This window comes from Rathayibacter sp. PhB186, from assembly GCF_003751825.1.
In the GTDB taxonomy this organism is placed as follows: domain Bacteria; phylum Actinomycetota; class Actinomycetes; order Actinomycetales; family Microbacteriaceae; genus Rathayibacter; species Rathayibacter festucae.
Genome location: NZ_RJKO01000004.1, coordinates 1 through 57,671, shown reverse-complemented (window position 1 = coordinate 57,671; position 57,671 = coordinate 1). Strand labels below are relative to the sequence as shown.

Here is a 57,671-nt window from a genome sequence, read left to right as displayed (position 1 = left end):
GAGCTTCCCGCTCACGGCGCTGATGCTGCTGGCCGCCGCCTACTTCCTGCTGCCGATCGCGTGGCTCGCCATCGCCTCGACCAAGACCAACAGCGGGCTCTTCAACTCGTTCGGGTTCGCGTTCGGCTCCGACTTCGCGTTCTTCCAGAATGCGGCCGACGTCTTCACACGCGACGGCGGGATCTTCACCCGCTGGCTCCTGAACACCGTGGTGTACGCCGGGGTCAGCGCGGTCGGAGCGACGCTGCTGTCGACGCTCGCCGGCTACGCCTTCGCGAAGTACGCGTTCCGCGGGCAGAAGGCGATGTTCAGCATCGTGCTCGGCGCGATCATGGTGCCGGCCACGGCGCTCGCGATCCCGACGTTCCTGCTCTTCAGCTCGGTCGGGCTCACCGACACCCCGTGGGCGATCATCCTGCCCTCGCTCGTCAATCCGTTCGGTGTCTACCTGATGCTCGTCTACGCGCAGGGAGCGATCGACGACAGCATGCTCGAGGCGGGCCGGATCGACGGCGCGCGCGAGTTCCGCATCTTCCGCACGCTGAGCTTCCGCCTGCTGGCGCCCGGCATGGTGACCGTGCTGCTCTTCTCGCTGGTCGCGACGTGGAACAACTACTTCCTGCCGCTGATCATGCTCAACGACAAGAACCTGCTGCCGCTGACCGTCGGGCTCGCGCAGTGGCAGGCCTCGGCGACCCGCGGCAACGGCGGCGAGGCGCTGTTCTCCTCCGTGCTGACCGGCTCGCTGATCTCGACCCTGCCGCTGATCATCGCGTTCCTGTTCCTGCAGCGGTACTGGCAGTCCGGCCTCACCGCCGGCGGAAGCAAGGGCTGACGCATGGCGCTCAAGTACGGCGGCGACTACAACCCCGAGCAGTGGCCCGAGGAGGTCTGGATCGAGGACGTGCGGCTCATGCAGGAGGCGGGCGTGAATTTCGTCACCGTCGGCGTGTTCTCGTGGGCTCTGCTCGAACCGGAGGAGGGGCGCTACGACTTCGGCTGGCTCGACCGCGTGCTCGATCTGCTGCACGGGGCGGGCATCGGAGTCGACCTCGCGACCGCGACCGCGTCGCCTCCGCCGTGGCTGTTCGCCGCGCACCCCGAGATACTCCCAGAGGACGACCACGGTGTCCGGCGGTGGCCGGGCTCACGGCAGCACTACTCGCCGACGTCGCCCGCCTACCGCTCGCACGCCGCTCGGCTCGTCCGCGCGATGGCTGAGCGCTATGGAGCGCATCCGGCGGTCGTGATGTGGCACATCAACAACGAGTACGGCTGCCACACCAACCTCGACTACTCCGACGATGCGGCGCGGGCGTTCCGCGTGTGGCTCGAGGAGCGCTACGGCGACCTCGACGCGCTGAATGCGGCCTGGGGCACGGCCTTCTGGTCGCAGCACTACACCTCCTTCGAGCAGATCCTGCCGCCGCGCATCGCACCGAACTTCCGCAACCCCGCGCAGCTGCTCGACTTCCGCCGCTTCAGCTCGGACGCGCTGCTCGAGTGCTTCCTGATGGAGAAGGCGATCCTGCGCGAGATCACGCCCGGGATGCCGGTCACCACCAACTTCATCGGGGCGTTCAAGCCGCTCGACTACTGGCGGTGGGCGCCGCACCTCGATGTGATCTCGGACGACAACTACTACGACCCGTTCGAGGAGGCGAGCCCCATGAAGGCAGCGTTCTCGCGCGATCTGATGCGCTCGCTCGGCGGGGGCAGGCCGTGGCTGCTGATGGAGCAGGCCACCTCGCACGTGCAGTGGCGGACGACGAATGCGCGCAAGCCCACCGGGCAGATGCGGTCGATGTCGCTGCAGGCCGTCGCCCGCGGAGCCGACGGGATCAACTTCTTCCAGTGGCGGCAGTCGGTCTCGGGCGCCGAGAAGTTCCACTCGGCGATGCTGCCGCACGGCGGCACCGACACGAGGATCTGGCGCGACGTCGTCGAGCTCGGGGACGCGCTCTCGCGGCTCGGCTCCGTCGAGGGAGCCTCCTCGAGAGCCGACGTCGCGATCGTGCTCGACTGGGACAGCTGGTGGGCGATGGAGGCCGGCGCTCACGCGCAGACCTTCGACTACCTCGCGGGTGTGGAGAGCTGGTACCGCGGGCTGTACGCGCGCAACGTGCCGGTCGACTTCATGCCGCCGTCGCGCAATCCGAGCGGGTACCGCGTCGTCATCGCTCCGCAGCTCTACGTGCTGCCGGTCGAGGACGCTGCGCGGCTCGAGCGGTTCGCCGCCGAGGGCGGGGTGCTGCTCGTGGGGTACTACTCGGGCGTCGTCGACGAGGTCGAGCGGATCCACGACGGCGGCTATCCGGGACCGCTGCGGCGGGTGCTGGGGGTGCGGGTCGAGGAGTTCGCCCCGCTGCTGCTCGAGGGCGCGGTCGACTCGACCGTGGTGGTCGACGGACTCGAGCTCGGTGCGTTCGTGGGAACGGTGTGGTCGGAGATCGTGGTGCCGACCACGGCGACGGTGCTCGCGAGCTTCGTCGGCGGCGATCTCGACGGTCTGCCGGCGGTCACGCGCCGGGTGCACGGCTCCGGAGCGGCCTGGTACGTCGCGACCCAGCCGTCGCCGGAGGGCGTCGACCTGCTGCTCGACGCGGTGCTGACCGCCGCCTCGGTGATCGTGCCACCGGCGGCTCCGGCGGGCGTCGAGATCGTGCGCCGCGGCGACCTGCTGTTCGTGATCAACCAGGGGTCAGCGCCGGTCGACGTGCCGCTCGAGGGCTGGGGCGTCGACTCGGCGGTGCAGCTGCCTCCGTACGGCACCGCCGTGCTCGAGGCGGGCGAGCCCGTCATCGCCGTGTCCGCGCGCTCGACCCTCGTCGAGGAGCGAGCCGACTGACACGCATCACCACGCGGCGGCGCTGGCGTTCCCCCTTCTGTCGGAGTGGCGAGCATGCTCACCGACCGCCACCCGTGGACGTCGACTGATCGATGCCGTTGGAGATCGACCGGCCCGCACCGCAGAGGTCTGCCAGTCAGCCGACGACGCGGAAGGTCGTGGCTACGACTTCGTCCTCGACGAGGGCTGTCCCCGTCCTGACGCTGCCCGGTTGTCCGAGTGACTCCTCCAGGGTGGAGAAGTACTCGAGGTGGCTGCGCAGCCATTGCTCACGATCAGCGACCTCGTGCACGACATACGAGTCCGGAACCATTCCGAGCGGGGCTGTAAGCACCGAGCAGTACTCGATCACGACGGCTACTCGGCCGTCGGAGTCGAGGACGGAGCGGCGGTCCCCGACGGCGGGAACAGGTGAACCCGCCTTCTCGTACGAGGCACGAAGAGTCGTCGATCCCGACTTGGCGCCCGATCGTATCCGCTCGATGAACTCGTCCCGGATGCGACCAGGAGGACCGAACTCCAGCGGCGGTGCGGAGGTGGGGACAGGAGTCGACGCATCGAGGATCCGCTCGCACAGCTCCATCGTCCGGACGTTGCTCCAGGCGTCGCAGTCTGCGCGTCCGTCGAGCGAGAAAGCCTGCAGCTCGTCGACGAATCCGCGCAGATGAAGATCGCGGCCGGCGCCGGACATGGCGCTCTCAGCGGGGGTGAGTGCCTCGGTCGACTCTGTGAGGCGCCCCCAGGACGCTTCGCTCTGCGCGCGATGGATCTCGAGCCGGTGAAGCTCGGTGCTTTGCATCCACCCGCCGTCGGCGTCGACCCGCACGCTCTCGGTTTCTGACGACCGCCCAGGCAGGCCGACCAGTTCGAGAGTGCCGACGGCACCGGACGCCATTGTGACGGAGGCTGCGATCGCTACCCGCGGGCCGTCGGTCGACCGTGTCGCCGAGAGCGACGCCACTTCGCCGAAGAGGAATCGCACGAGATCGACCATGTGGATCGCTGCGAGCGTCAGGAATTCCCTCTCGTTCGCGCAGAAGGGCGTGCTGTCGCAGCCGAACGAGATCGAGAACGAGCGCACGGTCCCGAGCTCCCCTGTGCGCATGCGGTCCCTCAGCTCGCGGTACACGGGTGCGTGCCGCTTCATGAAGGCCACGGAGACGGCGACGCCGGCGGCGTCCGCCGCGCGTGCGACGCGGCGCGCGTCAGCGGAGGTGAGACCGAGGGGCTTCTCGACGAGAACGTCGCAGCCGGCAGCGACGGCAGCAAGAGCGAGGTCGACCTGATCCTCGGGCTGAGCGCAGACGAGCACTCTCCCGACAGCCGGGTCGGCGACGAGACTGACCAGCGAGTCGTGGCCACGGGCATCGCTGCCGAGTTTCTGCAGAGCCTGGGTCGATCGCTCAGCATCGCGGGTGGCCAGCCCCGCGATCGGAACGCCGCCCAGGAGGAGAGCGGGATGGAGGTTCGTGGAGGCGTGGAAGCCTGCTCCGACGAGACCGATCGACCGGAAGGGTCGGTGATTACTGGCTTGGGAGTTCATGACGAGGATCCTTGCGACAACTGCGGGTGAGAACGGGACGAGGACGAGCCTCGCTACTCGTAGAAGTCGCTGCGGAAGGAGTGATCGCCAAAGACCACAGCACTCCGGCTGAGGCGCGCAGGACGGCGGATCACGAGGTCGAGTGTACGGGGCGCCGCGCCGAGACCGGCCGTGGCTGCTCGGCTCACGAACGCGGTGCTCCCGCAACGACGTTCAGGAGAGTCTCGCCGGACTCGAGCCGGTGGATCTGGCGCGACAGGAGGTCCACCAGATCGGCCTGCATCGTCGAGACCCTGCCTCCCACGTGAGGTGCGATCAGGGTGTTCGGGCAGGTCCACAGCGGGTGTCCTGCGGGCAGTGGCTCGGGATCGGTCACGTCCAGCGCGGCGTGCAGCCGACCGGTGCGCAGCTCGGCGATGAGGGCCTCGGTCACGACGACCGGCCCGCGCGCGACATTGACCACGAGCGCCGAGTCGGGAAGAGCTGCGAGGAAGGCGGCGTCGACGAGACCTCGTGTCGAGTCGTCGAGGGGAACCGCGAGGACGAGGACGTCCGCCTCTGGGAGCAACCCCTCGAGACCCGCGCGCTCGACGACGTCACCGGCAGCGTCGGTCCGTGAGCTCCGGCCGACACGGATGACCTGGACGCCGAAGGCGGTGAGCATGCGGGTGACGGCCGTGCCGATCCCGCCGGCACCGACGACGACCGCGCGCTGCCCGCGGAGCCCGAGCGTGAACCGTTGCTCCCACCGCTCCTCGTTCTGAGCCTGGAGGAACCCGGGGAGACCTCGGCGTGAGGCGAGGATGAGAGCCAGCGCCAGTTCTGCCGTGGCTTCCTCGTGAGCGCCGGCCGCGTTGCAGATGGTGGTCGAAGCACCGGCCACCGCGGCGACGCCGTCGTAGCCGATGCTCTGCAGGTGGAGGACATCGACATCCGACTCGGCGACCGGCGCGAGGTCCGCGGCCGGTGCCATGTACGGGGCGATCACCATGTCGATCCGTTCGGCCGGCGCCGGTCCGGTCAGATCCCAGTGCAGCACCTCCGCCGTCGGCGCGCGGAGAGCCAGAGCATCGGTCAGTTCGATGGTCGGGGCGGTGACGGTCGTAGTCATGCTGTGGTGCTCTCTGTGCTGCGCCGGTGACGGCGGATGAGTCCCTCGGTCATCACGAGGCGGAGGTCCGCCCGACCGAGGGAGTAGAGAAGATCGCTGCGGACGCGATCGAGAGTGAGACCTCGAGGATGGGAGACGGTGAAGACGATCAGATCTGCGGCTTTGCCTATTTCGAGGCTTCCGATCCTGTCGTCCCAGGAGAGCGCGCGCGCCCCGTCGATCGTCGCGGCGCGCAGCAGCGCTGCTGCCTCGGGCATCCACGGCCGCTCGTGGCGGATGCGCTGCAGCAGGGAGGCCTGCCGCGCTTCGTGGAGGACGTCCTGGCCGTTGTTGCTGAGCATGCTGTCGGTCCCGAGGCCCACGGTGATGCCACGGTCCCTCATCGCGAGCAAGGGCGCGATGCCGGAGGCGAGCTTCGCGTTGCTCGTGGGGCAGTGCGCCACTGCCGCTCCCCGCTCTGCTATGAGATCGAGATCGTCGTCGTCCAGCCAGACGCCGTGCGCGAGGAGCGTGCCGGGACGCAGCGCTCCCGTCGCGTCCAGCCAGCGCGCCGGACTCAGTCCCGTCGCGTTGCGCAGTTCCTCTGCTTCGCGCTGCGTCTCGGCGAGATGGATCACGAACGGGAGCCCTCGTTGCCTAGCCTCCGCATCGATTTCGCGGACGAGATCGGGCGTGCAGGAGTACGGGGCGTGCGCTCCGAGGTAGAAGCGAGCCAGCGGATCGCCGGAGTGAGCGGCCATGGCCGCGTCCGTCTCTTCGAGCGCGAGTGGCCAATTCGGTCGGCCTACCGGTCGGAGCTCCGGGGAGTTCGCGAGCGCACCGGAGAGGCTCCTCAGGCCGCGCGAAGACGCAGCGTCGGAGAACTCTCCTGCGCCGTACCGGGTGCAGTCGCACGCGCAGGTGACGCCCGCATCGAGCATGGCGTCGACCGCGATGGCGGCTCCGCGGCGGACGTCTTCGACGGAGAGAACGGACGTGTGAGGGGCGATCGCGGCCACCCAGCCGGGGAAGTCCTGGTCGTCCGCGAGCCCGCGCCAGGTCGAGAGCCCTGCATGCGTGTGCGTGTTGACCATGCCCGGGAGGACGACGCTGCCGGAGCCGTCGAGAACACGTGCACCGGACGGGCGTTCCGGGGCAGCGTCCGCAGGGCCGACCCAGGCGATGTCGGCGCCGTCGATGAGGACGGTGCCGTCCACGTAGGCGTCGTCCTCGGCGTTCATCGTGAGGACGACGGCGTGCTCGATGACGGTGATCATCGGATGCCGCGTCCGTGGAAGTCGAGCGAGCTCGCCGGGCGGAAGGATTCTGCTCGCTGCGCCCCCGGGGAGAGCTCGAACGGCGAGACGGCGGTACCGCGTGGTGCGACCGATCCGGAGTCGAGGTCGAGTGCGACATCGTGACCCGGAAGCACGGTGTCGGCTCCGGCGATGATGCGGCGCGCACTCTCGATCCATGCGTCGTCGTCGGTGGTCGGGCCCGACGGCGATCCAGCGGCGATGTCGGCCCGACCTTTGATCGCATCACCGGTCACAAGGGTGCGTTCCTCCGCGTCGACGAGCACCGAGATCGAGCCGGGGGTGTGGCCCGGGGTGTGCAGGACGACGACACCCGGCGTGAGGAGCAGCTCGGCCACTGTGCAGGCCTTGAGTCCGGCGTGATCAGCGACCGCTGCAGTGATCTGGGCCGAGTATCCCGCACCGTGCGGACTCTGAGTCGCGTGAGCGAGCTCCGCCTCGTGCACGACGAGGTCGGCCCGAGGGAAGAGCTCTGCGTTGGCGGCGTGGTCGAAGTGCAGGTGAGTGAGGACCACCGTGTCGATGTCCTCGAAGCGAAGGCCGGCGGCTGCAAGACCGCTCTCGAGACCGGGGCGATCGCCGAGTCCGCCCGTGTCGATCAGGATCCGTCGTTCTCCGGACGAGACGAGGGCGACCGTCGAGACGCCGGCGAAGCCTCTGCTCGAGGTCACGGGCGCCCCGGCGAGCAGGACATCGACGCGCGGGCGGATCATGCCGCCGATTCCGGCATCCGCCAGTCGTCGAGCCAGTCGGGGCGCTCCCCGAAGTAGGCGGAGTCCAGCGAGGCGTGGCAGGAGCAGTCCGCCTGGTGGTCGATCATCCCGGCAGCTCCTGCGATCGCGTCCTCGACGCGCTCGTGCAGCCCCGAGCTGTAGTAGAAGTCGTTCATCGCTGCGTGATTGACCTCCGGGGCGAGTCCGGAGCCCCAGTTGATGATGGGGGCGATCGATGCGAAGCACAGCCCCGCCTCCTTCGCCAGGATGGTCTCGGTCGCAACGGGGGTCCCCACGATGTCACCGCCCTCGCGAGCGAGCGCCCTGACCTCGGCCGGAGTCTCGAGTCGCGGTCCTTGGAAGCACGCGAACGTCCCGACCGGGAAGTACCGCTCGGTCAGTGCCGCTGTCGCATCGATCAGAGGGCTTCGGATGCGGTGGCAGAAGGGAGTCGTCATGTCGACTCGCACCCAGGCGTCGAGTTCGTCGAAGAAGGAGCTCTTGCGCCCTTGCGTGCGATCGAGGAGATCGTCGGAGATGACGATGTCCCCGGGCCGCAGCATGCGGTTGAGCGAGCCGATCGCGTTCTGGGAGATCACCGACCGCGCGCCCAAGGAGCGCAGCGCCCAGATGTTCGCGCGGTAGTTGATCTTGTGACTCGGAATGCTCAGCTGGGGCCCGTAGCGCTCGAGTGCCACCGTCGGTACGCCGGCTACTTCGCCGGTCACGACGATCGCTTCGCCGAACGGGGTGGGAACGGTCCGGGACCGCGCGTCGGCGATCAGGCGATCGCTGAGACGACTCGTGATGAGGGCGAGAGGGTACGTCATGGTGTCCTTCGGGATCGCGGTGGCACGTGGTGAGAGGGACCCCTCCTGAAGAGAGGGAGGGGTCCCGGTCGTCAGGAGGCGTCGTCGAGGAGCGAGGTCGAGTCGCCGTAGACCTCGTCCAGAACGGACTGGTCGAGAATGTCGTCGACTCCGGGGACGTCGGTCATGCCGTAGAGGTCGACGAGAGACTCGGTGATCGGGCCGGAGATCTTCTCCGGGTCGACGCGGAGAAGACCGTGCTGGTCGGTGTACTCGCTGTTCATCGCCTCGGCGAGATCCTCCGCCTGGAGCTGTGCCGACTCAGGATCCTGGCCGAGGTCGGCACCGTAGACGTTCACCGATGCCTCGGCGACGGCGGTGGGGTCGGCTTCAGCGCGCTCAGCACCCTTCGTCAAGCCGCGCATGAAGCCGACGACGGTGTCGCGATCGGAGTCGAGGAACTCGCGCGTGGTGATGATGTAGATGTTGTAGTCCGGGAAGCCCAGCGACTCGGCGCTGAGCCAGTCGGTCTCGTAGCCCTGCAGCTCGAGTTCGACAGGCTGGCTCGTCTGGAAGGCGCCGATTCCGCTGACCTGGCCCTGGACGAGTGCATTGGCGTCCGAGGTGGCGATCGCGGACCACGAGTCGGGATCGATCCCCTCCTTGACCATCGCCTTCTTGTAGCGATCGGCGGCGGCGGGATCGATTCCGAGCGTGCGGCCCTCGAAGTCCTCGAGGCTCTCGATCGGGTCGTCGGAGAGCGAGACCACACCGCTGAGCGTGGTCTGGATGACTGCGCCGAGGACGACGATGTCGGTTCCGGCCTGCTGTGCCGAGACGATCGAATACAGGTCGTCCGAGGTCGCGATCTGCGCCGTTCCGCCGGCCAGTGCCTGCTCGCCCTTGATCGCGTTGGATCCGCCAGGAGCGAGGTTCACGGTGAGCTCCTCGTCGGCCCAGTAGCCCTCCTGGTCGGCGAGCTCGAACGCGCCGAACTGAGGATTCAGCACCCAGCCCAGCTGCACGTCCACAGTGGTGGAGCCGGGAGCGGACTCGGTCGTGCCGGCCGAGCACGCAGCGAGGCCGACGGTGAGGACACCGACGGCAGCCGCCGTCGTGATGGTGCGCAGAAGGCTCGGTCGAGTGATTGTCACGATGGTGGTCCTTTCGAGGACAGGGGAAGGAGAGGGGAACAGGAAGGGCGATCTTCCGCGCACCACGGCGGGTGCGGGTCGGTCGAGCGGCAGGACGGTCGATCAGGCGAAGCGGGAGGCGACGCGTTGAGCCAAGGCGTGGAAGAGTGCGTAGCTGAGTGCGGAGAGCAGCGTGGCGAGGATCGCGATCCCCCACGGCATCGCGGGATTCGAGAACTCGCGGCGAGCGAGGGCGAAGAGACCGCCGAGGCCCCAGCCGCCCTGCAAGTACTCCGTCGCGAAGCTGCCGAGGATCGCCAACGTCGCTCCGAGCTGAAGGGCGACGAAGAGGCTGGGAAGTGCGGCGGGCAGAGCGACATGGCGCAGGAGCTGTCCTCGCGTAGCGCCCAGGGCGGCCATCACCTGCACGGAGCTGCCGGGAGGCGAGGCGAGCGCGGTCCCCACGATCACGTAGGTGGGGAACAGCGTCGAGAGCGTGGTCAAGGTGATCACCGCCCCGTATCCGTAGCCGACGAGTCCGGAGACCACCGGGATCAACGCCGTCATCGGGATCGCCTGCAGGAAGTAGACCAGGGGGCGCGACGCGGCGTCCGCCGATGCGGACCACCAGGCCGCGACGGCGAGCACAAGGGCGATCACGGTTCCCAGCAGCAGCCCCCCTGCGGCCGTGAGGATCGTCTGCCCGAGTGCGAGCGTGTACCGGTCTCGGGAGACCCACAGGTCGCCGAGGACGACGAACGGGTCGGGAGCGATGATCGCGGGCACGGAGAGCACGCGGACGACGAGCGCCCAGAGCAGGATGATCGACAGGACGAGCGCGAGCCAGCCCAGCATCGGGCGGACGTCGAGCCGACGAGGAGGGACCACCGCGAGAGCACGCGTCGCGGTCACGCGGCCAGGATCGAGCCGCGTCATGAGAACCTCCGTGCGGTGATCCGGGAGAGGGCGCCGGCGACGATCAGGAGCACGATCGCGAGCGCTGTGGCGACGAGGGCGGCCGACCAGAGCAGGTCGACCTGGAAGCGCTGCCAGGAGACCTGGATGAGCACGCCGAGGCCGGTCGAGGACCCGAACCACTCCCCGAACATGGTGCCGAGGAGGGCGTTGGGGGCTGCGAGCCGGAGGCCGTCGACGAACCCCGGGAGAGCAGCCGGCGCCTGCACGTAGCGGAACAGGGCCAGACGTGAGCCTCCGGTGGTTCGGACGTAATCGGCACTCGGGCGTGGGGCGGTGAGGAAGCCGCTCGACGTCGTCACGAAGACAGCGAAGAAGACGCCGAGCGTGCCGACCACGACCGGCACGCGAGCGACCCCGAAGAGCGTGACGAGAATCGGCGAGAGGATGACTGCCGGTACGGCGTCCAGGAGGGACGCGAGGCGATGCACTGATCGTTCTGCTCGCGGGATCAGCAGCTGCAGGAGGGCGGCGCCGACGCCGAGCACCACGCCGAGCAGGAGCGCGATCCCGGCTTGCGGCAGGGTCGCCGCGAGCGCGCGGCCGATGATCCCGTTGAGTACCGGATCGCTCATGCCGACGACGATCGAGGACGGGGTGGGCAGACGCGCGCCGAGAGCTCCGCTCGCTGCGATCGCCTCCCAGGCGAGGAGTGAGAAGACGGCGCCGACGGCGCCGATGGCGGTCCGCGCGGCGGGGCGCGTCGGGCGCCGGTCGATGAGGTAGCGGCTCATGCGGCGTCCGTGCGATCGCGGCCGTCGAGGGCTGCCGTCAAGCTGTCGACGAGCTCGTGGAACTCGGGCGATCGAGCGATCTCCTCACCTCGAGGCCGAGGGAAGTCGACGACTCGCTCGAAGAGGACCCGTCCCGGGCGCCCCGTCATCACGACGATGCGATCGGCGAGGCTGACCGCTTCCTCGACCGAGTGGGTGACGAGGACCGTCGTGACGGCCTCCGCCATCCAGATCCGCTGCAGCTCGCCGTTCAGATGACGCCTGGTCACCGCGTCCAGCGCCCCGAACGGCTCATCGAGGAGAAGCAGCTCGGGGTGAAGCATCAGGGCGCGGGCGATGGAGACGCGCTGACGCATCCCCCCGGAGAGCTGCGAGGGTCGAGCGTCGGCGAAGCGGGACAGTCCGACCAGAGCCAGGAGCTCGTCGATGCGCTTCTCATCGACCGGGCGTCGCGCGACCTTGAAGGGCAGCCGCAGGTTCTCGCGCACGGACGCCCACGGCAGGAGGGCGTGGTCTTGGAAGGCGACGCCGACGCGATGGTCTTTCACCATCGCTGCTGGCGCGGCGCCCTCGATCCGGACCGATCCCGATCCGATCGTCTCGAGGCCGGCCAGGGCGCGCAGGAAGGTCGACTTGCCGCAGCCCGAGGGGCCGAGGATCGCCACGAACTCGCCCGCTGCGGCGGAGAAGTCGAAGCCGTCGAGAGCGCGCACACTCTCCCGCTTCTTGACCTGGTACTCGACGACGACATCGACCGCCGAGACCATCGGCGGGACGACACTCCGGGCATCCGTCGCCTGCATCGCGTCCATCTGTCTCCTCCTGGTCCGGTGTCCACCGCATCGGGCAGCCCGACCTCAGGAACGGTACGCAGGAGAAATGCCTCCGGAAGGCTGAGCAACGAGACCGTAACGACTCGAAACAGGACCGTAACCAGAACGGAACGGTTGTTCCGCATCATGGAACTATGACCGATCGATCCTCGAGCTCGAACTCCGTCCAGTCCGTCGATCGAGCGGTCAGCATCGTGGAGGTGATCGGCGACCGCGGCGGAACGGCGAGCCTCGCGGACATCAGCTCGGCACTCGGGCTGCCGAAGGCGACGATCCACCGGATCGCCGCGACCCTGACCGACCGCGGCTACATCCGCCAGCTCGACGACCGTCGCTACGCACTCGGACCCGGGCTGATCCGGATCGGAGAGCGCGCTAGCCGGCTGCTCGGGACGTGGGCTCTTCCCGAGCTGACTGCCCTGGTGGATGAGCTCGGCGAGACGGCGAATCTCGCCTCTCTCGACGGGAGCATGGTGACGTACATCGCTCAGGTCCCCAGCCGCTACTCGATGCGAACCTTCACCGAGGTCGGACGTCGCGTGCATCCGCACTCCTCCGGCGTGGGAAAGGCCCTTCTGGCCGCCCTGCCGGACGAGCGGATCCGCGGAGTGCTCGCTGACAGCGGCATGCCCCGATACACGGACACCACGATCACCGACGTCGAGTCGTTCATGGCGGAGATCACCATGGTGCGACAACGGGGGTTCGCGGTCGATGAGGGAGAGTACGAGACCGGGTCCCGCTGCTTCGCTGTCGCCGCACCGTCGACCTCGATCGCCGTCGCCCTCTCGGTGTCCGGTCCGGCGCACCGTGTCGCTCTCGAGAACAGCGAGCGCTGGGTGGCGGCACTGCACGCTTCAGCGCTCAGGCTCGCCGCGACGCTCGACGGCTGACGCTCGTCACGAGCGCGAGCACGCACGGTCGCGGGTCGGCGTCAGTGCTGAAGCACACCCTTCCGCTCGTCGCCGAGTGAAACTGGGTCGAGGAACCAGACATCGTATGGGCTCACCAGCAGCCCCTCATTGAGCCGGTTCAGCTCGGCGAGCGGAGCTCCGGAAGCGTGAGCGTCGAGGTCCGCTCGCGTGCTCCAGCGTTCGATCATCACGACGGTGTCGCCGCCCTGCTCGAGATGCGCGGCGTAGAGCTCACAGCCCTGCTCCTCATGAACGAGAGGTGACACCTGTCGGAAGGACTCGATGATGCGGCCACCGCAGCCGGGTTTCCCGGTGAGGATCGCCACCACGTGGACAGGCCGCTCCTGCTCCCCCACCTCAGACGCTCCGGAAATCGATGCCGAGCAGAGAGGCAGCGGCCCGGTAATCGCCTGCTCGATGGCCGATCGAGAGCGACCAGTGGTGGCCGACGCCTGTCGCGGACCAGTCGTCGACCCATTCGCCGGGATCCCGGCCGAAGTCGACCCGGCTCGTGGTGTTCCCGATCGCGAGGAGCGGGCCGGGGACGACCTGCCCTTCGGAGGCGATGAAAGAGAGGCGCCCGTCGGCGTCCTGGCCGAGGCCGAGGAGGGTGACGGGTCCGTGCTGCACGTCGAACTCGACGGAGATCCCCCAGCCGCGCTTGCCGTGGTACGTCCCGAGGCCGCGCAGGAGGGGGTCGCGCGAGGAGACAGCGAGGTGCGCGGGGCCGTCATGGCCCATCTCGACGACGCCGTCGTCGAAGTTCAACGCCTGGATCTCGCAGAACGAGCCGCCCGCGCCGATCACCTGCGTCGCGAGCTGCGCGACGGTGGTTCGCAGCTCGTACTCGCCGGTGACCGGAAGACCACGCGCGGTGAGGAGTGAAGCGCCAAGGATCATTCCGGCTCCGAGCCGCTCGTGCTGCTCACCGTCGAGGCCACGGTGGTAGTAAGCGAGAGTGTCGAGCTCGAAGTCCTCGACGAGGCGATCGAGCCCGACCGACACCTGCGCACCCCACGCGAAGTCCTCCTCCGAGACCGAGTCGTCGAGAGTGAACAGCTCGCGCGCGAGAGCCATCCGGTCCTCGACCTCCGTGGCGGTGACCTTCTCGACTCGGACCCGCAGGTCGTCGAACTCGAGCACTTCGACATGCGAGCCGAAGGTGACCGGGAGCAGGGTGAGATCGGTGGAGACGTCGAGCATTCCCGGGTAGAGGTGACCCATCAGCCCGTGGCGGGCATGGCGCACGGCCGCTCTGATGTGCGCGGCGTTGATCCACTGCTCGATGCGCCGCCATGCGGACTCCTGCTTCAGGTAGCCGGAGACCGAGCGGAACGGGATGCCCGCGCGCCGGAAGACGTTGCCCACCTCGGGGACCGGGCACTGCCCGCAGTAGGCGAGCCACGCGCCGGTGTCGAAGGAGGCGTGGTCCATCTTCTCGGTGGGCTGGAGATCAATGACCAGCACCGGGGTCTTCGACCGCTGTGCGATCGGCAGCACCATCGACGAGGTGAGGTAGGTCGTGAGGAACAAGACGATCAGGTCGCAGTCCGCGAGACGAAGCTTTTCCGCAGCCGCGCCACCCTCCTGGGCGTCGGAGATGAAGCCGACATCGACCACTTCGGCGTCCATCGCTGCGAAACGCTCCGAGACGTAGCGGGATGACGCCTGCAGCTGCGGGAGCAGCTCGGGGAACTGCGGCCAGTAGGTCCCGAGGCCGCCGGCGACGAGGCCGATGCGGGTTCGGCGGCGCTGGACCGGCGGCAGGAGTGCAGGAATCGGCTTCGAGAGGTCGGGCATCATTCTTCCGTTCGAACGTTCAATCGATTAAATGTGGAGCACAGAGGAGTGCTTGCGGCGCGAGCTCGGCGTTGCGATCTAAGGGCGAGTCGTGCTGCGGGGTACGAGACCGGGCTGGAAGACGGTGGCGCGGTGCCGGTGGCTGCGGCCTTCGCTGATCTCCTCGAGGAGGCGGAGCACGGCTGTGCGGCCCATCTCCTGCTTCGGCTGACCGATCGTGGTGAGCCGCAGCGCCTCCTCCGTGCCGAGTGCGAGGTCGCCGTAGCCGACGACGGTGACGTCGGCGGGTGCATGCAGTCCCTCGGAGGCGAGTCCGCGCAGGACCCCGACGGCGAGCTGGTCGTTCGTGCAGAACACGCGACGAGGCAGATCCGATCGAGCGATGCGGATGCCGACGGCGACGCCCTCCTCGATCGTCATCTCCGGCACTTCGATCTCGGTCAGGGCCGATCCCGGATCGGCGGTGGCGAGTGCACGCGCGGCGCCGCGGTGGCGGTCCTCGCACTGCGTGATCGATCGCGATCCGTTCACAAGGGTGATCCCGACACCGGGCTGGGTGAGGAGGTGCTCGATGGCGAGCTGGCCTCCGAGTACGTCGTCCGTCGAGACCGAGCACATGGTCGACTCGTCGGCTTTCCGGTCGACCAGGATGAGTCGCGCTCCGACCACCTGCAGTTGCGAGAGCCGGGAGGGATCCGCTGTGACGGGGACGACGAGCGCACCGGCAGCGCGGTGCTCGGCGAGGATGTCGAAGTGGCGGAGCTCCTTGTCGGGATCCTCGTGACTGACGCACAACGACACGGCGTAGCGCTCCCGGTCCGCGGCCTCGACGACGGCGTCGACGATGGCGGCGTAGAACGGGTTGACGACATCCGGGATGACGAGCCCGATGAGGCGGCTGCTCCCCGTTCGCAGCGTCGCCGCAGCTCGATTCGGGACGAAGTCGAGCTCGTCGATGGCCGCCCTGACTTTGGCCTGAGTATCGTCGGAGACCAGATGCGGGCGGTTGATGACGTTGGAGACGGTCGCGGTCGACACGCCTGCTAGACGAGCGACGGCAGCCACGCCGATGTCGCCGGCGCCTCTCACGGCCTACGGCTCTCGCTGATCAGAGCCAGCTGATCCTCGAGGTGGAAGGCCTCCTCGAGCGGAGTGAAGCCCTCGTCCGGTGCTCCATCGAGCTCGAGGAAGAACTCCGCCATCTCCGACTGCCACCGGGCGTTGACCTCCGTCTCGGCCATCCCGGAGAGCGCTGCGTCAAGGTCCTGTGTCTCGAAGTAACCGACCAGGAGCCCGTCGTCGCGGACGAACAGCGAATAGTTGTGCCAGCCGTTCGCCGCCAGGGCGTCGAGCATGTCAGCCCAGACGGCGGCGTGGCGACGCTTGTACTCCGTCAGCCGTGCCGGATCCAACTGGAGAGTGAAGCAGATGCGCTTCATCGCGAGCTCCCGGGGGTCGAGGTGCTGCAGGGGCGAGCGCGCCGGAGTGCGCCCGCCTCTGCTTCTGGGTCAGAAGGAGATGTAGTCGTACTGGTCGATGTTCTCGGCGTCGAACTTGAGCAGCTCGCCGACGATGACCAGGCCGTCTTCTCCCACGGTGTAGGAGCCGAGCTCCCCTGCGTCGAACGTATCGCCCTCGGCGCCGGTGATGGTGCCGTCGAGCAGCGCCTTTCCCGCGAACGCCGTGAGGTAGCCGACCTGCGACGGGTCCCACAGGGCGAAGGCGGTGACGGTGCCGTCCTCGATGTACTCCTTCATCTGGCCGGGCAGCCCCAGTCCGACGAGGGCGACCTTCCCCTTGTACTCCGACGTGGAGAGGTAGCGGGCAGTCGCGGCGATCCCGACCGTGGTGGGCGAGATGATGCCCTTCAGGTCCGGGTACGACTGGAGCAGGCCCTGGGCCTCCTGGAACGACTTGGTGTCGTCGTCGTCGCCGTAGACGGTGGTGACGAGGTCCCACTCGTAGTCCGGGTTCTCGGCGATCTGCTCCTCCATCGCGGCGATCCAGGCGTTCTGGTTCGGCGCAGCGGCTGTGGCGGACAGTACCGCGATCTCGCCTGTCCCGCCGATCTGGTCGTAGAGCTGCTCGAGCTGGCCCGCGGCGACGCCCTCGACGGAGGTCTGGTTGATGAACAGGTCGCGGCATTCGGTCGCTGAGTCGGAGTCGAAGGTGATGATCTTCGCGCCGCCGGCACGGGCGTCCTCGAGTGCGGGGCAGACGGCGTCGGGGTCGTTCGGCGAGACAGCGATGATCTGCGTGCCGTTCTGGACCTCGGTCTGGATGAACGGGATCTGGCTGTCTGCGCCCGCGTCCAGAGCGGCGGCCTCGTTGTAGGTGAAGCCGAGCTCCTCGGCTGCGTCCTTCGCGCCGGAGAGCTCGAGGCTGATGTAGGGGTTGTTCAGGTTCTTGGGGATGAACGTGATGCTCGCGCCGTCGCTCGAGCCGGATCCTCCCTCGGAGGTGCCTGCGTCACCGCCGGCACAGGCGCTGAGGGTGAGGGCGAGCGCTGCTGCGGCCGCGATCGCTGCTGCCGCACGGCCGGGTCGGCGCGGCGTGGAGTGAGTGAACATCGTTGTTTCTCCTTGGTGGTGGGTTGTGTCTCGGAAGGGGGGCGGTGGGGAAGCCGGGACTGCGCTCGGCTCGGCACTCTCAGGCGTGATCGGCCGAGGGCAGGGAGCGGTGGGTTCGTCTGACGTGCATCCTCCGGGTCAGGGAGGCGGTGACGGCCGGCGCGACGACCGACAGGATGAGCAGTGAACCGGTGATGATCACGAGGGTCACGTCGGGGATCCGCTGGAGCCGGAGGACGTAGTTCACGGTGGCGATGAGCAGGACGCCGCAGACGGCTCCGAGGATCGATCCGCGCCCGCCGAAGATGGAGACGCCTCCGAGCAGGACCGCCGCGATCACCGTCAGCTCGAGGCCTGATGCACTGTCGCTGCGGGCGCTGTAGTAGACGCCCCAGAAGACCCCGACGAGGCTGCAGGTGAGGCCGCTCGCGACGTAGAGCCAGAACTTCGAGAGCGGGACGCGGATGCCGACGAAGCTCGCCGCTTCCGCGCTGTAGCCGAGGGCGTACAGGCCGCGGCCGAAGGGCGTGATGTGCAGGATCGCCGCGAACACCAGAACGATGAGCAGGACCGGCAGGATCAGCACGGGGATGCCGGTGGCGCCGAGCTTCGAGTTGACGAATCCGACGAAACCCTCCGGATACTGACTGCTCGACACGGAGACGTCGCCGATCACGACGAGGGTGAATCCTCGGTAGAGCGCGAGCGTTCCGATCGTGACCGCCAGAGAGGGGAGCCCCACGAAGGCGATGAGAGCCCCGTTGACGGCTCCCGCCAGAAGACCGACAGCGATCGCGGCGAGCACGGCGGGGACGTAGTCGACTCCGGCCACCGTCAGGGATCCGATCGTCGTCGTGCTCAGTCCGACGATGCTCGCGACCGACAGATCGATCTCACCGGTGATGATGATGAGAGTCATCGGGAGGGCGATGAGCAGCGCCGGTACCGCATTGAGCAGCAGGTAGCCCGCTGTGATCGGAGAGGCGAAGCGTGGCTGCAGCAGTGCGGCGGCGATCAGCACGACCAGCAGGAGGGCGACGAGGAGGCCGTCGCGGCTCGCGAGGACGCGGAGCGGTCGAGCACGCCGACGGGCCGGGCCTGTGGTGACGGTGCGGAGGGATTCGGTGCGGGTCATTTCCGTGCCTCGCTGATTCGGTTGCGCCTGGCGGTGCGGAGAGCGGCGATCCGATCGACGATGATCGCCAGGAGGATGAGGGCGCCGACCACGGCCTGCTGCCAGAACTTGTCGATCTGCACGGCGGTCAGAGAGCTGGTGATCGTGGTCAGCAGGAGCGCGCCGATCGCTGCTCCTATGACGGTGCCGGAGCCACCGGAGATCGCGACCCCGCCGACGACCGCCGCCGCGACCACGTCGAGCTCGAGCCCGGAACCGGTGGTCGCGCCGACCGAGCTGAAGCGGGAGGCGTAGAGGACGCCGGCGAGCCCGGCCAGGGCGCCGTTGACGAGGAACGCGGTGAACACGCGGGTCCCGCTCCGGATGCCGAAGGCGGTCGCAGCATCGGGGTCGGAGCCGATCGCGTACAGATCGCGGCCCGGCCGAGTGCCGGCCAGGACGACGGCGAGCACGGCGATGACCAGCACGGCCACGATCGTGATGAGCGGGACACCGAGGAAGGTGTCGACGGAGAGGTCGCCGAACGCCTGCGGCCGATCGCCGGAGAAGTACTCGCGTCCACCGGCCCAGGCGTTGTTGACACCCCGGTAGATGTAGAGGGTTCCGAGGGTGATGACCAGGGCGGGCACCTTGACGCTCGTCACGAGGAGTCCGTTGATCCCGCCGAGCAGCGCCCCGATCGCGATCCCCGCGAGGAAGACCAGAGGGATGGGGATCCCCGGTGACGACGCGAAGAGGGTGCCGGTGAGGAAGCCGCTGATGCCGAGGATCGATCCGACGGACAGGTCGACGTTCCTGGTGATCAGGACGAGCGACTGCCCGGCGGCGAGGATCATCAGGATCGTCGCGTTGAGCATCAGATCCTTGACGCTCTGCGGGGCGAGGAAGCGGGGGTTCACGAGGGTCGTCGCGACGACGAGGACGATCAGTCCGGCAGCGACGGGGAGCTCGCGGAAGCGCAGCAGTCCGGCGGCGCGGGTCGTGAGGCGTGTGGGAGTGGTCGTCGTGGTCACAGGACGACCTCCGCTCCGGCGGTCGCGGCGTGCATGACGACCTCAGGGGTGGCATCGGCGCGCTCGAAGCGGCCGGAGACTCGGCCCTCGCGCATGACGATCACGCGATCGGCCATGCCGAGCACCTCCGGGAGCTCTGACGAGATCATCAGAATGGCGATGCCCCGGCCGGCGAGATCGCTCAGGAGGCGGTGAACCTCTGCCTTGGTGCCCACGTCGATACCGCGAGTGGGCTCGTCGACGATGAGAAGTGCCGGATCGGTGGCGAGCCACTTCGCCAGAACGACCTTCTGCTGGTTGCCGCCGGAGAGCGTCGACACCGCGATGTCCTGCGTCGCCGTCTTCACCTGGAGTCGCTCGTTCCACTGTGCAGCGAGTGCCCGCTCGCGCCGTCCGTCGATGATTCCGAAGCGGGCGACGCGATTGCGCAGCGTCAGGGCGGTGTTGCGGCCGACCGACAAGGCCATGACCAGACCCTGCTTCCGTCGGTCCTCGGGCACGAACCCGATCCCTGCGGCGATGGCCGCACGTGTGCTGTGCGGGGCGAGCGGTCGACCTGCGAGGGTGACCGATCCGGAGTCGTACTTGTCGATGCCGAAGACGGCTCGGGCGACCTCGGTGCGCCCCGCCCCCACGAGACCGGCCAGACCGACGATCTCGCCCGCCCGGACGGTCAGGGAGACATCCTGGAAGACCCCCTCCCGGGTGAGCGACTCGACCTCGAGGACGGGGGCGCCGATCGTCGCGACCTGCTTCGGGAAGAGCGAGTCGATGTCTCGTCCGACCATCTCCCGGACGATCGCCTGAACAGTCGTCTCAGCGGTCCGGTGCGTGCCGATGTACTGGCCGTCGCGCATGACGGTGATCCGGTCGCAGAGGGCGAAGACCTCGTCGAACCGATGGGAGATGAAGAGGATGCCGGTGCCCTGATCGCGCAGGGAGCGCGCAACCGCGAACAGCCGCTCGACCTCGACGCCGGACAGGGCTGCGGTCGGCTCGTCCATGACGAGGATCTGCGCCTTCAGCGAGATGGCCTTCGCGATCTCGATGATCTGCTGATCCGCGATCGACAGACCCTCGGCGAGGCGGTCCGGATCGATCGGGACGCCCAGGTCGCTGAAGAGGCGACGCGCATCACGGCGCATCTGCGATCGACTGATGAGCCCGAGCGGACCCCGGGGCTGACGTCCGACGAAGATGTTCTCGGCGACGGTGAGGTCGGGGAACAGCGTCGGCTCCTGGTAGATCACGGAGATCCCCGCGCGCTTGCTGTCCGCGACGTTCCGGAAGACCACGGGCACGCCGGCGACTCGGAAATCTCCGGAATCAGGAAGGTGCAGGCCGGCGAGGATCTTCACCAGGGTGGATTTGCCGGCGCCGTTCTCGCCGACGAGTGCGTGCACCTCGCCGGGGAGGATCTCGATCGTCCCGTCCTGAAGGGCGATCACCGGGCCGAAGCTCTTCGCCGCGTGCCTCAGCTCCAGGGCCGGTGTATCGACGGAACTCACCATCGGATCCCTCACTCTTCTTCGAGATGACTTCGATTTAATCGATTAAATCGGCTGGGTGAGACTGTAGGGGTCCGAAGTGCTCGCCGTCAAGACGAGCCCGCCCGACTGGGCCTCGACGCCGCTGCACGTCACCTCGCTGCTCGTGGTCTCGCCACGCCGCTCTCGTCGATGTCGACCGCACAGCCGTCTGCTCGGGCCCGGGCCGGATCGCTTTCCAACCGTCCTCTCCGATCGGGAAGGTCGACGGACCGCGGTAGTCGATCACGATGCAGTCCGGGTTGGACACCTCGAGAGCGGTCGTCCCGAGCGGGCATCGCGCCGAGCTCGTCCACGGTCAGGATCCGCTCGCTCGTTCGACATCATGACGATCGCGCCCGAGCCACGCACCGGACCGCCACCCTCTCCCTGAGAAATCAACGAGGAGACGCAGATCCATCGCGCACCTACCGTCGAGGGCGACCCTCCCCGACCCGACCCCGGAGCGCCATGACCCCCCTCGCCCCCGCCGCCCTCGCCGGCGGCACCGCCCCCGCGCATATCCGCCCGACCGTCACCGCGGAGGCGTCCGCATGAGGGTCACCGACACCAGCGACCTGTGGTGGCGCGCCGCCGTCTACTACAACCTCGACGTCAAGACCTTCATGGACTGGGACGACGACGGCGTCGGCGACCTCGAGGGTCTCGCGCACCGGATCGACTACCTGGCCGAGCTCGGCGTCGGCTGCCTCTGGCTCGCGCCGTTCTACCGCTCGCCCGGCAAGGACAACGGCTACGACATCAGCGACTTCTACGGCGTCGACGAGCGCTACGGCCACCACGGCGACGTCGTCGAGGTGATCCGCACTGCGCACGACCGCGGGATGCGCGTCATCGTCGACCTGGTCGTCAACCACACCAGCGACCAGCACCCGTGGTTCCAGGCGGCGCGCTCCTCCCCCGACAGCCCCTACCGCGACTACTACGTCTGGCGCGACGAGCCGCCGGCCGACCAGCCGGCGAACGTCTTCCCGGACGTCGAGGACGGCGTCTGGTTCTTCGACGAGGAGGCCGGGCAGTACTACCTGCACAACTTCTACCGGCACCAGCCCGACCTCAACACCGACAACCCGGCGGTGCGCGACGAGATCGCGAAGCTCGTCGGCTTCTGGCTGCAGCTCGGGGTCGACGGCTTCCGCGTCGACGCGGTGCCCTACCTGATCGAGCCGGGCGCCCGCGACGAGCACGAGTGGCTGCGCCTGCTGCGCCGCTTCATCAGCCGCCGCTCGGGCGAGGCGATGCTGCTCGGCGAGGTGAACACGACCCGCGACGAGCAGCTCGCCTTCTTCGGCGGCGAGGACGCCGACGAGCTGTCGATGCAGTTCGACTTCATCGGCAATCAGCGCCTCTACCTCGCGCTCGCGCGGGAGGACGCGACGCCGCTCGTCGAGGCGATCGCGAGCCGCCCGCCGATCTCGGTCGGCAGTCAGTGGGCGAACTTCGTCCGCAATCACGACGAGCTGACCCTCTCGCAGCTCACCGACGACGAGCGCGACGAGGTCTTCGCCGCGTTCGCGCCGGAGGAGTCGCAGCGGATCCACGGCCGCGGCATCGTGCGCCGCCTCCCGCCGATGCTCGACGGCGATCCGCGCCGTATCCGGATGGTCTACAGCCTGCTGTTCTCGCTGCCCGGCTCACCCGTCCTCTACTACGGCGAGGAGATCGGGATGGGCGAGAACGCCGACATCCCCGGCCGCAGCGGCGTCCGCACGCCGATGCAGTGGACCTCCGCCGCGAACGGCGGCTTCTCGCGCGCCGACGCCGACGACCTGATCGCCGCCCCGCCCGGCGGCGGCTTCGGCCCGGAGCACGTCAACGCCGCCGCCCAGCTCCGCGACCCCGGCTCGCTGCTCGCGCACATCAAGGGCCTCGCCTGGCTCTACCGCCGCTCCCCCGAGATCGGCTGGGGCGAGTACACCCACCTCCCGGCCGACCAGCCCTGCGTCTTCGCGCACCGGATGTCCGCGTCGACCGGCACGACCGTCGCCGTGCACAGCTTCGCCTCGAGCCCGCGCACCGTGAGGATCACGCTCCCCGACTCGGAGCCGGGCTCGCGCCTGGTCGACTCCCTCGGCGGCGAGTCGCAGCCGATCGGCGACGACGGCACGGTCACCGTCGGCATCGACGGCTACGGCGCCCGCTGGTTCCGCGTGGTGACGGCGGAGTCGCGCCGCCTGGTCTGATCCGGGAGCGCGACTGGTCCGATCCGGGAGCGCCGACAGGTCCGATCCGGGAGCAGCGGCAGGAGAGGTCAAGCCCCTTCTGAGCGCCGAAGGGCCCTGCCTACCGTCGAAGGGCGGGCGACGAGGTCCGCACCGACTGCTCCCGGAAAGGTACGACCGCATGTTCTTCCACCGTCAAGAGCTCCAGTTCACGTCCTCCCCCTCCAAGCCCGACGCCGTCTTCGCCCGCCGGTTCCAGGAGGTGCTCGGCGGCCAGTACGGCGAGATCACCGTCGCCATGCAGTACGGCTTCCAGGCCTGGAACGCCCACGAGCCCGGCAAGTACCGCGACCTGCTCTACGGCATCGGCGCCGAGGAGTTCGGCCACGTCGAGATGATCGCGATCATGATCGCCCAGCTGCTCGAGAAGGCTCCCGTCGAGCAGTCCGAGGACGCCATCAAGAAGGACCCGGTTCTCGGCGCGGTCATCGGCGGCACCGACATCCAGGCCGCGATCGTCGCCGGCGCGGGCGTCCGCCCCGTCGACAGCAACGGCAACCCCTGGCAGGGCTCGTACATCACGGCGAGCGGCAACCTGCTGGCCGACTTCACCGCCAACGCGAACGCCGAGATGCAGGGCCGCCTGCAGGTCGCGCGGCTCTACCACATGACCGACGACCACGGCGTGCGGGACCTGCTCTCGTTCCTCCTGGCCCGCGACACGATGCACCAGAACCAGTGGATCGCGGCCGCCGCCGAGCTGCGCGCGGAGGGCGCGGAGGACCTGCCGGTGCCCTCGAACTTCCCGCTCTCGAAGGAGGAGCGCTCGGTGTCGTACGAGTACATCAACTTCTCGGACGGCGCCGCGGCCGCCGAGGGCAGCTGGGCCTCCGGCCCCACGCCCGACGGCAAGGGCGAGTTCAGCTACCGCACGGCGAGCCCCGACGACGGCGTGCCGATGCCGCCGCCCACCCAGCCGGACGAGCGCTTCTACGGCACCTCGCCGAAGCCGAACATCGTCGAGAAGGCCGTCGGCGCCGTGAAGGACGCGGTGACCGGCAAGTAGCAGTCGAGGCCGTGGACGCCGGGAGGCGAAACGATTCGCGTCGTTTCGCCTCCCGGCCCTGGTCCGACGAGTGGGGATGCACCTAGGCTGACTGCGAATCGTTTCGCCTCACGACCCCGAGGAGTGGCATGGACGCCGCCGTCACCGCCGCCGACCCCCGCACCGCCGCTCCGCCGGCGCACCGCACCCTCGCGAGCGGTCGCCGCATCCCCTCGATCGGCGCCGGCACCTTCGGCTCCGACCGCTACGACGCCGAGACGGTCGGCCTCGCCGTCGAGCACTCGCTCCGGGCCGGCTTCCGGCTGCTCGACTGCGCCACGGTCTACGGCAACGAGCCACGCGTCGGGCGAGCGATCGCCGACTCCGGCGTGCCGCGCGAGGAGCTCTTCGTGATGTCGAAGATCTGGAACGACGCGCACGAGCCGGACGCCGCGGTCGCCTCGGTCGAGCGCTCGCTCGAGGACCTCGGCCTCGACGTGCTCGACGCCGTCTTCGTGCACTGGCCGTTCCCCAACCACCACCCGCCGCACGCCGAGACCGACGCCCGCGACCCGGAGGCGCGCCCCTACGAGCACGCCGCGTTCCTGCGCACCTGGGCGGCGCTCGAGTCGCTCGTCGACCGCGGGCTGGTCCGGCACCTCGGCACCTCGAACGTCACGATCGCGAAGCTCGAGCGGATCCTCGCCGACGTCCGCATCGCGCCCGCGCTCAACGAGATGGAGCTGCACCCCTGCTTCCAGCAGCCGGAGCTGTTCCGCTACTGCCTCGATCACGGCATCCAGCCGATCGGCTACTCGCCGCTGGGCTCGCCGTCCCGCCCCGAGCGCGACCGCGTCGACGGCGACCTCGTCGACATCGAGCACCCCGCCGTGCAGGCGATCGCCCGCGAGCGCGGCGTGCACCCGGTCGTCGTCTGCCTCGCCTGGGCCGTCAACCGCGGCCAGATCCCGATCCCGTTCGCGGTGAAGCCCGAGCAGATCGAGGCCAATCTCGCCGCCGCGTCGCTCGCCCTCACCGCCGCCGAGCAGGAGTCCCTGCGCGGCGCCGAGCGCAACAACCGGCTGATCAAGGGCCAGGTCTTCCTCTGGCCGGGCAGCACCGACTGGCTCGACCTCTGGGACGCCGACGGCACGATCCCCGGCTGGGACGGCTACGGCTCGCCCGCGCTCTGAGATGGCGACGTACAAGGACCTGCAGCGGCTGACCGGGCTGTCGCTCTCGACGATCTCGAAGCACTACAACGGCCTGCCGGTGCGCCCCGAGAACGCCGTCGCGATCGAGGCGGCGGCCGAGCGGCTCGACTTCCGCGTCAACGGCTTCGCGCGCGGGCTGCGCTCGCGGCGCTCCCGCACGGTGGGCGTGCTGCTGCCGGCGCTGGACAACGAGTTCCACCTGTCGATCATCGCCGGGCTCGAGCGGGCCCTGCGCGGCGACGGCATCGGCGTGCTGATCGGCGTCAGCCTGCCCGAGCCGGGCGCCGCCGTCGGGCTGCTGCTCGAGAAGATGGTCGACGGGATCGTCGCCGTCCCGACCCGGGGCGACGTCGACGCGCTCCGCAGCGCCTCCGAGCAGGGCACTCCCGTGGTGACGGTGGACTGGGTCGACGACGAGCTCGAGACCGACCGCGTGGTGCTCGACAACCGCGCGGCCGGCGCCTCCGCCGCCCGGCACCTCGCCGACCACGGCCACCGCGCGATCGCGGTGCTCGGCGGCGATCCGGACGTCTCGACCACCCGGGAGCGCACCGCGGGCGTCCTCGACGAGCTCGCCTCCCGCGGCCTCGGGCCGGCCGAGGTCGAGCTCGGCCCGCTGAGCGTCGAGAGCGGCATCGCCTCGATGGAGCGGATCCTCGCCCGCCGCGACCGGCCGACCGCCGTCTTCGCCAGCAACCGCGAGCTGACCGTCGGCGCGCTGACCGCGCTCGGCGACTCCGGCCTGCGCCTGCCCGCCGACCTCTCGATCGTCGGCTTCGACACCGTCGAGCTCGCGCGGGTCGTCCGACCGCGGCTGACGATCGTCGAGCAGCCGACCGACGCCATCGCCGCCGAGGCCGCCGCGCTGATCGAGCGCCGGCTCGACGGCAGCCCCGAGCCGTTCGAGACGCGCACCCTTCCCGGCCGGCTGATCGCCGGCGCCTCCGTCGCCCACGTCCACCACTGACATCCACCCCCCCTCACCGAGGAGCACCATGCTGACCACGACCCTCCTGCACCCCGAGATCCTGCACGCGCTCGCCCGCGCCGGCCACGGCTCCCGGATCCTGATCGCCGACGGCAACTACCCGGTCGGCACCACGCTCGGGAAGAACTCCGCGCTCGTGCACCTCAATCTGCGCCCGGACATGCTCACCGTCGACGAGATCCTCGAGGCGCTGCTGACCGCGATCGTCGTCGAGGAGGCGACCGTGATGACGCCCGCGCCCGGCCTCGACGTGCCCGCGCAGGACGCCTTCCGCGCCACCCTCGACGGCGTCCCCTTCACTTCGGTCGAACGCCACGCCTTCTACGCCGAGGCCCGCACCGACGACGTCGCCCTCACCATCGCCAGCGGCGACCGCCGCATCTACGCGAACCTGATCCTGACGATCGGCGTCCGCCCGGCCGACGCCTGACCGAGCCGCCTTCCGCCACCCACTCTCCACAAGTTGCGGTACTCGCCGCCGAGTACCGCAACTTCTGGAGGACTGGAGCCGACGGAAGGCGCGCGGCCGCCTCCCTCCAGAACTTGTCTTAGTCGGCACGCCAGTACGACAACTTCTGGACAGCGGACGCACCCCGCCCGACGCCCGCCCGCCCACTTCCCAGAAGTTGCGGTAGTCGGGCGCGACTACCGCAACTTCTGAGGAGTGAGGGTGGGCGGGGGCGCGCCGCCGCCTGAGAGGGCGCGAGGCGTTCTCCGAGCGGGCGTCCGTACTCTGAGCACCGTGGATCTGGACACCCTCCTCAACATCGGCCTCGTCGTGCTGTTCGTGCTCATCGGCGGGGTGTTCGCGGGCACCGAGATGGCGATCGTCAGCCTCCGCGAGAGCCAGGTGCGCGCGATCGAGGCGGGCAGCGAGCGCGGCCGGCGCATCGCCGAGCTGGTGCGGAACCCGAACACCTTCCTCTCGGCCGTGCAGATCGGCGTGACGCTCGCCGGCTTCTTCTCCTCGGCGTACGGCGCCTCGACGATCGCGCCGGATCTCGTGCCGCCGCTCGAGTCGCTCGGTCTCTCGAACGGCGCAGCCTCGACGGTCGCGCTGATCCTGATGACCCTCGTCATCGCCTACCTCTCGCTCGTGCTCGGCGAGCTGGTGCCCAAGCGCCTCGCCATGCAGAAGTCGGTCGCCTTCACGAAGGTGCTCGCCCCGCCGCTCAACATGCTCGCGCGTCTCATGCGCCCGATCATCTGGCTGCTGTCGGTCTCCACCGATGCGGTGGTCCGCCTCCTCGGTGCCGACCCGCGCGAGAAGGGCGAGAGCGTCTCGGCGGACGAGGTGCGCGACATGATCTCGAGCAACACCGAGATCGCCGAGGACAGCCGGCAGCTTCTCGCCGACGTCTTCCGCGCGGACGACCGGCGCGTCGCCGAGGTGATGCGCCCGCGGCCGGACGTCGACTTCCTCCGCGGCGATCTGCCTGTCGCCGAGGGCTACGCGGAGGTGCTCGGCCGGCCGCACTCGCGCTATCCGGTGGTCGGCGAGAACCGCGACGACGTCCTGGGCTTCGTGCACGTCCGCGACCTGATGGCCGCGTTCCCGGAGGCGGGCCGCGACGGCACCGCGAGCAGCGTCGCCGACATCACCCGGCCGATCCTGGCGGTCCCCGGCACGACGAAGGTGCTCGCGGCCCTGCGCACCATGCGGCAGGACGGCCACCAGATCGCCGTCGTCATCGACGAGTACGGCGGGACCGACGGCATCATCACCCTCGAGGACCTGCTGGAGGAGCTCGTCGGCGAGATCTACGACGAGTACGACGGCGCGCGCCAGGACGTCGACGCGAAGGCCGCCGAGCAGCTGCAGGACCTCGACGGCGGCATGATCCTCGAGGACCTGGAGGAGCTGCTCGGCATCGAGCTGCCCGAGGGGCCCTACGAGACGGTCGGCGGCTACGTGCTCGACCGCATCGGCCGGGTCGCCGTCGTGGGCGACACCCTCGTCGTCGGCGACCACGTGCTCCGGGTCGCCGAGACCGACCGCTACCGGATCTCGCGGGTCACCCTGACGCCGCAGCCCGCGTCGGACCCGGCCGCGCCGGTCGACGCCGACTGACCGCGGGTCCGAAGGTCCGGCCCCGGTCCGTCGCTGCCCCGCCCCGAAGCGACCCCCGGCCCCGTCAGGGCAGCGGGGCCTCGACCCAGCGCGGCGCCGGCAGCCCGGTCGCACCCGGCCGCGCGAGCCACAGTCCGCCCGCGAGCGGGTACCGCGTCCGCTCGTCCGCCGACAGGTCGCGCGAGGCCGACGACACGACGGCGACGTCGAGCGCCTCGCCCGCGAAGGCGATGCTGGAGGAGTGCGGCGCGTCGATCGCGATGCCCTCGGCCTCGAGGCGGCGGCCCTCGAAGTCGTAGACGCGCACGCCGCTCCCGCCCCAGACCGAGCACCACAGCCGGCCCTCGGAGTCGACGGTCATGCCGTCGAGGAAGACGCCCTCCTCCGGCTCGAGGAAGGTCTCGCGCGGGCCGTTCACCCCGTCGAGGTACGGGCGCCGGTAGACGACGCCCGACTCGGTGTCGACCGAGTACATCACCGCGCCGTCGGGCGACCAGCCGAGGCCGTTCGAGAGCCGCAGGTCGTGGTCGAGGACGGTGACCGCTCCGTCGTGCTCGAGGCGCAGCAGCACGTCGTCACCGACGGACTCGCCCAGCGTCAGCGAGCCGACGACGAGCCGGCCCTGCGGGTCGATGGAGCCGTCGTTGAAGCGGTGCCCCTCGGGCAGCAGCTCGGAGCCGCGGGTCAGCGAGCCGTCGACCTCCAGGATCGCGAGGCGGCGGGTGAGCGCGACGAGCACGCGCCCATCGCCGAGCGGCAGCGCGCAGCCGACCTGCTCGCCGACGTCCGTGCGGGTGATCGCCCCGAGCCCGTCCGCGGTGAGCGGCGCCGACAGCACCGCGCCCGCCTCGATGTCCACCCAGGTCAGCCGGCCGGTCTCCCCGTCCCAGACGGGCCCCTCGCTCAGGACGTAGGCGGGCGTTCCGGCGGGTGTCGCATCGATCATCCCCCCACGCTACCCACCCCCTCGGCGCCCCGCCCCTCCCCCTCCGCGAGATGCCACTTGTGCACGCGACACGCCGAGAAAGGCGTGCACAAGTGGCATCTCGCGGAAGCGGGCAGGCGCGCACGTCGCCGGATACACCCGGCAGGCGCGCCGTGGCCAGGGGTGCATAGCCCGGCGATGCTCGGGTCTATCGTCGTCTCGCCGCGTCCGGGACCGCGCGCATCAGCAGCGCAGCCGGGGCGACAGGAAGGCGCGAGCCATGTCCACCGACACCGAAGAGCGCGGCCCCGTCCGGAGCCTCGTCCCCGCCCGCATCGACCGGCTGCCGTGGACGCGGTTCCACTGGTCCATCGTCGTCGGCCTCGGCTTCTCCTGGGTGCTGGACGGCCTCGAGATCCAGATCGTCGCGAGCGCCGGCTTCGCGAAGGAGTTCGACCTCTCGGCCGCGCAGGTCGGCGTGCTCGGCACGGTCTACCTGGTCGGCCAGATCGTCGGCGCGCTGATCTTCGGGCGGCTGAGCGACCGGCTCGGGAGGCGCAAGCTCTTCATCCTGACGCTGGTGATCTACCTGGTCGCGAGCGGCCTCGCGGGCCTCGCGCCCAACTACCTCTTCCTCGCCGTCTTCCGCTTCTTCGCGGGGATGGGCATCGGCGGCGAGTACGCGGCGATCAACTCCGCCATCGACGAGCTGATCCCCTCGAAGTACCGCGGCCGGGTCGACATCGCGATCAACGGCACCTACTGGGGCGGCGCGGCGCTCGGCTCCGCGGCGAACCTCTTCTTCCTCAACGACCAGCTCTTCGCCGAGAACGTCGGCTGGCGCCTCGGCTTCTTCCTCGGGCCGATCCTCGGGCTCGCGATCATCTACCTCCGCCGGCACATCCCCGAGAGCCCGCGCTGGCTGATGACCCACGGCCGCGAGGAGGAGGCGGAGCGCACCGTCGACGAGATCGAACGCCGCGTCGAGTCGGAGGGCGGTGTCCTCGAGCCGGTCGACGACTCGCAGGCGATCACGGTGAAGGCGACCGAGAGCATCCCGTTCAGCACTATCGCGCGGGTGCTGATCAAGCAGTACCCGAAGCGGACGCTGGTCGGCGCGACGATGATGATCACCCAGTCGTTCCTCTACAACGCGATCTTCTTCACCTACGCGCTGGTGCTGGAGAACTTCTACGGGGTGGAGCAGAACGCCGTCTCGTACTTCTTCTTCCCGTTCGCGATCGGCAACCTCGTCGGTCCGCTGGTGCTCGGCCACCTGTTCGACGTCTGGGGCCGGCGGAAGATGATCTTCCTCACCTACGGCGTCTCCGGGGCGGTGCTCGCGCTCTCGGCGCTGCTGTTCAGCATGGACGTGCTGACCGCGACGACCCAGACGATCCTCTGGTGCGTCTCGTTCTTCTTCGCCTCCGCCGGCGCCTCGAGCGCCTACCTCACGGTCAGCGAGATCTTCCCGCTGGAGCTGCGCAGCCAGGCGATCTCGTACTTCTTCACCCTCGGCCAGATCGCCGGCGCCGTCGCGCCCACCCTCTACGGCGTGCTGATCGGCGACGGCAGCGACCGCGGCCCGCTCACCGTCGGCTACTTCGTCGGCGCGGCGGTGATGATCGTCGGCGGCGTCGTCGCCCTGATCTTCGGCGTCGACGCCGAGCGCCGCAGCCTCGAGAGCATCACCGAGCCCCTCTCCACGGTCCGCGACTGACCCGCCCCTCCCTCCCGCGAGATGCCACTTGTGCACGCGACACGCCGTGGAAGGCGTGCACAAGTGGCATCTCGCGGCGGGGAGGGAGGCGAGGCGCGTACGCTGAGGGGACACCCCCGGACGCTTCGGCTACCGGGCGCGGGGCCCCTTCTCCGGAAGGGGCCTCAGCTCTTTCCGCCCCACGCAGCGGGGCGACGGAGGACGCCGCGGTCGTCGTGGAGCACATCCGGAAACCGGCTCCGCTCGAGCACACCGCGGCGGATCTTGCGGATGTGCGCGGGCGCCACCGCGAGCAGCGAGGCCGACGGTCTGTCGGTCGGCGAGATCAGGCCGATCTCCTTGCCCGCCTCGTCGCGCACCATCCGGAAGGCCTCGGTGAAGTCCGAGTCGTTCGACAGTAGGAAGAACGTCTCCGCCTCGCCCCGGAAGGCGTCGACGAGCATGTGGGCGGCCAGGTTGACGTCGGACCCCTTCTCCTCCGTCCTGCGCACTCCGACCGTCACGAGCCGGCCGCCGTCGTCGAGCCGCGCAGGATGCACGGGCATGGTCCGACGATCTATGCGGAACATCCCTTCGTGGACGGTGATCCGCGGAGAGGTCCGCAGAGCGCGCACGTATGCCTGCTGTCGAGCCGGCGCCTGCGGATCGGTCCCGAGCGTCGCCCGGATCATGGCGGTGAAGTACCGGACCCGGACCACGTCGAAGGTCGGCAGAAGGAGATCGCACAGGCGTGCGAGATCGAGCCACTTGAGCGTCGGCTCAGACTCCAGGACCCTCCGGTAGAGGTTGAACCCGTCGACGTAGACGGAGGCCGTCGGTCGCGCTTCGTCCGTCGCGACGCCGGGCGAACGGAAGACGATCATCGCGGGAGGCCACCCACCCCTCCACGCTCCCCGTCGACTCCCCGTCGCCGAACGTCGGGTGCGCTCAGTCCCCTCCCTCCCGCGAGATGCCACTTGTGCACGCGACACGCCGTGGAAAGCGTGCACAAGTGGCATCTCGCGAAGGGGGGCAGGCCGGGGCGCCGGGTCAGCCGACGTGGACGCCCGGGCGGCGCTCGCGGCGGGGCTCGGCGCGGCGCAGGACCTCGCGGGTGACGGGGGCGACCTCGCCGGTGCCGGTGATCAGGAAGCGGAACATGTTGGAGAGCGGGCCGCCCTCGGTCCACTCGAAGTAGACGTCCGGGACGACGCCGGTCAGGGCTCGGATCTCGAGAAGCACGGTGGCGATCGTGTTCGGGATGTTGCCGCTCGTCACCGTGAGCACGCGGAAGCCGTGGCAGACGCGCCCCTGCACCACGAGGTCCTCCTCGAAGTCGGACGAGTCGGTGGTGTGCACCTCGAGGAAGAGGACCGGGCCGCGCATCGGCAGGTTGCTGTCGCGCTGCTCCTCGGCCAGCTTGTCGCGGTACTCGCGCTCGGAGCCGTCGTCGGGCTCGTTCGCGAGGACGCGGATCACGCCGTAGTCGTCGGCGTCGGTGCTGAGGAAGTCGAGAGCCTGCGCGTCGAAGGTCACCGAGGTCGCCCGCAGCTGGAACGAGCGCTGCACCCGCGAGATCAGCGACACCACGAGGATCCCGAGGATGAACAGGCTCGCGATCCGCACGCCGTCCGGCCGCTCGACCACGTTCACGACCGTCGTGTACACGAAGACGAGCGCGATCACCGCGAAGCCGACAGCGCGCTTGCGCTGCTTCTTGCGCTTGGCCGAGAGGAACACGGCGACGGAGGCGGACGTGATCAGCACCAGCACCCCGGTCGCGTAGGCGCCGCCCTGGGCGTCGACGTCGGCCCGGAAGAGGATCGTGATCAGGAACGCGACGGCCGTGAAGACCAGCACCAGCGGGCGCACCGCCGCGGCCCACTGCGGCGCCATCCCGTAGCGCGGGAGGTAGCGCGGCACGATGTTGAGCAGCCCGGCCATCGCCGAGGCGCCCGCGAACCAGAGGATGCAGATCGTGCTGACGTCGTAGGCGGTGCCGAAGGCGTCGCCGAGGTACTCGTGCGCGAGGTAGGCGAGGGCGCGGCCGTTGGCCTGCCCGCCCGGCTGGAACTCGGCCTGCGGGATCAGCAGCGTCGTCACGAAGCTCGAGGTGATCAGGAACGCCGACATCGTCACGGCGGCGGTGATCAGCAGCCGCTTCGCCCCTCGGATCCGGCCGACCGGGGCCGCGTCGGTGTCACTCGCGTCGCCGCGGATCTGCGGCATCACCGCCACGCCGGTCTCGAAGCCGGACAGCCCGAGCGCCAGCTTCGGGAACACGATCAGCGCGATGCCGACCATGATCAGCGGATTCCCGTGCTGCGTCGTCAGCGCCGACCACCAGTTCCCGATCACCACCGGGTTCTCGGCGACGTGCGCGATCGCGACGACGATGACGACCGCGTTCAGCGCGAGGAACACCGCGACCAGCACGACCGCGATCGAGATCGCCTCCTTGAAGCCGCGGAGGAAGACGATCCCGAGCAGCGCGACCAGCCCCAGCGTCAGCGGCACCTCCGCGCCGTGGAACCAGGCCGGCGCGAACGGGTTCTCGACCGCGTGCGCGGTGGCGTCGGCCGCCGAGAGGGTGATCGTGATCATGAAGTCCGTCGCCGCGAAGCCGAGCAGCACCAGCACGAAGAGCTTGCCGCCCCACCAGGGCAGCAGCCGCTCCAGCATCGCGATCGAGCCCTCGCCGCGGAAGCTCTCGCGGGCGACGCGGCGGTAGACCGGCAGCGCGCCGAACAGGGTCAGCAGCACCAGGACGATGGTCGCCAGCGGCGAGACCAGGCCGGCCGCGAGTGCGGCGATCGCGGGCTGGTATCCGAGCGTGGAGAAGTAGTCGACGCCGGTCAGGCACATCACGCGCCACCAGGAGTGCGTCTTCTCGGTGGTGGAGTGCGGCCCGGGGTGCGCGCCGGAGTCGCTCCGCAGCCCCTCGAGCAGCCAGGCCTTCACTCCGCCGCGGCGCCCGGAGGAGGGCGCTGAGGAGAGGGGCGAGGGTTCGAGGGCGTCGGCGTCGCCGCGGACGAGAGAGGAGGTCACTGGACGTGTCTACTCGGCGGAGGCGGCTCCGGAGCCGAGAACGCCCGGATCCATACGGTTCCCTAACGGGCAGTTCGCGGGCGGGCGGCCCGCCGGAAGCGGGTCACCGCCGCGACGCGTGCACAAATAAGGCTGGAGGCCCGGATCGGCCCGAGAAACGAGCGATCGCGGCCATCCAGCCTTAGTTGTACATGGGGTGGGAGGACTACTCCTCCACGACGATCGTCGTGATGACCGGGTTGCGACGGTGACGGCGGGTCAGCCAGCGGCCGAGGGTGCGCGTGATCAGCTTCTCGATCGCGTCGCGGTCGGTCGGCTGGCCGGCGGCCTGGAGCACCGCGTCGTCGATCGCCTTGCTGGCGTTCTCCTTCCAGCTCGGCTCCTCCACGAAGCCGCGGGTGAAGAACTCGACCGGCTCGCCGAGCGTGCCGCGGTCCAGGTCGACGATGGCGAGCACCGTGATGGTGCCCTCCTCGGCGAGGACGCGGCGGTCGATCATCGCGTCCTCGGTCGCGACGCCGATCGTGGTGCCGTCGACGAAGACGAGGTCGGCCGGGATGCGGCCGCTCATCCGCGAGCGCCCCTTGACGAGGTCGATCGAGACGCCGTCCTCGACGACGAAGACATTCTTCTCGTCGATGCCGGTGCGCGTCGCGATCGCGGCGTTCGCCGTGAGGTGGCGCCACTCGCCGTGCACGGGCAGGACCGCGGTCGGGCGGAGGATGTTGTAGCAGTAGGCGAGCTCGCCGGCGCTGGCGTGGCCCGAGACGTGCACCTTGGCGTTGCCCTTGTGCACGACCGTCGCGCCCCAGCGGGTGAAGGCGTTGATGATCCGGTAGATCGCGTTCTCGTTGCCGGGGATCAGCGAGCTGGCGAGCAGCACGGTGTCGCCGGGGCCGATGTCGATGATGTGGTCCTTGTTGGCCATCCGCGAGAGCGCCGCCATCGGCTCGCCCTGCGAACCGGTGCAGATCATCACGATCTGGGTCGCGGGCAGCTTCTCGAGCACCTTCATGTCGACGACGAGGCCGGCCGGGATCTTGAGGTAGCCGAGCTCGGCGGCGATGCCCATGTTGCGGACCATCGAGCGGCCGACGAAGGCGACCTTGCGGCCGTGCTTCTGCGCGGCGTCGAGAACCTGCTGGATGCGGTGCACGTGGCTGGCGAAGCTCGAGACGACGATGCGCCGCGGGGCGGTGCGGAAGACCTGGTCGATCGCGGGGGCGAGGTCGCCCTCGGAGATCGCGAAGCCGGGGACGTCGGCGTTGGTGGAGTCGACCAGGAAGAGGTCGACGCCCTCGTCGCCGAGGCGCGCGAAGCCGGGGAGGTCGGTGGTGCGCCCGTCGAGCGGGAACTGGTCCATCTTGAAGTCGCCCGTGTGCAGCACGAGGCCGGCCTCGGTGCGGATGGCGACCGCGAGGCCGTCGGGGATGGAGTGGTTGACCGCGAGGAACTCGAGGTCGAAGACGCCGGCGTCGATCCGGTCGCCCTCCTTCACCGGGCGGGTGCGCGGGGTGATGCGGTGCTCGGTGAGCTTCGCGGTGATCAGCGCGAGGGTGAAGGTCGACGCGATGATCGGGATGTCGCCGCGCTCCTTGAGGAGGTACGGCACGCCGCCGATGTGGTCCTCGTGGCCGTGGGTGAGCACGATCGCCTCGATGTCCTTCAGGCGCGATCGGATCGCGGCGAAGTCGGGCAGGATCACGTCGATGCCGGGCTGGTTCTCCTCGGGGAAGAGCACGCCGCAGTCGACGATGAGCAGCTTGCCCTTGTGCTCGAAGACGGTCATGTTGCGACCGATCTCGCCCAGGCCGCCGAGCGGGGTGATGCGCATGCCGCCCTTCTCCAGCGGCTTGGGGGCGGGGAGCTCGAGGTGGTGGCGCGCGGGCTTGGCGGTTCTGGCGTTTCGCATGGGTGCTTTCCGATGGGGGACGTGGCGTCGTGCTGGTGCGCGCGGCCCCCGCTTCGTGCGGAGCGCCTCGGCGCAGGTGGTCTGTGTGGTCGCAGCCGCCGGGTGGTTCCGGTGCTCTGCACGGCCTCGTCCGCGGCCACCCGGGTCGTGCTCCGCGCCGCATCGTGCGGCACCGGGAGCGGTGCGGGTGGGGGCGCGGGTCGCGGTGAGGAGGTGGATCCGGAGTGTGCGGATCGCTGCAGAGACCGCGGCGGCCGCGTCCAGCATGACAGCATCCGCCGCGAGTTGCCCGCACTGCGCCGGATCCGACGCCCGGGCACAGAAACGCGAGATGCCACTTGTGTACGCGACACGCCGTGGAAAGCGTGCACAAGTGGCATCTCGCGGGAGGGAGGCGGGGGGTCAGCGCAGGGAGTCGAGCACGGCCTCCAGCTCGTCGACGGCGGAGTCGATCTCGGCGGCGGTGACGACGAGGGGCGGGGCGAGCCGGATCGTCGAGCCGTGGGTGTCCTTCGCCAGGACGCCGCGGGCCATCAGGGCCTCGCAGACGGCGCGGCCGGAGGCGAGGGCGGGGTCGATGTCGATGCCGGCCCAGAGTCCGGCGCCGCGGACGGCGACCACGCCGCGCCCGATCAGCGCGGTGAGGCGGGCGTGCAGCTGGGCGCCGCGCTCGCGGGCCAGCGCCTGGTACTCCCCGGTGGCGAGCAGCTCGACGACCGCGAGGCCGACGGCGGCGGCGAGCGGGTTGCCGCCGAAGGTCGAGCCGTGCTGGCCGGGCTGGAGCACGCCGAGCACGTCGGCGTTCGCGACGACGGCCGACACCGGCACGATGCCGCCGCCGAGCGCCTTGCCCAGCAGGTAGACGTCCGGGACGACGTCGACGAGGTCGCAGGCGAAGGTCGCGCCGGTGCGGCCGAGGCCGGACTGGATCTCGTCGGCGATGAAGAGGACGTTGTGCCGCGCGGTGATCTCGCGGACGGCGGGGAGGTAGTCGGCCGGCGGGACGACGATGCCCGCCTCGCCCTGGATCGGCTCGATCAGCACGGCGACGGTGTCCCCGTCGATCGCGGCCTCGAGGGCCGCCGCGTCGCCGAACGGCACCGTCCGGAAGCCGGGCGTGAACGGGGCGAAGCCGTCGCGCGCCTCCGCGTCGTCGCTGAACGAGATGATCGTCGTGGTGCGGCCGTGGAAGTTGCCGGCCGCGACGATGATGTTCGCGCGGCCGGGCGCGACGCCCTTCACCCGGTAGCCCCAGGCGCGGGCGACCTTGATGCCGGACTCGACGGCCTCCGCGCCCGTGTTCATCGGGAGGACCATGTCCTTGCCGGCGAGCGCGGCGAGCGCCGTCACGAACGGGCCGAGCTTGTCGTTGTGGAAGGCGCGGCTGGTGAGGGTGACCCGGGAGAGCTGCGCGCGTGCGGCGTCCAGCAGCACCGGGTGCGAGTGGCCGAAGTTGACGGCGGAGTACGCGGCGAGGCAGTCGAGGTAGCGGCGCCCCTCCACGTCGGTGATCCACGCGCCCTCGCCGGTCGCGGCGACGACGGGCAGCGGGTGGTAGTTGTGCGCGGCGTGCGCCTCCTCCGCGGCGATCAGCTCGGCGGAACGGTCGGTCTCGGTGATGCTCATGTCGTACCTCCTGAGGACGATCGACTCCTCAGAAGTTGTCGTACTCGAGTGCCGAGTACGACGACTTCTGCGGAGTGGGTGAGGGAGAAGAGGAGCGGCTCAGCGCCGCAGCTCGAGGGTGCAGCACTTCACGCCGCCGCCGCCGAGCAGCAGCTCGGACAGGTCGACGCCGATCGGGTGGTAGCCGCGCTCGCGCAGCTGGCGCTCGAAGCCGGCCGCGCGCGAGGCGATGACGACGTTGAGGCCGTCGGAGAAGGAGTTGAGCCCGAGCACGGACGCGTCCTCCTCCGAGACGAGGATCGCGTCGGGGTAGAGCTCGCGGAGGACGCGGTTGCCCTCCTCGCTGAACGCGCTCGGCAGGTAGGCGATGTTCGTGTCGTCGAGCACGGCGATCGCGGTGTCGAGGTGGTAGAACGACGGGTTCACCAGCTCGAGGGTGACGACCTCGCGGCCGAAGATCCGGGCGACCTCGGCGTGCGAGTCGGAGGCGGAGCGGAAGCCGGTGCCGGCGAGGATCCGCTCGCCGACGAGGAGGAAGTCGCCCTCGCCCTCGTTGACCTCCTCGGGCACGCGCACGTCGAAGCCGGCGCCGCGGAACCAGTCCATGTACGCGGGGCCCTCGGGCTGGCGCTCGGGGTAGGTGAAGGAGGCGCCGTAGGCGATGCCGTCGATCACGAACCCGCCGTTCGCGGCGTAGACCATGTCGGGCAGGCCGGCCTCGGGCTCGATCAGCTGCACGTCGAAGCCGAGCTCGACGTAGGTGTCGTACAGCGTCTGCCACTGGCGCACGGCGAGGGCGGTGTCGGTGGGGACCTGCGGGTCCATCCAGGGGTTGATCCGGTAGACGACGGTGAAGTGCTCGGGGCGGCACATCAGGATCGCCTTTGCTACGGGGGTACGTGCGACGGGGGTGCGGGTCGGGGCGGTGGCGAGCACGGCGGTATCGGTCATTCGAGTCCTCCTGCGAAAGGATGCGGATGAGCGGACCGGGTCCAGTGGCTCCGTCCCCGCGGGGCGGGTGGAGCACGCTCGCAGCCAGTCTCGCACGCGCGGATCCTGCGAATTCCGCTAAGAGACGCACGAAATCGCTCACTATCACGGTCTCGCGCGCAGGATCGCGGCGACGGGGGTCGGGACGCTCCGGAGGGGTGGATCGACGATCCGTGGCAGCGGAGGCGGCACCGCGGTAGAACGGGAGTCCCGACGAGAGGCGCTTCCGTGATCGATCGCGACGGCCTGGCGACGTTCCTCCGACTCCGCCGCGAGGCGCTGCAGCCCGAGGACGTGGGCCTCACCCGCGGCCCGCGCCGCCGCACCGCGGGCCTGCGGCGGGAGGAGGCCGCCACCCTCTGCCACATGTCGACCGACTACTACGCCAGGCTCGAGCGCGGCACCGGTCCGCAGCCGTCGGAGCAGATGATCGCCGCGATCGCGCAGGGACTGCACCTCTCCCTCCGCGAGCGCGACCACGTCTTCCGGCTGGCCGGCCACCGCCCGCCGGCGCGGGGCAGTGCCGGCGAGCACATCGGGCCGGGTCTGCTGCGCATCCTGGACCGGCTGCAGGACACCCCAGCCGAGATCATCACCGAGCTCGGCGAGACGCTCCGGCAGACCCGGCTCGGCGCGGCACTGCTGGGCGACGCGTCGCTCCGCACCGGGCTCGAGCGCAGCCTCGGCTACCGCTGGTTCACCGACCCCGCGGCGCGCGAGGCGTATCCGGAGGAGGACCGGGCGCAGCTCTCGCGCGTGTTCGTCGCGGGGCTGCGCGAGGTCGCGACCCTGCGCGGGCCCAACTCGAGGGCGGCCGAGCTCGTCGACGTCGTCGCGGAGCGGAGCGAGGAGTTCCGGTCGCTGTGGGCCGAGCACCAGGTCGGGCTGCGACCGCCGGCGACCAAGCGCTTCCTGCATCCGTCGGTCGGGCTGCTGGAGCTGGAGTGCCAGACGCTGCTGGATCCGGAGCAGTCGCACCGGCTCCTCGTCTACACGGCGGTGCCGGGGAGCGAGAGCGCGGGGAAGCTGGAGCTGCTCGCGGTGGTGGGCGCGCCGGTCTGAGCGGCGAGCGGCGGGCGGCGGGCGTGGGACCGCAGCCGTGGACCGCGCATCGGTGGATCGGCGGGCCCTGCCTCCGCTCGCCGGATCGGCCGAGCATGGGATCACACCCACCAGCGACCGCCCACCGGCACCGAGGAGCCCCCATGACCCGCAGCATCCCGATCCCCGATCTGTCCGGACGGCTCGCCGTCGTCACCGGCGCGAGCGACGGCATCGGCCGCGTGATCGCCACCCGGCTCGCCGCGGCCGGCGCCGAGCTGATCCTGCCCGTGCGCTCGGCCGCCAAGGGCGAGGCCGCCGCGGAGGGGATCCGCCGGGCGATCCCCGGAGCCGCGGTGAGCACGCGCCCGCTCGACCTCTCCTCCCTCCGCTCGGTCGCCGCGCTCGCCGAGGACCTGCTGGCCGCGGGCCGCCCGATCGACCTGCTCGTGAACAACGCCGGAGTGATGCAGCCGCCCCAGCGGCAGCTCACCGAGGACGGCTTCGAGCTGCAGTTCGGCACGAACCACCTCGGGCACTTCGCGCTGACGCTCGGCCTTCTGCCGCTGCTCGCGCACGCCCGCGTCGTGCACCAGACGAGCATCGCGGCGCGCAGCGGATCGATCGCCTGGGACGACCTCGACGGCGCCCGCGACTACGACGCGATGCGGGCCTACGTGCAGTCGAAGATCGCGGTCGGCCTCTTCGCCCTCGAGCTCGACAGGCGGAGTGCCGCGGCCGGCCGGGGGCCGACGAGCACCCTCGCGCACCCCGGGATCTCGCCGACGAACCTCCTGGCGGCGCAGCCCAGCCTCGGCCGCGCGCAGCAGGTGCGGGGCCGCGGCCTGATCGTGCTGCTCGCGCGCCTGGGCGTCGCCGGGACCGTCGAGAGCGCGGCGCAGCCCGCCCTGCTCGCGGCGACCGCGCCCGACGGCGGCGGCTTCTTCGGCCCGACCCGCCTGATCGGCGGACCCGCCGCCCGCCGCGAGCCCTGGGCGCCGCTGCGCAGCGCCGACGACGCCCGCCGCCTCTGGGACGTCTCGGAGCAGCTGACGGGCGTCCGCTCCCCGGCCTGAGCGCGTGTATTTCTTGGGAAGAGGCGCCCGCAGACATGCTGGTCGAGTAGCCCCGCAGGGGCGTATCGAGACCCACCGTCCTCAGCAGGGCGGGCCTGCAGACCCGGCTTCTGACGACGGTGGATCTCGATACGCCCGCTGTGCGGGCTACTCGATCAGCACAGATGCGGCCCACCGCGACGGCGGGGTCGCCCGCCGCCAACCCCCCGCCGATCCGCGACGGGCCCCCGGATGGGGGTCTGCGGGGCGGCGCCGCGAGAGTTCTCGAGGCACCCTGGCAGCTAGCATTCAGGCACCGTGTCCGCCCGCGGTCCGCCGCGGATCCTCTCGAAAGATCTGCCGTGACTCCTCGCCGCCGTCGGCCGCTCGCTCCTCTCACCGCACTCGGCGTCTCCGCCGTGCTGCTCACCGGCCTCGCCGCCGGTCCGGCGCAGGCGCAGGAGGACGCCCCACTCGGCACCGTGACGCAGACCGCGACCACCGACGCCTTCGATCGCGCGCTGTCGAACGCCAAGACCCAGCGCGACGCCGTCGCCGCCGACCCGGCCGCCGAGATCGTCCTCTCCGGCACCATCGCGCTGAAGGACACCGACGCCGCGCACCCCGCTCCGACCGGCGCCGCCTACCGCCTCCGCGTCGAGAACGGCGCGGGCACCGAGATCCGCACGATCGCCACCGAGGCCGCCTTCTCCCTCACCCTCCCGGGCGGCGAGGCCTACTACCTCCTCGCCTCGGTCGACGGCGACGACAGCTGGTACCCGACCTGGTTCGGCGACACCCCGATCGACGTCGAGGCGGACGGCGTCGGCGAGTCCCGCACCGACCTCACGATCAGCCTCCCGCGCGCGACCGCCGCCTCCGGCACCGTCACCGCCGGCGCCGCGTCCGGCGTCTCGACCACCTCGTTCGTCGTGCAGCCCTACTGGTACGAGCGCGAGACCAAGGCCTACTACCCGTTCGCCGAGGTCCGCACCTCCGGCATCCCGGGCACGGCCGACGCCTGGACCACCGCGCAGAAGGCGCTCCCCGCCGGCGAGTGGGTCTTCCGCCTCGCCGAGCCCGGCTACCCGTCCTACGACGACCAGTACTTCTCGAACCTGCCCCGCCTCACCGGCGCGGCGATCGTCCCCGTCCCCGCCGCCGGCCGCACCGGCGTCGACTTCGCCCCGACCGCGTACCAGTCCGAGGTCGGGCGCCTGCAGGGCGACGACCGCATCGCGACCGCCATCGCCGTGACCCGCTCCTACTTCGGCGACGACCTCCCCGTCCTCTACATCGCGAGCGGCGAGAAGTGGGCGGACGCGCTCAGCGCCGGCCCGGCGGCCGCGACGCAGGACGGCGCCCTCCTCCTGACCAACCGGGACGACGTCCCCGACATCCTCGCCGCCGAGATCACGCGCCTCTCGCCGAAGAGGATCGTCGTCGTCGGAGACGCGCTCTCGGTCAGCGACGCCGTCTACGACCGGCTCGCCACCTTCGCCCCGACCTCCCGCGTCGCCGGCTCGGACCGCTACGACACCTCGCGGAAGATCGTCGAGGGCGCCTTCCCCACGGCCGGCTTCGGCACCGTCTTCCTCGCCACGGGCGGCAACTTCCCCGACGCCCTGTCCGTCGCGCCGATCGCCGGCCGCACCGACCAGCCGGTGCTGCTCGTCGACGGAGCGCAGCCCGGCCTCGACGCGCCGACCCGTGCCGCGATCGACCGCCTCGACGCCGGCCGCGGCCAGCTCATCGGCGGCACCGGCACGATCTCCAGCGGCATCGAGTCCGAGCTCCGGGCCTCGGGCCTCACCGGCTCCGTGAACCGCATCGCGGGCAAGGACCGCCACGACACCAGCCGCCTGCTCAACGCGGCCTACCCGCCCTCGCCGCTCGTCGACACCGCCTTCCTCGCGTCGGCGACCGGCTTCGCCGACGCCCTCGCGGCCGGTCCCGCCGCCGCCTCGATCGGCGCCCCGCTCTACCTGAGCGAGCCGAACTGCGTCCCCGTCGAGACCCGCAAGGCGATGCAGGGCCAGGACCTCGACCGGATCTTCCTGCTCGGCAGCGTGCGCACGCTCACCGCGGACGTGGCGTCGCTCCGCGGCTGCTGACCCGGAACCGGCCAGCACTCACCAGAAGTGCCCCGGTCGGGGGACAGATCCTCCGACCGGGGCCGTTAGCATTCGAACCATCGTGTCCGCCGCGGCCCGCCGCGCTCAACGGAAAGCCACACCGTGACTCCTCGACGCCGCCGCTCCTCAGCGCTCTCGCTCTCCCTCTCCTCGCTCGCGGTCGGCGCCCTCGCCGTCACGGGCCTCGTCGTGGGGCCCGCCTCCGCGGCGATGGCCGCCGACGGGGCGATCAGCGGCAGGGTCACGGTGCCCGCCGTCGCCGGCTCGCACCGCTTCGTGGTGCAGGCCTGGGACGTCGCCGGCGACCCGAGGGACGCGGACCTCGTCGCCTCGACCGAGAGGACCCTCGGTGCCGGCGCGACGTGGGACTACTCCCTCACGGGACTCGAGAACGGCTCGTACGTCGTCCGCGTGGTCGAGGAGCCGACCGGCAGCGGTGTCCCCACCGTCGGCGACCAGTTCTGGCTGCGCACCGACTGGGTGGGTGACTCCACGAAGGTCGCCGTCACCGGCGGCCCGGTCACGGCCGTCGACTTCGCCCCCGAGGCGTGGTCCTTCTCCTCCGCCCGCATCTCCGGCAGCGACCGCTACGGCACCTCCGTCGCCAGCACCCAGTCCGTCGATCCGGGCGTGCCGGTGCTCTACATCGCGAGCGGAGGAGGCTGGGCCGACGCGCTCAGCGCCGCACCCGCCGCCGCGGTCCAGGGTGGCGCGCTGCTCCTGACCGACCCGGACCAGCTCTTCCCCGTCACCAGCGCCGAGATCACGCGGCTCGCCCCGAAGAAGGTCGTCGTCGTCGGCAGCGAGCTGACCGTGTCGGCGGCCGTCTTCCAGCAGATCGACGCCGTCGCCGGCACGGTCGTGCGGATCGGCGGCACCGACCGCTACGACACCTCGCGCAAGATCGTCGCCGACGCCTTCCCGGCCGGCTCGGCCGAAGACGTCTTCCTCGCCACCGGGGGCAACTTCCCCGACGCCCTCTCCGTCGGACCGGTCGCCGGCCGCCTGGGCGAGCCCGTGCTCCTCGTCGACGGCGCGAATGCCGCCCTCGACGCCGCCACGCGCGCGGCGGTCTCGCGCCTCGACCCGACGACCGCGGTCGTGCTCGGCCAGGAGCCGTCGATCTCCGCGGGCATCCAGGCCGAGCTCACCTCGGCCGGCCTCGTCGACCGGACCACGCGCATCGGCGGCGAGAGCCGCTACGCGACCAGCCGCCTGATCAACGAGGCCTACGCGCCCGCCGAGCTCACCGACACCACCTACCTCGCCTCGGGCGAGGGCTTCGCCGACGCGCTCTCCGGAGCCGCGATCGCCGCCGCGGCCGGCTCGCCGATCTCGCTGAGCCGGCCCACCTGCGTCCCGGCCGAGACGGTCGACTCGCTGAAGCGCCTGCACCTCGACTACGCGGTCGTCCTCGGCAGCGAGCTCACGCTCTCGGCCGAGGTCGGACGCGTCGCGGCCTGCTGACCCGGTGACCACCGGAACCCGCACCCTCCTCCTCGGCATCGAGACCGGCGGCACCAAGGTCGTCGCCGCGGTCGCCGCGCAGGAGGACCCCGAGCGGATCCTCGCGAAGACGACCCTGCCCACCCGCGGGCCGGCGGAGACCCTCGGCGACCTGGCCGCGTTCACCCGCGACCACGGCGTCGAGGGCTCCGTCGCGGCGATCGGCGTCGCCTCGTTCGGCCCGCTCGACATCGACCCCGCCTCGCCCGGCTACGGCCGGCTCACCTCCACGCCCAAGCTCGGCTGGGAGGGCACCGACGTGCTGTCCCCGCTCGAGGCCGCGGCGCCCGGCGCCCGCGCCGCGCTCGTGACCGACGTCAACGGCGCCGCTCTCGGCGAGGCGCGCTGGGGCGCGGGGCAGGGCGAGCCGGACTTCGTCTACCTCACCGTCGGCACGGGAGTCGGCGGCGGCATCATCGCCGGCGGCCGCCTCCTGGCCGGCAGCGGCTGGCCCGAGGTGGCGCACGTGCTGCCGCGCCGGCACCCGGAGGACCGCTTCGAGGGCACCTGCCCGTTCCACGGCGACTGCCTCGAGGGGCTCGTCGCCGGCCCGGCGATCTCGGCGCGCTGGGGCGTGGACGGCTCGAGCCTCGGACCGGAGGACGCGGCCGCGAACCTGCGCTTCAGCTCCTACTACCTCGCCCAGCTCGTGACGACACTCGCCTACGTCGCGGGCGTCCGCCTCGCGATCGTCGGGGGCGGCGTCGCGAAAACGCCCGGCCTGCTCGCCGCCACCGAGGCGGAAGTGGAGCGCCTGATGGGCGCCCCCGGTGCGAACGGCACCGGCGCCGCCCACCTCCGTCTGGTCCCCCCGGCCCTCGGCGACGAGGCCGGCGTCCGCGGCGCCCTCTCCCTGGCGCAGTCCCTGCTCTGACGCGCGCCCTCCGCCTCCTTCGCGAGATGCCACTTATGAGCGCGACACGCCGACGCGGGCGCTCACAAGTGGCATCTCGCGGGTAGTGAGGAGGGGCTACAGCGCGTCGAGGTCGCGGAGGGCCGCCAGGGCGCGGTCGAGGCGGGCGGGCTCGGGCTCGTCCCACCACTTGGGGCCGCGCTCGCCGAGGCCGTGCTTGGCCAGGCCGGTCCGCGTGCGAGCGGCGGCGACCGCGTCCTCGTCTCCGGCCTTCTTCGCCGTGCGCACGCCGGAGCGGCCGCGGCCGAGGTGCGACTTCAGCGCCGCGACGACGTCCTCGGGGAGGCTCGGGTCGGTCCGGCGCCAGCGGCGGCCGTTGACGACGAGCCAGCGTCCGTCAGCGGTGGGGCCGTCGGCGACGGGCCCGTCGGCGCCGGACTGATCGGTGCTCACGACGCGGCGTGCGCCAGGGCCGCGTAGGCCCGCTCGGGGCCGGTCGTCCCGGTGAGCGCCGCGGACAGCTCGTCCAGCCGCTCCCGCGCCGCGCCGTCCAGCGCGAGCATCCGCCGCGCGGCGTCCGCCAGCTCATCGACGGTCGCACCGTTCGGATCGAGCACCTCCGCGACCCCCGAGTCCTCCAGCGCCGCGGCCCCCGCGAACTGATCCGTCGAGAACGGCAGCACGACCAGCGGCACCCCGGCCGTCATCGACTCCGTCACGCTGTTGTTGCCGCCGTGCGTGACCGCCAGCGCGGCCCGGCCGAGCAGCGTCACCTGCGGCAGGAAGCCGCGGACCAGCCAGCCGGCGGGCACGTCGCCCAGGGCCGACGGATCGGTCGCGCCCGAGGCCAGCGCGACGCGCACCGGCCGCCCGTCGACGGAGACGCCGGCCAGCGCCGCGACCACCCGCGCGAGCACGTCGTCGCGCACCGAGAGGAAGCTGCCGAAGCTCACGTAGACGACCGGGTCGTCCGAGGCCGCGAGCCACTCCTCCACCTCGGCGTCGCGCGGCTCGCCGCGGACGGCCGAGCCGAGGAAGGCGTGCGGCGGCAGCCGCGCCGTCCGCGCCGCGTCGTGCAGCTCGCCGGGGTAGTTCAGCAGCAGCACGTCGCCGCTCTCGGCGAACGCGTCGAGGCTGAGCGGCGCGGCCGGATCGAGCGCGGTCAGCGCGGCGTTCCACTCCGCCGTGAAGGAGTCTCGGACCCGCTCGCAGAGCGCCCGCAGCCGAGCCAGATCCTCGGCCGGCGGCTCGAAGGCGTCGGGCCAGACCGGCGGGAAGCCGTAGACCTCGCCCGGCACCGTCAGCGCGCTCGGGTGCCCGAGCACCACGTCGCCGTAGGGCACGCCGAGCGCCCGCAGCGCGACCCGCGCGGTGAAGGCGAGGTGGTCGACGACGATCGCGTCGGGCCGCACCTCGTCGAGGATCTCGCGCAGCCGTGCGGCGACGCCGGCCGGGTCCCAGAGCAGGTCGGTCAGCCGCTCGCCGGCCTGGTACTCCAGCGTCGGAACCATCCCGCGGCGGGTCGCGTCGAAGAAGCCGCGGAGCGAGTCGCCCTCGTCGGGCGCCTGCTCCTCCGCCCGGATGGTGCCCGGGTTGGAGCCGCGGCCGAGCCGGAGCGGGACGTGCTCGAAGCCGAAGCCGTCGACGATCGAGCGGGTCGCGTCGCCCGTGGCAACCACGACGCGCTCGCCGGCCGCGCGCCAGGCGGTGCCGAGGGTCGCCAGTGGCAGCAGGTGCGAGGCGTAGTCGGGGCTGACGATCAGCAGGGTCACGAGGCGCCCAGCACGAGGTCCGAGCCGAGCGGGCGCTCCTGCTCCGCGGTCGCCCGCGCGTAGACGGCGGCGAGCGCGTGCGCCATCGCCTCGATCGTGTAGCGCTCGCGCACCATGGCGCGGCCGCGCTCGGCGGAGTAGTCGGCGAGCGGACCGGCGGCGAGGTCGAGCGCGAAGCAGGCGGCGACGGCGAGCGCCTCCTGATCGGAGGTGTCGACGAGGAAGCCGGTCACGCCCTCCTCCACGTAGGTCGCCGGGCCGCCGGTGGCCGGAGCGACCACCGGCAGCCCCGCGGCGAGCGCCTCGAGCAGCGCGATGCCGAACTCCTCCTTGACGCTCGCGCAGACGTAGGCGCCGCCGGCCGCGGCGAGCCCGGGGCGGCCGTGACGCACGGCGCCCAGCCAGCGCGCGACGGTGCCGTTGGGGCGGTGCCCGGCGAGCAGCAGACCGCCCGCTGAGCCGGGCCGGGCGGTGACGGCGCGGATCCGGTCGAGCTGCTCCGTCTCGTCGGGGGTCGGCGCGTCGAGGTCGCCGCCGACCAGGAGGAGGTTCGCGCGGTCGCGCAGCGGCGAGCCGGCCCAGGCCTCGGCCAGCGTCGCCATCCCCTTCACCCGGTGCAGCCGCCCGACGCTGAGCAGCAACGGCAGCCCGCGGCGCTCGGCCGGCAGCTCGGCGAGGAGCGCGTCGAGGGAGGAGAGGTCGTCGCCGGCGTCGAGAGCGACCGGCTCACCGGCCGCGGCGGCGCGCGCCGCCTCCTCGCCGCGCTCGACCAGGCGGACGTCGATCCCCTCGGGGACGATCGTGTGCCGCTCGGGGTGCGCGGTGATGTCGATGCCGAGCATGTCGCGCATCGTCTCGGCGAGCTCGGCGCGCGGGAAGAGCACGGTGTGCGCGGCGTCGGCGGCGAGCCGCTGCACCAGGCGCACGCGGAACCAGAAGTGCTCGACGGCGTCGCGGTCGCCGAAGTCGGCGCGCGAGAGGGTGCCCGCCTCGTCGAGCCCGGCGATCAGGGCGTGCGGGTCGGGTGCGACGGTGAAGACGACGGGGATCTCCAGCTCGCGCGCGACGGCGGCCGCGGCGAGCGAGCCGACGTCCGCCATCCGCAGGTGCACGACGTCGACGCGGCCGGCCGCGCGGAGGTAGCGGCGGATCCCGCGCTCGGCGGCGATGCGCCGCGGCCAGGCGAGCGGCATCGGCACGGCGGCGCCGACGAACGGCACCGGAGCGAAGCCGTGGCCCGCGGCGGGCAGCTCGGCCAGCGCGCGCTCCGCCTCGGCCCAGGTACCGCGGGAGAGGGTGAGGACGCGCTCGATGCAGTCCTCCTCCGTCAGCGCGTCTCCGAGGCGGACGAGGAGGGTGGCGATGCCGCCGTTGTCGCCCGCGCCGACGCGGGTGAGCGTTCCGTCGATGTCGGCGTGCACGAAGAGCTGCGCGACGGTGGGGCCGGCGTCGGCGACGGGAGCGATCGCGCGGTCGGCGAGGGCGACGCGCGCGACGGGACCGAGCGGCTCCGGCATCTCGCCGAGGCGGGCGAGCATCAGCGCGGCGTCGTCGGAGGGCCGCTCGCCGAGCGCGTCGGCGGCCGCGGCGCGCGCCTCGAACACCTCGCCCTCGTCGGCGGCGGTGTGCAGGAGGGTCCGCTCGGCGATCGCGCCGGGGACCAGGCCGATCGTCTCGACGTAGCGCGCGCGGACGTCGCGGTCGCGCTCGCCGATCAGCGCGCCCTCGAGCGCGAGCGCGACGAGGTCGGGGGTGGAGGACGCCCAGAGCAGCAGGGTGCGCTGCGCGAGCATGCCGGCGAAGCCGCCGTCGCGGACCATGCGCAGAAGCTGGCCGACCGCGGCCGGCCGGGGCAGGCGGCCGCCGAACGCCCAGGCGGCGTGCTCGCGGATGAAGGCGCGCTCGTCGGCGAGCAGCCGCAGCAGCGCGAGGTCGGCCTCCTCGTCGAAGACCTGCGCGAGCGAGTGCACCGCGGCGATGGCGGTGAGCTGGTCGGCGGGGTCGAGGGCCGCGCGGGTGAGCAGGCGGACCGCGCGTCCGCCTCCGTCGCTCACGGCGGCGATCGTCAGGGCGTCGGCCGCCCGGATCGCCTCGAGGAGGGTGGGCGCTGCGCGCACGGCGTCGAGAACGGTCTGCGTGGCCACGGGATCACCTGGTCTGGTCGGAGCGGAGGAGGGCGCGCCTCGGAGACGGCCCCCACGAGCATGCCGCTCCCGACGCTGGGAAATCACTACTTGCGCCGGAACTCCCCCCGCGCTAGCTCCTCCTGTCAAGGGGGTACCACCCGCGACTTCGCTTTCCGCGAGATGCCACTTGTGCACGCGACACGCCGACAAAGGCGCGCACAAGTGGCATCTCGCGGCGGGGATCAGGGCGCGAGCCAGTCCAGGAGTCGCGGGAGGGGCCACGTCGTCACGATGCGGTCGGGCGGGACGCCGAGGCGCTCGGCGCGCTCGGCGCCGTAGTCGAGGAGGCCGAGCTGGCCGGGGGCGTGCGCGTCGCTGTCGATCGAGAAGAGGCAGCCGGCCTCGAGTGCCAGGGCGATCAGCTCGTCCGGCGGGTCCTCCCGCTCGGGGCGGGAGTTGATCTCGACCGCGGTCCCGTGCTCGGCGCAGGCCCGGAAGACGGCGCCGGCGTCGAACGTCGACGTCGGGCGGGTGCCGCGCTCCCCCCTGACGAGCCGCCCGGTGACGTGCCCGAGCACCCGGGTCCGCGGATGCGCCGCCGCCGCGACCAGGCGCGCCGTCATCTCGCGGCTCGGCATCCGCAGCTTCGAGTGCGCGCTCGCGACCACGACGTCGAGCCGCGCGAGCATCTCCTCCGACTGGTCGAGCGCGCCGTCCTCCAGCACGTCGACCTCGATCCCGCTCAGGAGCCGCAGCGACCCGGTGTCGAGACCGGCCAGGTGCTCCAGCTGCTCGGCCAGCCGCTCGGCGCTCAGCCCGTGCGCGACCCGCAGCCGCGGCGAGTGATCGGTCAGCGCGAGGTACTCGTGCCCGAGCGCGCGGGCCGCGTCGGCCATCGCCGCGATCGGCGTCGCTCCGTCCGACCACTCGCTGTGGCTGTGCAGATCGCCGCGGAGGAGGCTCCGCAGCGCGCTCTCGGGCAGGGACGCGGTGCCGCGCAGCTCGGCGAGGTAGTCCGGCACCCGCCCCTCGAGCGCCTGGCGGATCACGGTGAAGGTCGTGTCGCCGATCCCCGGCGCCGCGCGGACCAGCGCGAGGTCGGCCCGCTCGCCCTCGGCCATGCCCTCGAGCACGGCGAGCGCCTTCCGGAACGCCTTCGCGCGGTACTTCGACGCCCGCTCCTGCTCGAGCAGGGCGGCGATCTCCTGCAGTGCCGCGAGCGGATCCATGCTCCCGGTCTAGCAGACGCTCGCGCTCCCCTGGGTGATCGCCGAGCATCCTTGCCCGCGGCGCAAGACGCGATATATCGTGACTTCCATCGACTCGCGCTATATCGCGAGTCGTCCCGGCATCACCAGCAGCAGGATCGCCCCACGAGGGCACAGGAGGAGGAGCACCATGTCGCTCGAGAAATGGCTCGTGCAGGCGGGCGAGACGAAGGTCATCGACCTCGACGTCGTCCGCTCGATCAAGATCGCCCTGGTCGGCGGTCAGATCGACGTCATCGGGCACGACGAGCCCACCGCCCGCGTCGAGGTGCACAGCGTCTCCGGCCGCCCGCTCAAGGTCTCGATGGACGGCGACCGGCTCGAGGTCGACCACATCCAGCTCCGCTGGGACACCGTCGTCGACGTCGCCAAGGGCCTCGGCCGCAAGGGCGACCGCGCCGACATCAGCCTGCTCGTCCCCCGCGGCGTCGCGCTCAAGTTCGACACCGTCTCGGCCGACGGCCTCGTCTCCGGCCTGCATTCGGACGCCCGCGTCTCCACGGTCGGCGGCGACATCGTCATCGACGGCCTGCGCGGCGACATCGAGGCGAACACCGTCCACGGCGAGCTCTCCGTCCGCAACCACACCGGCCGGGTCACCGCGCACACCGTCTCCGGCGACGTCACCACCGCCGGCGCGCTCACCCGCTTCTCCGTCGACGGCGTCTCGGGCAGCGTCTTCGTCGACGCCGAGGACGCACCGGACGAGATCCAGTGCAACACCGTCAGCGGCGACCTCACCATCCGGATCGACGAGGGCCTCGGTGCCCGCTACCGGATCAACACCGCCACCGGCACGCTCCAGCTCGACGGCGAGGTCGTCAAGGGCACCTTCGGCCGCGGCTACACCGCGACCACCGGCTCGCTCGACTCGAAGTGGGTCGACGTCACCGCCAACTCGGTGACCGGCGCCGTCACCGTCGTCCGCCGCTCCCCCGCCGCTCCCGCCGCGCAGCGCCTCACCGACGCGAGCGCGCTGTGAGCCCCGTCTTCGCGCACGGCCGCCTGCGCCTCTACCTGCTCAACCTCCTCGCGGAGTCGCCCAAGCACGGCTACGAGCTGATCCAGGCGCTCAGCGAGCGCTTCGGCGGCACCTACGCCCCGAGCGCCGGCACGGTCTACCCGCGCCTGGCGAAGCTCGAGGAGGAGGGCCTGGTCACCAAGGAGGCCGACGGCCGCAAGACCGTCTACTCCATCACCGACGCCGGCCGCGACGAGCTGGCGAGCCGGGCGACCGACCTCGGCGACATCGAGGAGGAGCTGACCGACTCCGTCCGCCGCCTGGCCGACGAGGTGCGCCTCGGCGTCGCGGAGGCGATGAAGAGCCTGCGCGCGGATCTGGCGAGCGCCGCCCGCGACTCGCGTCCGTCGCGCGGCGGTCCGGAGCACTCGGCCGAGACGCCCGCCCCGGCGGAGTCGACGTCGGACTCGACCTCGGGCTCGACCACCGGCGAGCGCCCGCAGGACGCCCCGCCCGCCGAGAACCCCGCCGCCGACACCGCCGCGGTCGACGCGCGCACCGCCTCCCGTCTCGCCCTGCGCGACGCCGAGGTGCTGCTCACCGAGTTCCGCGACGAGCTGCGCGCCGAGCTGCGCACGGCCGCCGCGCACGGCTCGGTGAGCGCGGCGAGCACGGACGCCCTGCGCAGCGCGCTCGACCAGGCGCGCGCGGCCGTCCGCTCCACGCTGAGCTGACACCCACCGCACCACCGCACCACCGCTGACGGCGGGGATCCCCTCGGGGGTCCCCGCCGTTCGCGCGTCCGTGCCGGAGCAGATTGCGCGTGCCGGAGATGGCCGGGCGGACTTTCGGCTCGCGAAATCAGCCTCGGCTCGCGAAGCGGAGCGGGGTCAGCGAGCCGGAGTGATTTCCGCGTGCCGGAGATGACCGGGCGGATGTTCGGCTCGCGATTCAGGCCCGGGCTCGCGGAATGGGGCGGATTCAGCGAGCCGGAGCAGATTCCGCGTGCCCGGGATGGCCGGGCGGATGTTCGGCTCGCGAAATCAGCCTCGGCACGCGAAGCAGGGCGGTTTCGACGAGCCGGAGCAGATTCCGCGTGCCGGAGATGGCCGCAACGGATCTTCGGCTCGCAGTTCGGGCCCGGGCTCGCGAACTTGAGCGGTTTCCGCGAGCCGGAGTGATTTCCGCGTGCCGGAGGTGGTCGGGGCGGCGGTCCGTCGACCGCTCGGTTCGGGCGAGAGCGTCGCCCGACCACTCGGTTCGGGCGTACGCATCGCCCGCCACCCTCGCCGCATCGCCCGCCACCCTCGCCCAACGGCCCGCCGCCCTCGCCGAACCGCCCCCGCCCCTCCGCGCCCGACGCCCCCCTTGCGCTCCGCCGCTCCAGGACTATATTTCCTATAGGATCTTTTGTGCGACCAACGCCGGTCGCAATCGAGCGCAATGGAGCACTGATGAGCGAGAGCACACCCGCGCGGACCGTCCAGGGGGCGCCGAACCTCCAGGGGGCGCAGTCCTGGGACGGCGTCGACTGGAACCCCGACAGCTGGACCGCCGAGACCTGGCCGATCGCCACCTGCCTGCACGGCATCCCGCCCGTCGGCCGCGACGGCGTCGCCCTGCACGACGCGGCCCCCGAGGTCTGGGACGACATGTTCGCCCAGGTCGAGCAGGTCGGCTTCACCCTCGCCGAGCTGGCCGACAGCCACGTCCGCCCGGCCGATCTCGAGCCGTCGCGCCGCGACGAGTTCCTCAGCATCGCGAAGTCGCACGGCATCGGCATCCCCTCGGTGCACCTGCAGCGCCAGAGCGTGATCATGCCCGGGCACGAGGAGAAGAACCTCGCCTACGCGCACCGCACCATCGACGCGGCCGCCGAGTGGGGCATGCAGGTCTTCTCGACCGGACTGCACCAGCCGTTCAGCGCCGCCCAGAAGCGCGCGCTCTGGTTCTGGACCGCCGAGGGCCCCAAGGACCCCGACGACCCCGACGTCTGGAACGCCGCCGTCCGCCGCATCCGCGAGCTCGGCAAGCACGCCGCCGACGTGGGCCTCCCGCTCGCACTCGAGCTCTACGAGGACACCTACCTCGGCACCGCCGACAGCGCCGTCCGCTTCGTCGAGGAGGTGGGCCTCGACAACGTCGGACTCAACCCCGACGTCGCGAACCTCATCCGCCTGCACCGCCCCGTCGAGGACTGGCGCGAGCTGTTCGCCAAGACCCTCCCCTACGCCAACTACATGCACGTGAAGAACTACACCCGCGACGAGTCGGCCGACGGCTCCTGGGCCACCTCGGTCCCCTCGACCATGGAGGCCGGTCTCATCAACTACCGCCAGGTCCTGCGCGACGCGGTCGAGGGCGGCTTCCGCGGCATCCTCCTCGCCGAGCACTACGGCGGCGACAGCCTCGGCATGTGCTCGACCAACCAGACCTACATCCGCTCGCTGCTGCCCCGCGCGGCCCGGGCCTCGCAGTAAGGAACGACAGACATGAGCGACACCACCGGCACCACCACCCCGACCGCACGCACCATCGCCGTCGTCGGCTCCGGCTACATGGGCGGAGGCATGGCCCAGGTCCTCGCGCTCTCCGGCGCCACCGTCGTCATCGCCGACATCTCCGAGGAGATCGCCCGCAGCAACTACGAGCGCCTGCTCACCGAGACCGCGCAGTTCGTCGCCGACGGCCTCTTCCCCGAGGACGCGGTCGAGCGCATCCGGCGGAACCTCTCCCCCGCCGCCTCGATCGAGGAGGCCGTCGCGACCGCCGACTTCATCGAGGAGGCGGTGCCCGAGAAGATCGAGATCAAGCACGAGACCCTCCGCCGGATCAGCGCCGCCGCGCGCCCCGACGCCGTGATCGGCTCGAACACCTCGACCATCCTCATCGGCTCGCTGGCCGAGGCCGTGACGAACCCCGAGCGCTTCCTCGGCGTGCACTTCTCCAACCCGGCGCCGTTCATCCCCGGCGTCGAGCTGATCCCGCACGAGGGCACCGCCGAGAGCGCGATCGCTCTGGCCGAGGAGATCGTCGCGGCGACCGGCAAGGAGACCGCGCGGGTCAAGGACTCCACCGGCTTCGTGCTCAACCGCCTGCAGTACGCGCTCTTCCACGAGGCGACGCAGATCGTCGAGGAGGGCATCGCCACCCCCGAGGACATCGACACGATCGTCCGCACCACCTTCGGCTTCCGCCTCCCCGTCTTCGGCCCGTTCGCGATCGCCGACATGGCCGGACTCGACGTCTACGCCTTCTGCTACGCCTCGCTGCAGACCCGCTGGCCCGAGCGCTTCGCCACCCCGGAGTCGCTGGCCGCGCTGGTCGACGCCGGGAAGTTCGGCACCAAGTCCGGCGCCGGCTACCTCGACGTGCCCGCCGAGCGGACCGCGGAGCTGATCGCGTACCGCAACCGCGCCTACGTCGCCATCAAGAAGCTCATGGACGAGCTCGGCCCCGCGCCGATCGCCTGACGCGCCGACCGAGAAGGAGCACCCTCATGACCGCATTCCCCGAGTCCCGGACCGTCGTCCTCACCGGCGCCGCGTCCCCGCGCGGCATCGGCCGCTACTCCGCCCACCACCTCGCCGAGCTCGGCTGGAACGTCGGCGTCATCGACCTCCACGCCGAGGCCGCGCAGGAGGTGGCCGCCGAGATCGCCGAGCAGCACGGCGTCCAGGCCGCGGGCGCCGGCGCGAACGTCGCCGACGACGCGCAGGTCCGCGCCGCCTTCGACACGCTCGAGGCCGCCCTCCCGCCGATCGTGGCGCTGGTCAACCTGGCCGGGATCGCCTCCCCCGTCTCCTACCTCGAGGTCACCCCCGAGGAGTGGCAGCGGGTCCTCGACGTCAACCTCAACGGCGTGCACTTCAGCACTCGCCGCGCGGTGGAGTCGATGGTCACCCGCGGAGTCGGCCGCGTCGTCAGCCTCTCCTCCGTCTCCGCCCAGCGCGGCGGCGGCACCTTCAGCAAGACCGCCTACTCCGCGGCCAAGGCCGGCGTGATCGGCTTCACCCGCAGCGTCGCCCGCGAGCTCGGCGGACAGGGGATCACCGTCAACGCGATCTCCCCCGGCCCGATCGACACCGACATCATGGGCGGCACCCTCACCGAGGAGCGCAAGACGGCCATGGCCGCCGACGGCGTGCTCCCGCGCATCGGCACGCCCCGCGACATCGCCGCGGCGATCGCGTACCTCATCAGCGAGGACGCCGGCTTCGTGACGGGTCAGACCCTGAACGTCGACGGCGGCCTGTACATGCACTGATCCCCGATCCCTTCTCGCCCCGACTCGAACGGACACCCCATGAACAAGCTCACCGGAACCTGGTCGCTCGGCCGCTGGATCTTCCTCGGCGTCGGCGTGATCCTCGTCGCCGTCGGCATGGCGCAGATCCTGCCCGCGCTCGGCTCCTGACCCCTCCCACCCCTCACCGCATTCGGCCGACTCAAAGGAGAGCGCCTTGACCACCTCGTCCCCAGCCCTCGGATCCACCCGTGATCCCGCGCTGAAATCCGCCATCTCGAAGGCGTCGCGGCATCTGATGCCGATGCTCGTCATCCTCTACTTCGTCGCGTTCCTCGACCGCACCAACGTCGGCTTCGCCGAGGAGGCGCTCTCGGTCGACCGCGGCATCTCGGACGGAGCGTTCGCGCTCGGCGCCGGCATCTTCTTCATCGGCTACGCGATCTTCGAGATCCCGAGCAACCTGCTGCTCAAGCGCTTCGGCGCCCGGTTCTGGCTGGCCCGCATCGCGGTCACCTGGGGCATCGTCGCCGCGGCGTTCGCCTTCACCACCGGCGACACGATGTTCATCGTCCTGCGCTTCCTGCTCGGCGTGACCGAGGCCGGGCTCTTCCCCGGCGTGATCATGTTCCTGTCGGAGTGGTTCCCCAACAAGGTCCGCGTGCAGATGTTCGCGATCTTCTACCTGGCGCAGCCCTTCTCGCAGATGCTCGGCGCCCCGCTCAGCGGCGGCCTGATCAGCGTCGGCAACCAGATCACCCCGTGGGAGGGCTGGCAGGTGATGTTCTTCACCGAGGGCGTGCTCGCGGTGCTCGCCGGGATAGCGGCGCTGAAGTTCCTGACGAACCATCCGCAGAAGGCGAAGTGGCTGACGCAGGGCGAGAAGGACTCGTTGACGGCGGCGATGGAGCGTGAGGACACCGTGCGCCAGGCCGACGGCCCGACCGGCATCTGGAAGGCGATGGCCAGCTGGAAGGTCTGGTACTTCACGATCATCTACTTCTGCCTGCAGATCGCGGTCTACGGCACGACGTTCTACCTCCCGCAGCAGGTCGCGAATCTGATCGGGCAGGACGTCGGCTTCCAGGTCGGCCTCGTCTCGGCCATCCCGTGGCTGGTGGGCCTGTTCGCCTGCTACTACGTGGGCCAGCACGCCAACACGATCCGCCGCCGCCGCTCCTGGGGCGCGATGTTCTACATCTTCACCGGCCTGTCGATCTTCGGCTCGGCCTGGGCGGGCTCGGCCGGCCAGCCGATCCTCGGCCTGCTGTTCATCACCCTCGCGGTGGCGAGCTTCCTCTCCGTCGGACCGATCACCTGGGCCTACCCGACCGCGTTCCTCACCGGAGCGGCGGCCGCGGCCGGCATCGGCCTGATCAACTCGCTCGGCAACCTGGGCGGCTTCGTCGCCCCGCTGATGCGCAACGGCTTCAACGAGGCCGTGCCCACCGAGAGCGGCGTGTGGGGAGTCGTCTCCCTCGGCGTCTTCGCCTTCCTCGCCGCGGCCATGATGTTCTGCACCAAGTTCTTCCGCGGCTCCAAGGCGGACGAGCTGCTCGAGACCACGAGCGTCCAGGCGGGCCACTGACCCGCCGCCACCCCGGAGGGCCCGACCGCACCGCGCGGCCGGGCCCTTCGCCGTCCCGCCCTCCTGATCGAGCAGCCCGCACAGCGGGCCGCCCCTGCCGATCAAGCAGCCGTGCAGTGCGCGGTCCATCCCGATCAAGCAGCCCGCGCCTCGCGCGGCCCATGCTGATCGAGTAGCCCGCGCAGCGGGCGTATCGAGATCCACCGTTCTGCAGGACTTCGGGTCTCGATACGCCGCTCCGCGGCTACTCGACCAGCATGAGTCGGCTCACCTCCTGCAAATCGGACAGCCCGGCCGACGGCCGGTCCCCCTGCCGATCGGACAGCCCGCGCCTCGCGCGGCCCATGCTGATCGAGTAGCCCGCGCAGTGGGCGTATCGAGCGGAGGGGGCGCCTTCGGCGCCAGCGCAGGGCGGGGAAAGGATCTTGTGGCTGGCTCGTTGTGGTTGGACGATGGAGGGGTCGCGG

49 protein-coding genes (1 of these 49 running past the window's edge) are annotated in these 57,671 nt (G+C 71.0%); 21 read left to right on the top strand and 28 right to left on the bottom strand.

The features are described 5' to 3' along the window. Nucleotides 1-835, top strand: partial view of a carbohydrate ABC transporter permease gene (locus EDF45_RS12090; protein ID WP_123736511.1) — the 3' portion only. Its footprint begins 89 nt before the window's first position; the window shows 835 of its 924 coding nt (coding positions 90-924); its start codon lies off the left edge, out of view; the stop codon is at nt 833-835. A 3-nt stretch (nt 836-838) separates the two neighbouring features. Then, on the top strand, nt 839-2,848 hold the full coding sequence (locus tag EDF45_RS12085) for a beta-galactosidase (RefSeq protein ID WP_123736512.1): 2,010 nt from the start codon (nt 839-841) through the stop codon (nt 2,846-2,848). Between the two features lie 136 nt (nt 2,849-2,984). Here EDF45_RS12085 and EDF45_RS12080 read toward each other — a convergent pair whose 3' ends face one another. From EDF45_RS12080 to EDF45_RS12040, 9 genes are all read right to left on the bottom strand, one after another. Beyond that, nucleotides 2,985-4,391, bottom strand: coding sequence for a Gfo/Idh/MocA family oxidoreductase (locus EDF45_RS12080; RefSeq protein WP_123736513.1), 1,407 nt, complete (start codon nt 4,389-4,391; stop codon nt 2,985-2,987). Between the two features lie 184 nt (nt 4,392-4,575). Further along, on the bottom strand, nt 4,576-5,502 hold the full coding sequence (locus EDF45_RS12075) for an NAD(P)-dependent oxidoreductase (RefSeq protein ID WP_123736514.1): 927 nt from the start codon (nt 5,500-5,502) through the stop codon (nt 4,576-4,578). Beyond that, entirely contained in the window at nt 5,499-6,698 is a 1,200-nt protein-coding gene (locus EDF45_RS12070; RefSeq protein ID WP_185020165.1) for an amidohydrolase family protein, read from the bottom strand. Before EDF45_RS12070 ends, EDF45_RS12075 begins: the two co-directional genes overlap by 4 nt. 56 nt (nt 6,699-6,754) lie before the next feature. Next, nucleotides 6,755-7,510 (bottom strand): N-acyl homoserine lactonase family protein, encoded by a 756-nt coding sequence (locus tag EDF45_RS12065; protein ID WP_123736516.1) that lies wholly within the window; start codon nt 7,508-7,510, stop codon nt 6,755-6,757. Continuing rightward, nucleotides 7,507-8,340: an MTAP family purine nucleoside phosphorylase gene (locus EDF45_RS12060; protein WP_123736517.1), complete on the bottom strand. Its 834-nt coding sequence runs from the start codon at nt 8,338-8,340 to the stop codon at nt 7,507-7,509. Before EDF45_RS12060 ends, EDF45_RS12065 begins: the two co-directional genes overlap by 4 nt. Before the next feature lie 71 nt (nt 8,341-8,411). Next, on the bottom strand, nt 8,412-9,473 hold the full coding sequence (locus EDF45_RS12055; protein WP_185020163.1) for an ABC transporter substrate-binding protein: 1,062 nt from the start codon (nt 9,471-9,473) through the stop codon (nt 8,412-8,414). A gap of 102 nt (nt 9,474-9,575) precedes the next feature. Beyond that, a complete protein-coding gene (locus tag EDF45_RS12050; protein ID WP_185020162.1) occupies nt 9,576-10,364 on the bottom strand; it encodes an ABC transporter permease in 789 nt (262 codons plus the stop codon). Between the two features lie 20 nt (nt 10,365-10,384). Beyond that, entirely contained in the window at nt 10,385-11,161 is a 777-nt protein-coding gene (locus EDF45_RS12045; RefSeq protein WP_123736520.1) for an ABC transporter permease, read from the bottom strand. Next, the gene (locus EDF45_RS12040) at nt 11,158-11,973 is read right to left on the bottom strand and encodes an ABC transporter ATP-binding protein (RefSeq protein ID WP_221181123.1); all 816 of its coding nucleotides are present in this window, start codon (nt 11,971-11,973) and stop codon (nt 11,158-11,160) included. Before EDF45_RS12040 ends, EDF45_RS12045 begins: the two co-directional genes overlap by 4 nt. Nucleotides 11,974-12,128: 155 nt before the next feature. On the opposite strand from EDF45_RS12040, the gene EDF45_RS12035 reads away from it, so the two are divergent. Then, nucleotides 12,129-12,887, top strand: coding sequence for an IclR family transcriptional regulator (locus EDF45_RS12035; protein WP_123736521.1), 759 nt, complete (start codon nt 12,129-12,131; stop codon nt 12,885-12,887). Nucleotides 12,888-12,928: 41 nt separating this feature from the next. Here EDF45_RS12035 and EDF45_RS12030 read toward each other — a convergent pair whose 3' ends face one another. From EDF45_RS12030 to EDF45_RS11995, 8 genes are all read right to left on the bottom strand, one after another. Further along, nucleotides 12,929-13,264, bottom strand: coding sequence for a putative quinol monooxygenase (locus tag EDF45_RS12030; RefSeq protein WP_185020161.1), 336 nt, complete (start codon nt 13,262-13,264; stop codon nt 12,929-12,931). 1 nt (nt 13,265) lies between these two features. Then, the gene (locus EDF45_RS12025; protein WP_221181124.1) at nt 13,266-14,708 is read right to left on the bottom strand and encodes an L-fucose/L-arabinose isomerase family protein; all 1,443 of its coding nucleotides are present in this window, start codon (nt 14,706-14,708) and stop codon (nt 13,266-13,268) included. A 78-nt stretch (nt 14,709-14,786) separates the two neighbouring features. Beyond that, entirely contained in the window at nt 14,787-15,773 is a 987-nt protein-coding gene (locus EDF45_RS12020) for a LacI family DNA-binding transcriptional regulator (protein ID WP_260312193.1), read from the bottom strand. A gap of 20 nt (nt 15,774-15,793) precedes the next feature. Beyond that, on the bottom strand, nt 15,794-16,147 hold the full coding sequence (locus tag EDF45_RS12015; RefSeq protein ID WP_123736524.1) for an L-rhamnose mutarotase: 354 nt from the start codon (nt 16,145-16,147) through the stop codon (nt 15,794-15,796). Between the two features lie 69 nt (nt 16,148-16,216). Continuing rightward, the gene (locus EDF45_RS12010) at nt 16,217-17,278 is read right to left on the bottom strand and encodes a rhamnose ABC transporter substrate-binding protein (RefSeq protein WP_123736525.1); all 1,062 of its coding nucleotides are present in this window, start codon (nt 17,276-17,278) and stop codon (nt 16,217-16,219) included. Between the two features lie 79 nt (nt 17,279-17,357). Next, nucleotides 17,358-18,413, bottom strand: a complete 1,056-nt coding sequence (locus tag EDF45_RS12005) for an ABC transporter permease (RefSeq protein ID WP_123736526.1) — start codon at nt 18,411-18,413, stop codon at nt 17,358-17,360. Then, on the bottom strand, nt 18,410-19,426 hold the full coding sequence (locus EDF45_RS12000) for an ABC transporter permease (protein ID WP_123736527.1): 1,017 nt from the start codon (nt 19,424-19,426) through the stop codon (nt 18,410-18,412). The genes EDF45_RS12005 and EDF45_RS12000 overlap by 4 nt, the downstream gene beginning before the upstream one ends. Further along, nucleotides 19,423-20,937, bottom strand: coding sequence for a sugar ABC transporter ATP-binding protein (locus tag EDF45_RS11995; RefSeq protein ID WP_123736528.1), 1,515 nt, complete (start codon nt 20,935-20,937; stop codon nt 19,423-19,425). The genes EDF45_RS12000 and EDF45_RS11995 overlap by 4 nt, the downstream gene beginning before the upstream one ends. A 569-nt stretch (nt 20,938-21,506) precedes the next feature. Between EDF45_RS11995 and EDF45_RS11990 the strand changes: the two genes are divergently transcribed. From EDF45_RS11990 to EDF45_RS11965, 6 genes are all read left to right on the top strand, one after another. Further along, complete coding sequence (locus EDF45_RS11990) at nt 21,507-23,156, top strand: alpha-amylase family protein (RefSeq protein ID WP_123736529.1); 1,650 nt, start codon at nt 21,507-21,509, stop codon at nt 23,154-23,156. Between the two features lie 160 nt (nt 23,157-23,316). Further along, nucleotides 23,317-24,201, top strand: coding sequence for a manganese catalase family protein (locus EDF45_RS11985; RefSeq protein ID WP_123736530.1), 885 nt, complete (start codon nt 23,317-23,319; stop codon nt 24,199-24,201). 128 nt (nt 24,202-24,329) lie between these two features. After that, nucleotides 24,330-25,373 (top strand): aldo/keto reductase, encoded by a 1,044-nt coding sequence (locus tag EDF45_RS11980; protein ID WP_123736531.1) that lies wholly within the window; start codon nt 24,330-24,332, stop codon nt 25,371-25,373. Between the two features lies 1 nt (nt 25,374). After that, complete coding sequence (locus tag EDF45_RS11975) at nt 25,375-26,361, top strand: LacI family DNA-binding transcriptional regulator (RefSeq protein WP_123736532.1); 987 nt, start codon at nt 25,375-25,377, stop codon at nt 26,359-26,361. A 28-nt stretch (nt 26,362-26,389) separates the two neighbouring features. Then, entirely contained in the window at nt 26,390-26,812 is a 423-nt protein-coding gene (locus EDF45_RS11970; protein WP_123736533.1) for an RbsD/FucU family protein, read from the top strand. A 312-nt stretch (nt 26,813-27,124) separates the two neighbouring features. Continuing rightward, nucleotides 27,125-28,453 (top strand): hemolysin family protein, encoded by a 1,329-nt coding sequence (locus EDF45_RS11965; protein WP_123736534.1) that lies wholly within the window; start codon nt 27,125-27,127, stop codon nt 28,451-28,453. A 64-nt stretch (nt 28,454-28,517) separates the two neighbouring features. Here EDF45_RS11965 and EDF45_RS11960 read toward each other — a convergent pair whose 3' ends face one another. Beyond that, entirely contained in the window at nt 28,518-29,399 is an 882-nt protein-coding gene (locus EDF45_RS11960; RefSeq protein ID WP_123736535.1) for an SMP-30/gluconolactonase/LRE family protein, read from the bottom strand. 259 nt (nt 29,400-29,658) lie between these two features. Here EDF45_RS11960 and EDF45_RS11955 point away from each other — a divergent pair, with 259 nt between their 5' ends. Then, complete coding sequence (locus tag EDF45_RS11955; RefSeq protein ID WP_123736536.1) at nt 29,659-31,098, top strand: MFS transporter; 1,440 nt, start codon at nt 29,659-29,661, stop codon at nt 31,096-31,098. A 164-nt stretch (nt 31,099-31,262) separates the two neighbouring features. On the opposite strand, the gene EDF45_RS11950 is transcribed toward EDF45_RS11955, so the two are convergent. The 5 genes from EDF45_RS11950 to ddaH form a co-directional block, all read right to left on the bottom strand. Then, on the bottom strand, nt 31,263-32,054 hold the full coding sequence (locus EDF45_RS11950) for an NYN domain-containing protein (protein WP_185020160.1): 792 nt from the start codon (nt 32,052-32,054) through the stop codon (nt 31,263-31,265). Nucleotides 32,055-32,127: 73 nt separating this feature from the next. Beyond that, on the bottom strand, nt 32,128-33,942 hold the full coding sequence (locus EDF45_RS11945; RefSeq protein ID WP_243600768.1) for an amino acid transporter: 1,815 nt from the start codon (nt 33,940-33,942) through the stop codon (nt 32,128-32,130). A gap of 388 nt (nt 33,943-34,330) precedes the next feature. Next, on the bottom strand, nt 34,331-35,959 hold the full coding sequence (locus tag EDF45_RS11940; protein WP_207901707.1) for a ribonuclease J: 1,629 nt from the start codon (nt 35,957-35,959) through the stop codon (nt 34,331-34,333). A gap of 480 nt (nt 35,960-36,439) precedes the next feature. Next, nucleotides 36,440-37,663: an ornithine--oxo-acid transaminase gene (gene rocD / locus EDF45_RS11935; RefSeq protein ID WP_123736538.1), complete on the bottom strand. Its 1,224-nt coding sequence runs from the start codon at nt 37,661-37,663 to the stop codon at nt 36,440-36,442. A 99-nt stretch (nt 37,664-37,762) separates the two neighbouring features. Next, nucleotides 37,763-38,614 (bottom strand): dimethylargininase, encoded by an 852-nt coding sequence (gene ddaH, locus EDF45_RS11930; protein ID WP_123736539.1) that lies wholly within the window; start codon nt 38,612-38,614, stop codon nt 37,763-37,765. Between the two features lie 267 nt (nt 38,615-38,881). Between ddaH and EDF45_RS11925 the strand changes: the two genes are divergently transcribed. From EDF45_RS11925 to EDF45_RS11905, 5 genes are all read left to right on the top strand, one after another. Continuing rightward, nucleotides 38,882-39,715, top strand: a complete 834-nt coding sequence (locus EDF45_RS11925; RefSeq protein WP_123736540.1) for a helix-turn-helix transcriptional regulator — start codon at nt 38,882-38,884, stop codon at nt 39,713-39,715. Nucleotides 39,716-39,858: 143 nt separating this feature from the next. Next, entirely contained in the window at nt 39,859-40,770 is a 912-nt protein-coding gene (locus EDF45_RS11920; protein WP_123736541.1) for an SDR family oxidoreductase, read from the top strand. A gap of 341 nt (nt 40,771-41,111) precedes the next feature. Further along, entirely contained in the window at nt 41,112-42,863 is a 1,752-nt protein-coding gene (locus tag EDF45_RS11915; RefSeq protein ID WP_123736542.1) for a cell wall-binding repeat-containing protein, read from the top strand. A 123-nt stretch (nt 42,864-42,986) separates the two neighbouring features. After that, nucleotides 42,987-44,351 carry a cell wall-binding repeat-containing protein gene (locus tag EDF45_RS21910; protein ID WP_123736543.1) on the top strand — a complete coding sequence of 455 codons (1,365 nt, stop codon included), beginning with the start codon at nt 42,987-42,989 and terminating at the stop codon, nt 44,349-44,351. A gap of 4 nt (nt 44,352-44,355) precedes the next feature. Beyond that, entirely contained in the window at nt 44,356-45,264 is a 909-nt protein-coding gene (locus tag EDF45_RS11905) for an ROK family protein (protein WP_123736544.1), read from the top strand. Between the two features lie 96 nt (nt 45,265-45,360). Here the strand turns inward: EDF45_RS11905 and EDF45_RS11900 are convergent, their stop codons facing one another. From EDF45_RS11900 to EDF45_RS11885, 4 genes are all read right to left on the bottom strand, one after another. Beyond that, a complete protein-coding gene (locus EDF45_RS11900; RefSeq protein ID WP_123736545.1) occupies nt 45,361-45,696 on the bottom strand; it encodes a biopolymer transporter Tol in 336 nt (111 codons plus the stop codon). After that, nucleotides 45,693-47,015 (bottom strand): glycosyltransferase, encoded by a 1,323-nt coding sequence (locus EDF45_RS11895; protein ID WP_123736546.1) that lies wholly within the window; start codon nt 47,013-47,015, stop codon nt 45,693-45,695. Before EDF45_RS11895 ends, EDF45_RS11900 begins: the two co-directional genes overlap by 4 nt. After that, entirely contained in the window at nt 47,012-49,159 is a 2,148-nt protein-coding gene (locus EDF45_RS11890; protein WP_123736547.1) for a glycosyltransferase, read from the bottom strand. The genes EDF45_RS11895 and EDF45_RS11890 overlap by 4 nt, the downstream gene beginning before the upstream one ends. A 224-nt stretch (nt 49,160-49,383) precedes the next feature. Then, nucleotides 49,384-50,370 carry a PHP domain-containing protein gene (locus EDF45_RS11885; protein WP_123736548.1) on the bottom strand — a complete coding sequence of 329 codons (987 nt, stop codon included), beginning with the start codon at nt 50,368-50,370 and terminating at the stop codon, nt 49,384-49,386. A gap of 169 nt (nt 50,371-50,539) precedes the next feature. Here EDF45_RS11885 and EDF45_RS11880 point away from each other — a divergent pair, with 169 nt between their 5' ends. The 6 genes from EDF45_RS11880 (at nt 50,540) to EDF45_RS11855 (ending at nt 57,204) form a co-directional block, all read left to right on the top strand. Beyond that, complete coding sequence (locus tag EDF45_RS11880) at nt 50,540-51,391, top strand: hypothetical protein (RefSeq protein WP_123736549.1); 852 nt, start codon at nt 50,540-50,542, stop codon at nt 51,389-51,391. Further along, nucleotides 51,388-52,104, top strand: a complete 717-nt coding sequence (locus EDF45_RS11875; protein ID WP_123736550.1) for a PadR family transcriptional regulator — start codon at nt 51,388-51,390, stop codon at nt 52,102-52,104. Before EDF45_RS11880 ends, EDF45_RS11875 begins: the two co-directional genes overlap by 4 nt. Nucleotides 52,105-52,824: 720 nt before the next feature. Further along, nucleotides 52,825-53,850, top strand: coding sequence for a sugar phosphate isomerase/epimerase (locus EDF45_RS11870; protein WP_123736551.1), 1,026 nt, complete (start codon nt 52,825-52,827; stop codon nt 53,848-53,850). Nucleotides 53,851-53,862: 12 nt separating this feature from the next. Continuing rightward, nucleotides 53,863-54,843, top strand: a complete 981-nt coding sequence (locus EDF45_RS11865; RefSeq protein ID WP_123736552.1) for a 3-hydroxyacyl-CoA dehydrogenase family protein — start codon at nt 53,863-53,865, stop codon at nt 54,841-54,843. A gap of 26 nt (nt 54,844-54,869) precedes the next feature. Beyond that, complete coding sequence (locus EDF45_RS11860; protein ID WP_123736553.1) at nt 54,870-55,637, top strand: SDR family NAD(P)-dependent oxidoreductase; 768 nt, start codon at nt 54,870-54,872, stop codon at nt 55,635-55,637. 196 nt (nt 55,638-55,833) lie between these two features. Next, nucleotides 55,834-57,204 carry an MFS transporter gene (locus EDF45_RS11855; RefSeq protein WP_244209491.1) on the top strand — a complete coding sequence of 457 codons (1,371 nt, stop codon included), beginning with the start codon at nt 55,834-55,836 and terminating at the stop codon, nt 57,202-57,204. 244 nt (nt 57,205-57,448) lie between these two features. On the opposite strand, the gene EDF45_RS21600 is transcribed toward EDF45_RS11855, so the two are convergent. After that, the coding region (locus tag EDF45_RS21600) for a hypothetical protein (RefSeq protein WP_221181125.1) at nt 57,449-57,671 on the bottom strand (223 nt) is incomplete at its 5' end.

Excerpts from the sequence above, each read along its gene's own strand:
- EDF45_RS12015 (WP_123736524.1), bottom strand. The coding sequence starts at position 16,147 with ATGAAGCGCATCTGCTTCACTCTCCAGTTGGATCCGGCACGGCTGACG.
- EDF45_RS12045 (WP_123736520.1), bottom strand. The coding sequence starts at position 11,161 with ATGAGCCGCTACCTCATCGACCGGCGCCCGACGCGCCCCGCCGCGCGG.
- EDF45_RS11860 (WP_123736553.1), top strand. The coding sequence starts at position 54,870 with ATGACCGCATTCCCCGAGTCCCGGACCGTCGTCCTCACCGGCGCCGCG.
- EDF45_RS11970 (WP_123736533.1), top strand. The coding sequence starts at position 26,390 with ATGCTGACCACGACCCTCCTGCACCCCGAGATCCTGCACGCGCTCGCC.
- EDF45_RS11865 (WP_123736552.1), top strand. The coding sequence starts at position 53,863 with ATGAGCGACACCACCGGCACCACCACCCCGACCGCACGCACCATCGCC.
- rocD (WP_123736538.1), bottom strand. The coding sequence starts at position 37,663 with ATGAGCATCACCGAGACCGACCGTTCCGCCGAGCTGATCGCCGCGGAG.
- EDF45_RS11920 (WP_123736541.1), top strand. The coding sequence starts at position 39,859 with ATGACCCGCAGCATCCCGATCCCCGATCTGTCCGGACGGCTCGCCGTC.
- EDF45_RS12085 (WP_123736512.1), top strand. The coding sequence starts at position 839 with ATGGCGCTCAAGTACGGCGGCGACTACAACCCCGAGCAGTGGCCCGAG.
- EDF45_RS11870 (WP_123736551.1), top strand. The coding sequence starts at position 52,825 with ATGAGCGAGAGCACACCCGCGCGGACCGTCCAGGGGGCGCCGAACCTC.
- EDF45_RS11940 (WP_207901707.1), bottom strand. The coding sequence starts at position 35,959 with ATGCGCATCACCCCGCTCGGCGGCCTGGGCGAGATCGGTCGCAACATG.
- EDF45_RS11980 (WP_123736531.1), top strand. The coding sequence starts at position 24,330 with ATGGACGCCGCCGTCACCGCCGCCGACCCCCGCACCGCCGCTCCGCCG.
- EDF45_RS11990 (WP_123736529.1), top strand. The coding sequence starts at position 21,507 with ATGAGGGTCACCGACACCAGCGACCTGTGGTGGCGCGCCGCCGTCTAC.
- EDF45_RS11955 (WP_123736536.1), top strand. The coding sequence starts at position 29,659 with ATGTCCACCGACACCGAAGAGCGCGGCCCCGTCCGGAGCCTCGTCCCC.
- EDF45_RS11995 (WP_123736528.1), bottom strand. The coding sequence starts at position 20,937 with ATGGTGAGTTCCGTCGATACACCGGCCCTGGAGCTGAGGCACGCGGCG.
- EDF45_RS12025 (WP_221181124.1), bottom strand. The coding sequence starts at position 14,708 with ATGCCCGACCTCTCGAAGCCGATTCCTGCACTCCTGCCGCCGGTCCAG.
- EDF45_RS12075 (WP_123736514.1), bottom strand. The coding sequence starts at position 5,502 with ATGACTACGACCGTCACCGCCCCGACCATCGAACTGACCGATGCTCTG.
- EDF45_RS12035 (WP_123736521.1), top strand. The coding sequence starts at position 12,129 with ATGACCGATCGATCCTCGAGCTCGAACTCCGTCCAGTCCGTCGATCGA.
- EDF45_RS12010 (WP_123736525.1), bottom strand. The coding sequence starts at position 17,278 with ATGTTCACTCACTCCACGCCGCGCCGACCCGGCCGTGCGGCAGCAGCG.
- EDF45_RS12080 (WP_123736513.1), bottom strand. The coding sequence starts at position 4,391 with ATGAACTCCCAAGCCAGTAATCACCGACCCTTCCGGTCGATCGGTCTC.
- EDF45_RS11975 (WP_123736532.1), top strand. The coding sequence starts at position 25,375 with ATGGCGACGTACAAGGACCTGCAGCGGCTGACCGGGCTGTCGCTCTCG.
- EDF45_RS11885 (WP_123736548.1), bottom strand. The coding sequence starts at position 50,370 with ATGGATCCGCTCGCGGCACTGCAGGAGATCGCCGCCCTGCTCGAGCAG.
- EDF45_RS12065 (WP_123736516.1), bottom strand. The coding sequence starts at position 7,510 with ATGATCCGCCCGCGCGTCGATGTCCTGCTCGCCGGGGCGCCCGTGACC.
- EDF45_RS12040 (WP_221181123.1), bottom strand. The coding sequence starts at position 11,973 with ATGGACGCGATGCAGGCGACGGATGCCCGGAGTGTCGTCCCGCCGATG.
- EDF45_RS11880 (WP_123736549.1), top strand. The coding sequence starts at position 50,540 with ATGTCGCTCGAGAAATGGCTCGTGCAGGCGGGCGAGACGAAGGTCATC.
- EDF45_RS11945 (WP_243600768.1), bottom strand. The coding sequence starts at position 33,942 with ATGTGCCTGACCGGCGTCGACTACTTCTCCACGCTCGGATACCAGCCC.
- EDF45_RS11960 (WP_123736535.1), bottom strand. The coding sequence starts at position 29,399 with ATGATCGATGCGACACCCGCCGGAACGCCCGCCTACGTCCTGAGCGAG.
- ddaH (WP_123736539.1), bottom strand. The coding sequence starts at position 38,614 with ATGACCGATACCGCCGTGCTCGCCACCGCCCCGACCCGCACCCCCGTC.
- EDF45_RS12060 (WP_123736517.1), bottom strand. The coding sequence starts at position 8,340 with ATGACGTACCCTCTCGCCCTCATCACGAGTCGTCTCAGCGATCGCCTG.
- EDF45_RS11985 (WP_123736530.1), top strand. The coding sequence starts at position 23,317 with ATGTTCTTCCACCGTCAAGAGCTCCAGTTCACGTCCTCCCCCTCCAAG.
- EDF45_RS12005 (WP_123736526.1), bottom strand. The coding sequence starts at position 18,413 with ATGACCCGCACCGAATCCCTCCGCACCGTCACCACAGGCCCGGCCCGT.